This is a genomic window from Candidatus Nomurabacteria bacterium (genome assembly GCA_020632075.1).
Taxonomy (GTDB): domain Bacteria; phylum Patescibacteriota; class Minisyncoccia; order Phycocordibacterales; family UBA918; genus OLB19.
Genome location: JACKGH010000001.1, coordinates 230686 through 287222, shown reverse-complemented (window position 1 = coordinate 287222; position 56537 = coordinate 230686). Strand labels below are relative to the sequence as shown.

62 protein-coding genes and 2 tRNA genes (2 of these 64 only partly in view) are annotated in these 56537 nt (G+C 48.6%); 17 read left to right on the top strand and 47 right to left on the bottom strand.

Going from position 1 to position 56537, the window contains the following annotated elements; all coding sequences use genetic code 11:
- The 8 genes from rpsK to H6786_01355 form a co-directional block, all read right to left on the bottom strand.
- Window positions 1–409, bottom strand: partial view of a 30S ribosomal protein S11 gene (gene rpsK, locus H6786_01390; protein MCB9816024.1) — the 5' portion only. Its footprint begins 5 nt before the window's first position; the window shows 409 of its 414 coding nt (coding positions 1–409); the start codon lies at window positions 407–409; its stop codon lies beyond the left edge, outside the window.
- A gap of 49 nt (window positions 410–458) precedes the next feature.
- Window positions 459–836: a 30S ribosomal protein S13 gene (rpsM, locus tag H6786_01385; protein MCB9816023.1), complete on the bottom strand. Its 378-nt coding sequence runs from the start codon at window positions 834–836 to the stop codon at window positions 459–461.
- A gap of 3 nt (window positions 837–839) precedes the next feature.
- Entirely contained in the window at window positions 840–956 is a 117-nt protein-coding gene (rpmJ, locus tag H6786_01380; GenBank protein ID MCB9816022.1) for a 50S ribosomal protein L36, read from the bottom strand.
- 21 nt (window positions 957–977) lie between these two features.
- The gene (gene infA / locus H6786_01375) at window positions 978–1205 is read right to left on the bottom strand and encodes a translation initiation factor IF-1 (GenBank protein MCB9816021.1); all 228 of its coding nucleotides are present in this window, start codon (window positions 1203–1205) and stop codon (window positions 978–980) included.
- A 66-nt stretch (window positions 1206–1271) separates the two neighbouring features.
- On the bottom strand, window positions 1272–2609 hold the full coding sequence (locus H6786_01370) for a hypothetical protein (GenBank protein MCB9816020.1): 1338 nt from the start codon (window positions 2607–2609) through the stop codon (window positions 1272–1274).
- 23 nt (window positions 2610–2632) lie between these two features.
- Window positions 2633–3865 (bottom strand): hypothetical protein, encoded by a 1233-nt coding sequence (locus H6786_01365; protein ID MCB9816019.1) that lies wholly within the window; start codon window positions 3863–3865, stop codon window positions 2633–2635.
- 460 nt (window positions 3866–4325) lie between these two features.
- On the bottom strand, window positions 4326–6281 hold the full coding sequence (locus H6786_01360) for an alanine--tRNA ligase (GenBank protein ID MCB9816018.1): 1956 nt from the start codon (window positions 6279–6281) through the stop codon (window positions 4326–4328).
- Between the two features lie 84 nt (window positions 6282–6365).
- Window positions 6366–6533 carry a GlsB/YeaQ/YmgE family stress response membrane protein gene (locus H6786_01355; protein MCB9816017.1) on the bottom strand — a complete coding sequence of 56 codons (168 nt, stop codon included), beginning with the start codon at window positions 6531–6533 and terminating at the stop codon, window positions 6366–6368.
- A 50-nt stretch (window positions 6534–6583) separates the two neighbouring features.
- On the opposite strand from H6786_01355, the gene H6786_01350 reads away from it, so the two are divergent.
- The 8 genes from H6786_01350 to H6786_01315 are packed head-to-tail and all read left to right on the top strand — an operon-like array spanning window position 6584 to window position 12184.
- Window positions 6584–6832: an AtpZ/AtpI family protein gene (locus tag H6786_01350; protein MCB9816016.1), complete on the top strand. Its 249-nt coding sequence runs from the start codon at window positions 6584–6586 to the stop codon at window positions 6830–6832.
- Entirely contained in the window at window positions 6829–7581 is a 753-nt protein-coding gene (locus tag H6786_01345; protein ID MCB9816015.1) for a F0F1 ATP synthase subunit A, read from the top strand. Before H6786_01350 ends, H6786_01345 begins: the two co-directional genes overlap by 4 nt.
- 47 nt (window positions 7582–7628) lie before the next feature.
- Window positions 7629–7856, top strand: a complete 228-nt coding sequence (locus H6786_01340; GenBank protein MCB9816014.1) for an ATP synthase F0 subunit C — start codon at window positions 7629–7631, stop codon at window positions 7854–7856.
- A 34-nt stretch (window positions 7857–7890) separates the two neighbouring features.
- The gene (locus H6786_01335) at window positions 7891–8268 is read left to right on the top strand and encodes a hypothetical protein (protein ID MCB9816013.1); all 378 of its coding nucleotides are present in this window, start codon (window positions 7891–7893) and stop codon (window positions 8266–8268) included.
- Window positions 8255–9718, top strand: a complete 1464-nt coding sequence (locus H6786_01330) for a F0F1 ATP synthase subunit alpha (protein ID MCB9816012.1) — start codon at window positions 8255–8257, stop codon at window positions 9716–9718. The genes H6786_01335 and H6786_01330 overlap by 14 nt, the downstream gene beginning before the upstream one ends.
- Before the next feature lie 2 nt (window positions 9719–9720).
- Window positions 9721–10587 carry a F0F1 ATP synthase subunit gamma gene (locus tag H6786_01325; protein MCB9816011.1) on the top strand — a complete coding sequence of 289 codons (867 nt, stop codon included), beginning with the start codon at window positions 9721–9723 and terminating at the stop codon, window positions 10585–10587.
- On the top strand, window positions 10584–11945 hold the full coding sequence (locus H6786_01320; protein ID MCB9816010.1) for a F0F1 ATP synthase subunit beta: 1362 nt from the start codon (window positions 10584–10586) through the stop codon (window positions 11943–11945). The genes H6786_01325 and H6786_01320 overlap by 4 nt, the downstream gene beginning before the upstream one ends.
- A 14-nt stretch (window positions 11946–11959) precedes the next feature.
- Complete coding sequence (locus H6786_01315) at window positions 11960–12184, top strand: hypothetical protein (protein MCB9816009.1); 225 nt, start codon at window positions 11960–11962, stop codon at window positions 12182–12184.
- Here H6786_01315 and H6786_01310 read toward each other — a convergent pair.
- From H6786_01310 to mnmA, 10 genes are all read right to left on the bottom strand, one after another.
- Window positions 12174–13460: an insulinase family protein gene (locus H6786_01310; protein ID MCB9816008.1), complete on the bottom strand. Its 1287-nt coding sequence runs from the start codon at window positions 13458–13460 to the stop codon at window positions 12174–12176. The two genes, H6786_01315 and H6786_01310, sit on opposite strands and share 11 nt — an antisense overlap.
- Before the next feature lie 4 nt (window positions 13461–13464).
- Window positions 13465–14778: an insulinase family protein gene (locus H6786_01305; protein ID MCB9816007.1), complete on the bottom strand. Its 1314-nt coding sequence runs from the start codon at window positions 14776–14778 to the stop codon at window positions 13465–13467.
- A complete protein-coding gene (locus tag H6786_01300; protein ID MCB9816006.1) occupies window positions 14756–15343 on the bottom strand; it encodes a bifunctional (p)ppGpp synthetase/guanosine-3',5'-bis(diphosphate) 3'-pyrophosphohydrolase in 588 nt (195 codons plus the stop codon). The genes H6786_01305 and H6786_01300 overlap by 23 nt, the downstream gene beginning before the upstream one ends.
- Window positions 15344–15353: 10 nt before the next feature.
- On the bottom strand, window positions 15354–15659 hold the full coding sequence (locus H6786_01295) for a hypothetical protein (GenBank protein ID MCB9816005.1): 306 nt from the start codon (window positions 15657–15659) through the stop codon (window positions 15354–15356).
- Window positions 15660–15774: 115 nt separating this feature from the next.
- On the bottom strand, window positions 15775–16059 hold the full coding sequence (locus H6786_01290; protein MCB9816004.1) for an MGMT family protein: 285 nt from the start codon (window positions 16057–16059) through the stop codon (window positions 15775–15777).
- A 2-nt stretch (window positions 16060–16061) separates the two neighbouring features.
- Window positions 16062–16844 (bottom strand): PD-(D/E)XK nuclease family protein, encoded by a 783-nt coding sequence (locus H6786_01285; GenBank protein MCB9816003.1) that lies wholly within the window; start codon window positions 16842–16844, stop codon window positions 16062–16064.
- A gap of 84 nt (window positions 16845–16928) precedes the next feature.
- Window positions 16929–17483: a hypothetical protein gene (locus tag H6786_01280; GenBank protein ID MCB9816002.1), complete on the bottom strand. Its 555-nt coding sequence runs from the start codon at window positions 17481–17483 to the stop codon at window positions 16929–16931.
- 93 nt (window positions 17484–17576) lie between these two features.
- Window positions 17577–18413, bottom strand: a complete 837-nt coding sequence (locus H6786_01275; GenBank protein ID MCB9816001.1) for an ATPase — start codon at window positions 18411–18413, stop codon at window positions 17577–17579.
- Between the two features lie 67 nt (window positions 18414–18480).
- On the bottom strand, window positions 18481–18693 hold the full coding sequence (locus H6786_01270; protein ID MCB9816000.1) for a hypothetical protein: 213 nt from the start codon (window positions 18691–18693) through the stop codon (window positions 18481–18483).
- Between the two features lie 66 nt (window positions 18694–18759).
- The gene (mnmA, locus tag H6786_01265) at window positions 18760–19821 is read right to left on the bottom strand and encodes a tRNA 2-thiouridine(34) synthase MnmA (protein ID MCB9815999.1); all 1062 of its coding nucleotides are present in this window, start codon (window positions 19819–19821) and stop codon (window positions 18760–18762) included.
- 90 nt (window positions 19822–19911) lie between these two features.
- Here mnmA and H6786_01260 point away from each other — a divergent pair, with 90 nt between their 5' ends.
- Window positions 19912–20289, top strand: a complete 378-nt coding sequence (locus H6786_01260; protein ID MCB9815998.1) for a hypothetical protein — start codon at window positions 19912–19914, stop codon at window positions 20287–20289.
- Window positions 20290–20324: 35 nt separating this feature from the next.
- On the opposite strand, the gene mltG is transcribed toward H6786_01260, so the two are convergent.
- The 9 genes from mltG to H6786_01215 form a co-directional block, all read right to left on the bottom strand.
- On the bottom strand, window positions 20325–21353 hold the full coding sequence (gene mltG / locus H6786_01255) for an endolytic transglycosylase MltG (protein MCB9815997.1): 1029 nt from the start codon (window positions 21351–21353) through the stop codon (window positions 20325–20327).
- Between the two features lie 2 nt (window positions 21354–21355).
- Window positions 21356–22702 carry a hypothetical protein gene (locus tag H6786_01250; GenBank protein MCB9815996.1) on the bottom strand — a complete coding sequence of 449 codons (1347 nt, stop codon included), beginning with the start codon at window positions 22700–22702 and terminating at the stop codon, window positions 21356–21358.
- Between the two features lie 71 nt (window positions 22703–22773).
- Window positions 22774–23799, bottom strand: coding sequence for a hypothetical protein (locus H6786_01245; GenBank protein ID MCB9815995.1), 1026 nt, complete (start codon window positions 23797–23799; stop codon window positions 22774–22776).
- Between the two features lie 102 nt (window positions 23800–23901).
- Window positions 23902–26676: a class I tRNA ligase family protein gene (locus H6786_01240; GenBank protein MCB9815994.1), complete on the bottom strand. Its 2775-nt coding sequence runs from the start codon at window positions 26674–26676 to the stop codon at window positions 23902–23904.
- Window positions 26677–26746: 70 nt separating this feature from the next.
- Window positions 26747–27364, bottom strand: a complete 618-nt coding sequence (locus H6786_01235; GenBank protein ID MCB9815993.1) for an HAD hydrolase-like protein — start codon at window positions 27362–27364, stop codon at window positions 26747–26749.
- A gap of 128 nt (window positions 27365–27492) precedes the next feature.
- Window positions 27493–28203, bottom strand: a complete 711-nt coding sequence (locus H6786_01230; protein ID MCB9815992.1) for a hypothetical protein — start codon at window positions 28201–28203, stop codon at window positions 27493–27495.
- Window positions 28204–28422: 219 nt separating this feature from the next.
- A complete protein-coding gene (locus tag H6786_01225) occupies window positions 28423–28713 on the bottom strand; it encodes a hypothetical protein (GenBank protein MCB9815991.1) in 291 nt (96 codons plus the stop codon).
- 92 nt (window positions 28714–28805) lie between these two features.
- Entirely contained in the window at window positions 28806–29726 is a 921-nt protein-coding gene (locus H6786_01220) for a hypothetical protein (GenBank protein ID MCB9815990.1), read from the bottom strand.
- A gap of 75 nt (window positions 29727–29801) precedes the next feature.
- Window positions 29802–30767 (bottom strand): hypothetical protein, encoded by a 966-nt coding sequence (locus tag H6786_01215; GenBank protein MCB9815989.1) that lies wholly within the window; start codon window positions 30765–30767, stop codon window positions 29802–29804.
- Between the two features lie 105 nt (window positions 30768–30872).
- Here H6786_01215 and H6786_01210 point away from each other — a divergent pair, with 105 nt between their 5' ends.
- Together H6786_01210 and H6786_01205 are read left to right on the top strand one after the other, a co-directional pair.
- On the top strand, window positions 30873–31142 hold the full coding sequence (locus H6786_01210; GenBank protein ID MCB9815988.1) for a hypothetical protein: 270 nt from the start codon (window positions 30873–30875) through the stop codon (window positions 31140–31142).
- Window positions 31143–31264: 122 nt separating this feature from the next.
- Window positions 31265–31957: a hypothetical protein gene (locus tag H6786_01205; GenBank protein MCB9815987.1), complete on the top strand. Its 693-nt coding sequence runs from the start codon at window positions 31265–31267 to the stop codon at window positions 31955–31957.
- Window positions 31958–31997: 40 nt separating this feature from the next.
- On the opposite strand, the gene H6786_01200 is transcribed toward H6786_01205, so the two are convergent.
- The 3 genes from H6786_01200 to sppA all read right to left on the bottom strand — a co-directional run bounded on the left by H6786_01200 (window position 31998) and on the right by sppA (window position 34854).
- A complete protein-coding gene (locus H6786_01200) occupies window positions 31998–32219 on the bottom strand; it encodes a DUF167 domain-containing protein (GenBank protein ID MCB9815986.1) in 222 nt (73 codons plus the stop codon).
- A complete protein-coding gene (gene ychF, locus H6786_01195; GenBank protein ID MCB9815985.1) occupies window positions 32219–33319 on the bottom strand; it encodes a redox-regulated ATPase YchF in 1101 nt (366 codons plus the stop codon). The genes H6786_01200 and ychF overlap by 1 nt, the downstream gene beginning before the upstream one ends.
- 695 nt (window positions 33320–34014) lie before the next feature.
- Window positions 34015–34854, bottom strand: coding sequence for a signal peptide peptidase SppA (sppA, locus tag H6786_01190; GenBank protein MCB9815984.1), 840 nt, complete (start codon window positions 34852–34854; stop codon window positions 34015–34017).
- Window positions 34855–34952: 98 nt separating this feature from the next.
- Here sppA and H6786_01185 point away from each other — a divergent pair, with 98 nt between their 5' ends.
- A complete protein-coding gene (locus tag H6786_01185) occupies window positions 34953–35567 on the top strand; it encodes a hypothetical protein (GenBank protein ID MCB9815983.1) in 615 nt (204 codons plus the stop codon).
- Between the two features lie 110 nt (window positions 35568–35677).
- Here H6786_01185 and H6786_01180 read toward each other — a convergent pair whose 3' ends face one another.
- The 5 genes from H6786_01180 to H6786_01160 all read right to left on the bottom strand — a co-directional run bounded on the left by H6786_01180 (window position 35678) and on the right by H6786_01160 (window position 37714).
- Window positions 35678–35908, bottom strand: coding sequence for a hypothetical protein (locus tag H6786_01180; GenBank protein ID MCB9815982.1), 231 nt, complete (start codon window positions 35906–35908; stop codon window positions 35678–35680).
- Window positions 35909–35997: 89 nt separating this feature from the next.
- On the bottom strand, window positions 35998–36378 hold the full coding sequence (locus tag H6786_01175; protein MCB9815981.1) for a hypothetical protein: 381 nt from the start codon (window positions 36376–36378) through the stop codon (window positions 35998–36000).
- Window positions 36379–36471: 93 nt separating this feature from the next.
- Window positions 36472–37053: an NAD(P)H-dependent oxidoreductase gene (locus H6786_01170; GenBank protein MCB9815980.1), complete on the bottom strand. Its 582-nt coding sequence runs from the start codon at window positions 37051–37053 to the stop codon at window positions 36472–36474.
- Window positions 37054–37100: 47 nt separating this feature from the next.
- A complete protein-coding gene (locus H6786_01165; protein MCB9815979.1) occupies window positions 37101–37346 on the bottom strand; it encodes a hypothetical protein in 246 nt (81 codons plus the stop codon).
- A gap of 53 nt (window positions 37347–37399) precedes the next feature.
- A complete protein-coding gene (locus H6786_01160; GenBank protein ID MCB9815978.1) occupies window positions 37400–37714 on the bottom strand; it encodes a hypothetical protein in 315 nt (104 codons plus the stop codon).
- 116 nt (window positions 37715–37830) lie between these two features.
- Here H6786_01160 and H6786_01155 point away from each other — a divergent pair, with 116 nt between their 5' ends.
- Window positions 37831–39366 (top strand): HlyD family efflux transporter periplasmic adaptor subunit, encoded by a 1536-nt coding sequence (locus H6786_01155; GenBank protein MCB9815977.1) that lies wholly within the window; start codon window positions 37831–37833, stop codon window positions 39364–39366.
- Window positions 39367–39369: 3 nt separating this feature from the next.
- A complete protein-coding gene (locus H6786_01150; protein ID MCB9815976.1) occupies window positions 39370–42636 on the top strand; it encodes an efflux RND transporter permease subunit in 3267 nt (1088 codons plus the stop codon).
- Between the two features lie 38 nt (window positions 42637–42674).
- Here the strand turns inward: H6786_01150 and H6786_01145 are convergent, their stop codons facing one another.
- A complete protein-coding gene (locus tag H6786_01145) occupies window positions 42675–43214 on the bottom strand; it encodes a hypothetical protein (GenBank protein ID MCB9815975.1) in 540 nt (179 codons plus the stop codon).
- An 85-nt stretch (window positions 43215–43299) separates the two neighbouring features.
- On the opposite strand from H6786_01145, the gene H6786_01140 reads away from it, so the two are divergent.
- On the top strand, window positions 43300–43995 hold the full coding sequence (locus tag H6786_01140) for an HAD-IIB family hydrolase (protein ID MCB9815974.1): 696 nt from the start codon (window positions 43300–43302) through the stop codon (window positions 43993–43995).
- A 183-nt stretch (window positions 43996–44178) separates the two neighbouring features.
- Here the strand turns inward: H6786_01140 and H6786_01135 are convergent, their stop codons facing one another.
- Window positions 44179–44337: a hypothetical protein gene (locus H6786_01135; GenBank protein MCB9815973.1), complete on the bottom strand. Its 159-nt coding sequence runs from the start codon at window positions 44335–44337 to the stop codon at window positions 44179–44181.
- Window positions 44338–44408: 71 nt separating this feature from the next.
- Window positions 44409–44481 (bottom strand) — tRNA-Ala (locus H6786_01130).
- A 107-nt stretch (window positions 44482–44588) separates the two neighbouring features.
- Between H6786_01130 and H6786_01125 the strand changes: the two genes are divergently transcribed.
- On the top strand, window positions 44589–44771 hold the full coding sequence (locus tag H6786_01125) for a hypothetical protein (protein ID MCB9815972.1): 183 nt from the start codon (window positions 44589–44591) through the stop codon (window positions 44769–44771).
- Window positions 44772–44808: 37 nt separating this feature from the next.
- Here H6786_01125 and H6786_01120 read toward each other — a convergent pair whose 3' ends face one another.
- The 5 genes from H6786_01120 to H6786_01100 form a co-directional block, all read right to left on the bottom strand.
- Window positions 44809–45084, bottom strand: coding sequence for a rhodanese-like domain-containing protein (locus H6786_01120; protein ID MCB9815971.1), 276 nt, complete (start codon window positions 45082–45084; stop codon window positions 44809–44811).
- 301 nt (window positions 45085–45385) lie between these two features.
- Window positions 45386–45459: transfer RNA gene (locus H6786_01115), tRNA-Ala, on the bottom strand.
- Between the two features lie 221 nt (window positions 45460–45680).
- Entirely contained in the window at window positions 45681–46643 is a 963-nt protein-coding gene (locus H6786_01110; GenBank protein ID MCB9815970.1) for a D-alanine--D-alanine ligase, read from the bottom strand.
- Window positions 46644–46664: 21 nt separating this feature from the next.
- Window positions 46665–47549: a hypothetical protein gene (locus H6786_01105; protein MCB9815969.1), complete on the bottom strand. Its 885-nt coding sequence runs from the start codon at window positions 47547–47549 to the stop codon at window positions 46665–46667.
- A gap of 51 nt (window positions 47550–47600) precedes the next feature.
- Window positions 47601–48836, bottom strand: a complete 1236-nt coding sequence (locus H6786_01100; GenBank protein MCB9815968.1) for a GIY-YIG nuclease family protein — start codon at window positions 48834–48836, stop codon at window positions 47601–47603.
- A 162-nt stretch (window positions 48837–48998) separates the two neighbouring features.
- On the opposite strand from H6786_01100, the gene H6786_01095 reads away from it, so the two are divergent.
- A complete protein-coding gene (locus H6786_01095; GenBank protein MCB9815967.1) occupies window positions 48999–49331 on the top strand; it encodes a hypothetical protein in 333 nt (110 codons plus the stop codon).
- A gap of 47 nt (window positions 49332–49378) precedes the next feature.
- On the opposite strand, the gene uvrA is transcribed toward H6786_01095, so the two are convergent.
- From uvrA to H6786_01075, 4 genes are all read right to left on the bottom strand, one after another.
- Window positions 49379–52030, bottom strand: a complete 2652-nt coding sequence (gene uvrA, locus H6786_01090) for an excinuclease ABC subunit UvrA (protein ID MCB9815966.1) — start codon at window positions 52028–52030, stop codon at window positions 49379–49381.
- Window positions 52031–52099: 69 nt separating this feature from the next.
- Window positions 52100–53440 carry a HAMP domain-containing histidine kinase gene (locus H6786_01085; protein MCB9815965.1) on the bottom strand — a complete coding sequence of 447 codons (1341 nt, stop codon included), beginning with the start codon at window positions 53438–53440 and terminating at the stop codon, window positions 52100–52102.
- On the bottom strand, window positions 53437–55980 hold the full coding sequence (locus tag H6786_01080; GenBank protein ID MCB9815964.1) for a hypothetical protein: 2544 nt from the start codon (window positions 55978–55980) through the stop codon (window positions 53437–53439). Before H6786_01080 ends, H6786_01085 begins: the two co-directional genes overlap by 4 nt.
- A 14-nt stretch (window positions 55981–55994) precedes the next feature.
- Window positions 55995–56537, bottom strand: the 3' portion of a protein-coding gene (locus tag H6786_01075; protein ID MCB9815963.1) for a response regulator. The gene runs 267 nt beyond the window's last position; 543 of the gene's 810 nt are visible here — the last part of the coding sequence; its start codon lies beyond the right edge, outside the window — the gene reads right to left on this strand; it ends in the stop codon at window positions 55995–55997.

Genomic DNA, 56537 nt, shown 5'->3' with positions numbered 1-56537 from the left:
CGCGACGCGCCTTAGGAGCACGTGGGCCGTTAAATGGAACTGGAGTCTGGTCAGTGATCTTGGTCACGCTGATGCCTTTGCCGGCGAATGCACGGAGTGCAGATTCGCGACCAGCGCCAACGCCACGGATGACCACATCAGCCTCCTTCATACCCATCTGTTGAGCCTTTTCACCAATAATTTCACCCACTTTCGCAGCTGCGAAAGGAGTACTTTTGCGTGAGCCCTTGAAGCCAAGAGCACCACTTGATGCTGACATCACTGCGTTTCCCTTTGCATCGCAAAGTGTCACGAGTGTGTTGTTGAAGGTGGCGAGAATATTGAGCTTTCCAACAGCGAGTTTTCGCTTTGGAATGCGATTGAGTGCTCGTGAAGTACCAGCTACATCTGAGCCGCCGCTCTTCTTCATGATTCGTTTCTTTCCCATATATCAAATACAATGAAACTAGCTGATAATTTTAGGTCTTTTCGAGCTTACGGCGACCGCTACCCATAGTCTTCTTCACACCCTTAAGTGTGCGAGCGTTGGTCTTGGTGCGCTGTCCACGCGCTGGAAGGCGCTTGGCATGACGTGAACCTCGGTATGAACCGATGTCCTTCAGACGCTTGATGTTGGCTGAAACTTGACGCTTCAGTTCCCCCTCGATTTGGAAGCCTTCAACTTTTTCACGAATGGCGTTTTCTTCGTCAGTCGTAAGTTCAGTTGGCTTCTTGGTGTGCTCGATCGAAAGTTCGTCGAGAATATCCTTAGCACGAGAAAGGCCGATACCATACACCGCTGTAAGGGCGTATGACAGATGCTTCTCGTCAGGGATAGTGATACCTGAAATTCTCATAGATTAGCCTTGTCGTTGCTTATGTCGTGGTTTCCGTTTGTTGATGACATACACGACGCCTCGTCGCTTCACGATCTTGTCATCCGGGCTCATTTTTTTAACTGATGAACGTACTTTCATACTTAATAATATTTTTTTGTTTTAGAGGCGCTTCGTAATGCGTGCTTTACCTCCGTATGGATCGGTTACCATCCCGACTTTGTCGCCAACGAGTACGCGAATCCGGAATCGTCGCATTTTCCCAGAGAGATATGCGAGAACGGGCTCTTCTTCCCCTTCTACGGTGACACGAAAAAGGGCATTCGGCAGTGCCTCATCGACAATACCGTATACCAAATCGTCCTTAACCGTTGATGTCTCTTGATCCATTAAACGAGGGTGAGTCTACCAAAATTACTACGTGTCGTCAACAGTTTCTTTCCTATATTTCAAGCATTATTCAGTTGTGAGCTCAGCTGGATCCTTCAATTCTTCGATCACGATTATTTCAGTCGGGTCTTCTGGGAAAGCGCGCTTCCAGAATGGGGTCATGTGTACGCGTGCTCCAATAATTCCAGGATAATCACGGGTTGCATTGTGAATTGCTGTCTTTGGCAATCCAGCCAGGTTTTCGGCCATCATTTCAGGGTCGTATTCCCAGATGAGGAGCGGCTTACCAGTGAGTTTAAAAGTGAGCGAAGGCTCATTCGCGATGACGCTCGAGCTTGTGGTTGCTGAGGTATACATGAATGTTAGTACAGATGGGTCTTCAACACGGACCGGATCTCCTTCGTAGGTTGGGATTGTTTCTTTAGCAAGAAATGAACCGAACTCCGTCGCTTGGAACAGCGGGATCTGAAGGATGGCTTGCTCTCGAATAGTGACGAGTTCATTGCCGTACTCAACAGCCGGAAGTTGATTGTACGTAACAGCAACTGCCCCTGGAAACGCGATGAAATCTGCTGGGCGTTCATTTTCGATTCGTGCTAAGAGTGTGTTGCGAAGGTCTACTTGGAGTTTTTGTCGTGCAGTTTGTAGCTCGCCTTCATCTATCTGAAACTGCGGTCCGCTGAAGCCGCCGGAGAGATCTGTAGCTGCAGTGGCTGAAATGGTGTTGTAGAGATCCATAAGACCATTTTCTTCAAAGCCTGGAATATCAAAGGTTGTGCCAGCTGGAACGTTGTATTCTTCGCCAACGTCGTCAGCAAATACTTCCGCTTGGATGGTGCCTGGCATATTTGCACCGGTTTCGCTAGTGACTGAACCTGGAACCACTACTGATTCTTGGATACGGTAGACCAAGCCGTCGGGGGTGCGGAAACGAGTATTTTTGATGAGTCGCTCGGCGCCAGGAGTTGTCTTTTTGATCTCGATCATGCCGGTGGCTTGCTCTTCAACCTGTACTTGACCGGTTGCTTTCACTTGGCTTTCGCTGGTTGATTCTAGGGTCAAGATCTCATAACTCAGTGCGTTGTCTCGCTTGTCAGGATAGGCAGTGAATTCTGCACTGACGTTTGGTTCGCGGTGTTCTGGGTAGACGGTTATCTCGGTCTTGGCCATCATGGCACTGAGGGCGACAGCACCTCCAACGATCACTGCAAAGATAAGAATAGATATCCAAAGTCGCTTTGACGAATTCTTTCGTCCGTCTTCAATAACAATTTCAGGAATATTCTCGCGCTTTTCCATCGGTGGCGCTTTTGGTCGTTCTTCTTGGTTCATCGGCCGTGGTGCGGGTCGACGCTTCCGTGGTTCTGCTGGACGAATGTCCTGTAGGTTCCATTTTTGTGTCATACGTATATTGTACAGTATAGCGCTTAGAAGTACTCGAAAGTCTCACGCGGCTTGCGTTTGTGGAAAAACTGGGCCGAGAGAAGGAGTGCGGTGTCTCCGGTAACTACCTGAGTGGTCTTCTTGGTTGATTCAGCGTAGGTCATTTCAATGATTTTGCCCGAGATCGGGGTAATTATTGGTTCAGATTTAAGGTTTCTTTTCGCTGCCTTCATGATCAAGCCAGTAAAAAGCGGCTCGCTTTTCAGATCGGCATGTAGTGAGATCTTCTTCGGAATGGAGAGTGCGTCACCCGTTTCTCTAAAGAGTGCGCTGAGTTTTTCAATGTAAGCTTCAATCGCTGCGTCCACACCTTTCCTCTGCTCCGCAGATAATGCTTCCATAAACGCCAGAGGCTTGTCAGTGTGGAGGTAGCCAAATGCTTCGTGTAGTGGCACATTTGTGATCGCTGAGATCTCGCGGGCTAGTGAAAATGAGCCAAATGGTGTGTGGGTGCAGTACGACAGTGTGCCATCACGAACTACTCCGATCTCGGTCGCCTCGTAGGTTACGTCGACAAGGCAGATATCGTATGTTTTCGGTAGTAGCTCGCGAGTAACACTGAACAGCATGAGAATGAAAGAGAGCTTTTTCCCAGTTGTTGTTGGGAAAAGTTTATCGCGCATTTCATCAAGCGCATCGATAAGGTAGTTTTGCGCAACCACACTACCCTGAGAGATCGAGAACTCCTTGGCTTCTTCCCCGATCGGATCCTCTACTCGGTAGCCGTTTGAAAGGCTGTCCATGGTGGCCCTGGTGATCACTTGCAGACCTAGGTTTTGCATTGCCTCATTTTCTCGGATCTCATTATCGATCTTTTGTTGGAGTGAATGAGTGAGTTCTTCGATAAGCTCCTCAGTGATCGTAAACGGTTTTTCTTGCTTGTAGTTGATGGTTTTTGTGACGGTGTATGACCACGGTGCAGAGATGCTGCATTGGAGCTCGGTGAGTTTTGCGTCGGGATTGTACTCTCGCAGCGCAGTACGACCTTCAGTATCAAGGAGCATGCTTGAGTTTACGAGTGCGGTCATGACCGCCTTGGCACTCTGTTCGAGAGAGTCGACATTGCGCAGTGGTGCGTGTTCACGTTGCGACCAAACGATCTGTGGGTGTTTTTGTTTTGGACTAGAGTGCACGATTGCTGTCAGCACACTACCAGAACCAACGTCTATGATAACGCCGTAACGATCACTTGGTTTCCCAAGCCCAAAAAATGACATAACCTAAGTATAGCAATAAAACTGGCGGGCGGGCGAAGCCCGCCCGCCAGATAAGTGGATTAACAAAAAATGAACCCTGATATGACAGGGTTCAAGTCTGTGGCTCATGAATCGCAAATCCGGCCTCCTCGTCGATAGACGTGCCTGACAATTTCAATTGGATCCGTGATGACTTCTACTGGTGATTCTTGATTCAAAGTACAACGTCCAGGCTCATTCAGGTGACACCACTCGTTACCAATTTGTACGACCGGATATAGTGCAATGCCACCTAGGTACTTACCTCCTCGCTTATAGAAGCTTGTTCCAGTACACACGATACTTCCCTCAGGTACATCCTTCAAAATAACTTTTTCGATACCTTCTTTGTTGCTCGCATCCACTGAATTTCTCCTGGTAAATGTTCTGTTCCATTGACTGTCATAGCACGAATGTTTTTTCGCATCAATAATCTGAACTACTACTCATCTACCAACACCGCCTTGATGCGGCGGACCCCAGCAGAGGAGGATTCTTCCTTCTGGATCTTGAAAGTGCCTTTGATGTCAGCGAGCTCCTGTACGTGGGGTCCGCCGCAAAGTTCTTTCGAGAATACGGTACCGTCATTTCCGGTCACGACATACACCTTTACTTCATCAGGATAGCGGTCCCAGAAACTACCTTCAATTGAAGGATCTTTTTCAGCGTCGTCACGTTTCATTGTTTCAATTGTGACCTTACCACCAGTTTGGATCGCATGATTCACCCACCCTTCTACTTTCTCAAGTGTTTCCTTCTCTACTTTCTCAGGGTGTGTGAAGTCGTAGCGGAGACGTTCGCCGGTGATGTTGCTGCCGGCTTGATGCACATGATCGCCAAGGATGTTGCGCAGTGCCGCCAGCATGAGGTGGGTCGTGGTGTGGTACTGCACGGTTTTTTCACCTTGATCTGCCAGTCCACCCTTAAACTTCTGCTCCGAACCAGCCCGTGACTTTTCACGATGTTCTTCCATCAGCTTCTCAAAGCCAGCGCGATCTACGACAAGTCCTTTTTCTGCAGCAATTTCTTCGGTCAGCTCGATCGGGAAACCAAACGTCGTAAAGAGATCAAAGGCATTTTTAGCTGAGATCGCCTTTTTGGTGTTCTCCTTTGTACCGACAATCTTCTCGCCCGTCTCCTTTGCTTTGTCGAGTTCTTCCTTTGTGATATGGATCTGCAGCTCGATCTTATTGAACTGCTTGAGTCCATTCTCAAGTGTCTTGCGGAACTGTGCTTCTTCTGTGGCGATAGCGTCTTTGATCGCTTCGCGCTTTTCGGCGAGATTGGTGTAGTGCTCTTCGTATTTTCCGATCACACTTTCAGCGAGGTTTGGGAACTTCCCAGCCGGAATCTCAAGGATGTCTGCGTAGCGTACTGCACGACGAAGCAAGCGGCGCACAAAGTAGCCCTGCTCACTGTTGCCAGGCAAAATGCCGTCGCCGATCATAAAGACCGCGCCGCGAATATGGTCGGTAATAACCCTGAAGGCTTCTTTGTTGTCTTGGTATTTCTTTCCGGTGAGCTCTTCAATGTGCTCAACCACGGTCCAAAGGAGATCGACCTTAAACACATCAGGCTCGTCATTTACCGCTGCGGCGACACGCTCAAGACCGCCGCCGAAGTCGATGTTGCGGTTCTTGAGTTCTTCAAACTTCCCTTCTCCCTTCTTCACGTACTGCATGAAGACGTTGTTGCCGATCTCCATGAAGCGGCCACAATCACAGTTTGGGTGGCAGTGTTTGCCCCACTTTGGATCGTGTGGAGTACCGAAGTCGTAGAACATCTCAGAGTCTGGACCACCAGGCTCACCGACGGGCATGTTTTGAGGTACGCCAGCGCGACTCCACCAGTTCTTTTTGGCGTTGTAGTAGAAGATACGCTCACCCTCCTTCATACCGCGTTCATAGCCGTCTTCCTCGCTACCGACGTGTGCAATACCAGCATCGATGCCCTTCTCAGTAAAACGCTTCTGCCAGTAGGCTGGTGCGTCTTCGTCCATCGGGACACCGCTCGCTTCATCCCCGCCAAAGACCGTGATATAGAGCTTGTTTGGGTCGAGTCCGAGTTCATCCACCAGGAAGTCAAACATCCAGTTTACCTGCTCTTCCTTAAAGTAGTCACCAAAAGACCAGTTACCGAGCATCTCGAAGAATGTGGTGTGACGATTGTCTCCCACTTCTTCAATGTCTTCAGCACGAAAACACTTCTGCGAGTCAGCGATCCGGACTCCCTTTGGGTGTGTTTCACCAAGCAAATACGGCACCATTGGCTGCATACCGCTCCCGGTAAAGAGCGTGGTTGGGTCATTGTCTGGCACCAAGGCCGCCGACGGAACAACAGCGTGGCCCTTTTCGGCCATAAAAGCTAAGTATTTTTTACGAATATCGTTCCCGGTCATAGTAACAATGGTTAAATCGATTTTTAAATTTCGTAAACTATACCAAAAAAACGCTGTCTGGCGAGTCTTTTTTTGGTGCTTTGACTAGAATCTGGTCATTTTGAAACCGATCCAGATCCCGAGGATGGCGCCAAGTCCACTGGTGATGATCGACGCAAATGAAAAATATCCGTCTCCCCACAAGCTTGGTACGTAGCCACCGATCGTTGCTCCTACGATCGTAAGGAGTGAGATGATACGTTTTGATTGCATGTGATTAGTCTATCACGTCTTCGGTGTTGCAACATGATAGAATTTTAGTAGTGAAGTTCGGTACCGAAAAAACTGACGGCATGCGTTTTTCGTATGCACTATCGTTGGCTGCTCAGCTAGGCTTTTTGGTTGTGTCTTCGATCGGTGGTTTTCTACTACTTGGTTACTGGCTTGACGCTAAGCTGAGTACAGCACCGTGGTTGTTAGTGCTTGGTATTATTGTGGGTATTATTGTGACGGTGCGTGAGGCATACCACCTCATTAAACCGCTGGTTACACCCGACAAAACTGGATCATGACAAACATCACGCTACAGTCAGAGTATGTCATGTCAGTGTTTGGGTTCTTGGTGACCAATACATTTCTCACGACATTGGTGGCGACTTTTTTACTGATAGCGTTGGCGAGTTTCTACTACGTGCAGCCCCACCAGAATGAGAATGCTCACGTGTTGCTGAAAGGGTGGCATATTCTGGTGTACGAACTTCTGCGACTGGCTGATACGATCACACAAGATCGAACACTTTCAAAGCGCTTGTTGCCGCTTGTGGCAACCCTCTTTCTTTTTATTTTTACTACCAACCTTATTGCACTGTTGCCTGGCTTCTTGGGGTCATTTCATATCACGACCTCAAGCGGCCAGATGTCAGTATTTCGCTCGCCAAATAGTGATCTGACCACCACCTTAGCACTTGCTCTCGTTACAGTCTTTTCGATCCAGTATTTTTCTATCAAGTCTAAGGGTTGGGGTGGATACTTGAAGCGTTTTTTCAATTTCTCGGGCATTATTCCGTTCGTGCTTGGATTCTTCGAGGCGTTGTCTGAGTCGATGCGCGTACTGTCCTTCTCTTTCCGTCTCTTCGGTAATGTGTTTGCCGGTGAGGTGCTGCTGATTGTTATCGCTTTCTTGGTACCGGTGGTGTTGCCGGTGCCATTTATGATACTAGAGGTTTTCATCAGTCTCATCCAAGCATATATTTTCTGCATCTTAACACTCACTTTTATCAGGCTCAGTATGGCTTCGGAAGTTGCGGTAAAAGGAGGATAAGCACGCCGCTACAGGTAACGTGTTTGATATACTTTTATGTGAAGTGAATGGGTAATTTTATGATACAAGATCCTTCAGCGTTTACGATCGCCATTGGTTCGATCGGCCCTGCACTCGCGATCGGTATGATCGGTGCAGCTGCCCTTTTGGCCATGGCTCGTAATCCAGACAATTCAGAAAAGATCCAGCTTGCAATGATCATTGCGATCGCTTTTGCTGAGGCAATTGCCATCTATGTGCTTGTTGTGGCCTTGATCTTGAAGTTCGTGGCATGATGCCAATTCGTGGCATTGGTATGCCGTAGTTCGTATGCACTTTCTGGGTAATTTAGGTATTGATATTGGGCTCCTTATCGCGCAAGTGGTTAACTTCGTGATCCTTTTGTGGGTGCTCTCAAAGTTTGTATACAAACCACTTATCAAGCGTATTGAGGCTGATGAAGCTGCGCTGGCGGAGTCAGCTCGCGCTGAGGAAGCGCTGGTAGAAAAGGAGCGAGAACTTAAGCTTACCGAACAACACTATCTGACCGAAACCAAAGAACGAGCTAAGGCGATTATTGAGGAAGCAGAAGGCATTGCTGAAAGTATCCGCGAACAGGCACAGGAAGAGACTGCTCGTGAAAAAGAAGCTGTCATTGCTCAAATTAACCAGCGTCTTGCTGAAGTGAATCGTCATGGGTCATCGTGATACTACAGTTACAGAGGCTGGGTATGTGGTGAGTTTTTACGCTGGTGTGGCAACCTTGCGTGGCCTTCCAAAAGTCTTTTTACATGAAGTTCTCTCTGATGAGTCGGGTCGGTCTGCGGCTGTTGTGATCGGCTTCACTCACGACGTGGTCGAGGCGTTGTTTGTTGATGAGCAGTTCGATGTTACTCGTCCAGTCTTTCGAAGCGGAAAGCAATTCTCAATATCTGTTTCAGACGCATTCATTGGTCGAGTGGTTGATGGTCTCGGACGATCGCTTGATGAATATGCGTCGATCCCTGAAGGATTTGAGAGCTCGGTGTTTCTAGAACCACCGCCGATCATTCATCGTAAGCCGATCACCAGACCGCTGGTAACTGGCATTAAGGTTATCGATACAACCTTGCCCCTTGGACGTGGCCAGCGAGAGCTTATTATTGGCGACCGAAAGCTTGGTAAGAGTACGATCGCAATGGATGTGGTACTCAACCAGAAGTACGCCAAGTCACCAGTGCAGTGTGTGTATGTTTCGTGTGGTCAACGTGTACAGAAAGTAGATGAGCTTGTTGCGAAGTTCAATGAACACAACGCGTTTTTGTACAGCACGGTCGTGGCAGCAACGACAAGCGAATCGTATTTGTCGCAGTACTTAGCGCCATTTATTGGTTGTACGATCGCAGAGCATTTCCGTAACACTGGCCGTGACGCCTTGGTGGTCTACGATGATCTGTCTCGTCACGCAAAGGTCTATCGTGACATCTCACTCATCCTTGGTCGTGTTCCTGGTCGAGAAGCGTATCCGGGTGACATTTTTTCGCTGCATGCGGTACTGCTCGAGCGAGCTGCGCAACTCTCAGACGATCAAAGTGGTGGCTCACTTACTGCCCTACCGATCATCGAAACCCAAGAAGGTGATGTGACCGCATACATACCGACAAATATCATTTCTATTACTGATGGACAGATCTATCTTGAGCGAGGACTCTTCCAGAAGAATTTTCTACCAGCGGTCAATGTTGGTCTTTCGGTATCGCGTGTCGGTTCGCAGGTGCAGCCGAAGGTACTCAAGGAAGTACTTGGTGGCATTCGTTTGGCACTTGCGCAACACAAGGAACTGCAAAAGCTCTCCCAGCTTGAGACGACAGTCAGTGAAGGGGTCATGCAGGACATTCATCGTGGTAACTTGCTTCTTGAGCTACTAAAGCAAGACAAACACACCCACGTTACGTCGCCAGAGCAAACAGTGCTGTTCTATGCAGTCGAAAATGGATACTTCGATGACTTCACTGAAGATGAGTGGAGTGATTTCATGAGCTATCTGCTTGATCTATTCCGTAGCCGACACAAGCCACTCTTGAGTCAGATCGATGCGGGCGTCTTCGATGATGTGATCAAACGACGGATCGAGAAGATAGTGACTGAATTCAAGGAGGAATTCCTAACGACGGCATAGGTATGAAGAGTTTTACGCAACACAAGCAAGAGGTCGCAGGTTATCGAGATGTGCGCGAGACAGTACAGGTCTTAGAGAAGATCGCTGCTGGTCAGTTACATAAATTACAACTAACCGCAGAAGCATTGCAGGAGTACACCGACACCTTGCTCGATCTCATGTTGCGTATAGAAACACTGGCTGGTCGCCCTCTTTTTTCTCCTAATGCTCCAAGTGTGACTGATCATGATCGTGAACTTCTGGTGGTCTTAACCGGTGATCGTGGGCTGGTTGGAGATCTGTGGCGGCGTCAGTACGAATTGTATGAGTCAGTGTACAAGGATACTGCGGTGGAACTACTCGTTATTGGTCTGCGTGGTCAGGTTCTGTGGCCGCAGGGTGGTCCTCATAAAGTGGAACACTATTCTTTTGCGGAGCGCTTCCCCACTCATACGGAACTACTCGAACTGGCGTCGGTACTCCAACATGCGGTTCGAAACGACATGTTCACTCGTGTGTCGGTGTTGTATGTTGAGGCAAAGTCATTGCTGGTTCGTGAGTCTGCGATCGTATCAATCTTTCCCCTTGCTCCTGGTGCTGATCTGGCTTCGCGACACGAACAAGTCAAGCAGATCGGTTTTCCGATCGTCGACGTTGGATATGAGGAAATGGCTGCAGGCTTGCTTGAAAAGTATCTCGTGAATCGTTTGCAGCAGTTACTGATGGAAGTTGCGTTGTCGGAATTTTCTGCTCGGACGATCGGTCTTGAGCATGCGGGTGCAAAAACAGAACAGATCATTGCTGAGACTATGCGACAATACAGACGATGGCGTCGACATGCTGATACAGAGAAACAGCTCGAACGCTTTTCATCGATCAAAGCGATATGAGTAAGGTCATTGGAACAGTTACAGCCGTACGAGGAGGTGTCATTGAGATCACTTGTATTGATGGTGTGCCGCCGGCTCGTTCGCTGCTTGTTACTGTCGAACAACAGTCGCTTCTTGAGGTGGTAGAGCAGGTCACAAATGACACTATACGCGCAGTCGCACTGTCTCGCTTTTCATATGTTGAGCGAGGCGAATCAGTAATGGTTCAGGAGTCGTCTGTTCAGATCGCTGTTGGTCCTGATATTCTTGGTCACGCGTACAACATTTTTGGTGAACCGATCGACGGCTCGCGGGTAGACCTACGGGAAAGTCGATCACTGCATGCACAGCCTGCTGCCTGGAGTCGGGTTGAGTCAGCCAATGAATACGGCATATTGGAGACAGGTATTAAAGTCATTGATGTACTGACCCCGTTTCGCTTCAATGATCGGGTGGGACTCTTTGGTGGTGCGGGCGTGGGTAAGACGGTGCTGATTACTGAGCTTATTCATAACAGCGCGCTTTCGGATGAAGGAGCGGCGGTCTTTGCGGGTATTGGTGAGCGCATTCGTGAAGGTAACGATCTCATTACTATTTTGCGTGATCTTAAGATCATGGAGAAGACCGCTCTCTATTTTGGCGAGATGGACAAGAGTCCAGGTGTCCGAGCGCGCGCTGGCCTCGCGGCGGTGACTGTGGCAGAGTACATTCGTGATGAGCTTGATAAAGACGTCTTTCTTTTTATTGACAATATCTTCCGTCACGCCATGGCTGGAATGGAAGTGGGCGCTATGCTCGGGCATGTGCCATCAGAGCTTGGGTATCAAGCGACACTTGAGTACGAGATCTCACGCTTGCAGGAACGAATTCGCGGCAACGGCCGTAGACATATCACTTCCCTGCAGACGGTGTACGTCCCAGCTGACGACATCACTGACCCGGCCGTTGCCGCGATCTTTTCCCACCTTGATACTTCGATCGTACTTTCGCGAGACATTGCGGCGAAAGGCGTCTATCCGGCAGTTGATGTGCTTCGTTCGAGTGCACATGCGCTTGATGAAGAGATCGTTGGTGCGCGACACTATGAGATCGCGACTGATATCCGTGCTTTGTACCAAAAGTACGAAGAGCTCTCACACATCATTGCAATTTTAGGTATTGAAGAACTGCCAAAGGCCGATCAGTTGGCGGCAAAAAGAGCCGAGCGCATGCAACGTTTCCTCACTCAGCCACTCTTCGTGACTGAGCACTTCAGTGGTCACAAAGGAGTCTCGGTTTCTCTAGAGGATACGCTCACTGGCTGTGAGCAGATCCTTTCTGGCGCCTGCGATGATGTGTCGCTTGATGAGCTATACATGATCGGTGCGTTACCTAAATAGTGTTTATGCGTTGTGTGATCACTAGTCCAACCGAAACTAAGACCTATGAAGAACTGCGAAGTGTGGTTTTGCCTACGGTTCGTGGTATGGAGCAGATCATGCGCGGCCATGCTGAATACATCACTCGTATCAAAAGTGGCGATGTCAGGATCGAGTTTCAGGCAGGCTCGGTTGAGTCTATTTTAGTGGAAAATGCGTTGTGCTGGGTGGCTGCCGACGAGGTTTGGGTTATCCTTTAGTGAGGGTACTTACGAATTTTCGCAAGTCTTTCTCCGAGGCTTTAGTTGGTCCGGCACCACTGATAATGAACCTGGTTGGGTCTAGATACTTTTTGATCGCATCGTTTACCTCTTTTCGGGTTATGTTGGCGAGTTTGGCTTTGTGAGCAGCGATCTCGTCTACCGTAAAGCCATGCACATTGTAGCTATGTAAGTCAGCGAGCTGGCGCAAGAGTGAGTCTTGGAGCAGGCTTTGCTTCGTAGTGAAGATGGTCTGAAAGCGGTCAAATTCTGCCGCCGTGATGCCAGACTCGTAGATCTTCTTGATCTCACGAAAGGTTGAGGTGATACCTTGGATGGTTTGTGGCGGATTGAAGAAGGTTACGATTCTCGCGTAGCCTTGTTCTGTACCAGAAAAACTCTCCAGATACCCATAGATACCGTACGTGAGTCCTTCCTTGTCTCGCACAGTATTCATGAGGCGGCCAGCAAAGCCAGGGATGGACAGTACACCAAGTCCAAACATAAGCGGCAGATAGTCTGGGTGGTGAATGGTGATCGGAATTGGCACGCCAATGCTAAAGTCGATGTTGCTGCGACTCGGAATGTTGGTCAGTAAGACCTTATTGGTCGTGGCTTTCTGCTTGTGTGCGCTGGTGATGAGTGTCGCTTCGCCCTTCTTGAGCTTGCGCACGAGTTTGCTGAGATCACTGATATTTTCTTTAGTTCCAGCGATGCTGCAGGTCCAGCTTGCCGCCAAGACTGACTCATGGAATCGCTGCAGATCCTTCTGAGTGACTTTTTGAAGGGTGCTCGTAAGAACTTGTGGTGACGCACTGAAGCGGCGGTCCGTTGTGCTATACATTGCATTACGCATTGCTTCATGGGCAAGAGCGCTACTATTTTCTTGTTTTATATGCAGCTCATTGGCGGTAGTGGTGCGGATACGGGCTAGCTCGCTAGTGGCAAAAGTCGGCTTAGTGAGCATGACTTCGACTAGCTTCAGAAGCTTTGGGAATACGACGCTAGTGCTGCGGAGGGTGATCTGTAGTATGCCGTTTGAGATACTTGTATTGATGCTTGCTCCGAGCATGTTTACTTCGTGTAGGAATTTTTCCCGAGAGTACGAACCAGCACCAGAAAGAAGTGCATCAGGATACATGTAGTGTAATGCTTGCTCAAGTACACTGTTGTCAGTGTGAGTGTCTACGCTCAGATGCGCGAGCACAACACCTTCATCGGTAGCTTCGATAGAGCCGAGCGAAAATGCTTCTTGTCGGTCAATGTGATAGTGCATACGATTACTGCTTGCCAATAAAGTAGCCAATGGTTAGATTGGTGTTGATAAAGGATGCTTTTAAGCGCGCAAAGACGTCTTTTGGGGTGATCGACGCAAGGATCTCGGCAGTTTTGGTGTAGGCCTCGAGATCACGAGCAGCAACGTATTCGGTGAGCTCATTTACGATCTTTAGTGAGTCAGTGCGCCCAAAGAGCTCGTCGGTGATCATGTTGGCCTTGGCTTTGGTGACGAGCGCTGTGATATCTTTCTGACTGATCTTCTCTATCGCAGCTAGTACATCTGCTTCAATGGTTGCGTGTGACTCCGTAGGTGAAAGCGTAATACTGAGAGTGCCTAGGTTTTCTTCTGAGGTAGGTTCACACATGGTGTCTGCGCTTGCTGCTCGGCCGGTGTCGACAAGCAGCTTGTGAAGGATGCTTTCAGGACCACCTGCTAGCACATCGAGCATCACCTGAGTAGTGAACCACTCCTTGCTTGGAAAGCCGGGGTGCTTGAAGCCGATCGAGACGATGTTGGTGGTCGAGGGTCGCTCAATTGTGATCCGTCGAGTTCCTTCTTGTTTTGGTTCGCGGATTGTGTGACGTGGTATCGGGGTGTTTGGATTTTTGATGCCAGCAAAGTGTTTTTTGATAGCTTCGAGTACGGTGACTCGGTCAACATCACCCACCACCATCAACGTTGCGTTGTCTGGACGATAGTAGTTGCGATAAAAGCGCTCAAGTTTTTCAGCGGTGAAATCCTCGATATCTTCACGGTAGCCAAGTGTTTCGTGGCCATACGGATGTGAAAGATATGCAGTGCTACACATCTGCTCGGCAAGCGCGAAGTGTGGGTCCCCGTTGTACATGTCGTACTCACTTAGCACATTGCCCTGCTCTGGCTTAAATACGTCATCGGTCAGCACAACATTTTCAATTCGGTCAGCCTCGATGCGCAACATCTCGTCAAAGAGTGCGGTCGGGGCGCTGAAGTAGTACGTGGTGCGGTCTTTCCAGGTGTTAGCATTCAAAATAGCACCTGTGACCCGCTCAAAATGCATCGCGGATCCTTCCTTGATGCGATGCTGGTTGTCGTATTTGGTCGGCTTAAACAACATATGCTCGAGCATGTGTGCGAGCCCGGTTTCACCTCGTACTTCGTCACGCGCACCGACCAGGTAGGTTAGGTTGTTTGTGACCGTGCCGGTGTCTGGTCGGTGCAAATACAGCACGCGCAGGTCATTGCTCTTCAATTTATATACTTCAATATCACCAACCGTTTTTTCATAGAGATAACCAGAAATGGTTCGTGGCTTAGTTGAGACTTTCTTGGACATCGAGAAGGAATTCTTTATAGGCTGAAAATGTGTTGTTGAACTCATGCACTATACCATCAGAGATGCGACTATTGATAGCATTGGCGATACTTTGATAAGCCTCGAGGCGGGAGTCAAGATTTGTGCCAAATTCACGCAGGAAACCGTCGTGATTATCGTAGTAGTCTTCGACCATGGAACGGAGGTTGTGGATCTTGTCTGCCGCGGCGATCATGACTGCTTGCTCAGGACCTTTCTTGAGCTGTTTGGCGTATGCTTTTTTGATCTCTGCCCACTCGAGTTTACCGCTGCTTTCATTGCGCTGCTCTGTCACGGTTTCTACATATTGCGCCACTGTCTTTCCGAAATCTTCCTGCAGCTCTTCAATCGTGTAGTCAGTATCTTCAAGCGTGTCGTGCAGTAGGGCTGCGACCAGTGTGTCTTCGTCGGTGGTGTAGTCGCGAAGGATCATCATGACCGCCATGAGGTGTGTAATATACGGCAGACCAATGTCACCTTTCCGCAGCTGATCCTGATGCAGGAGTGCAGCGGCTTTGATGGCTTGTTCGATCTTGTACGTATACATAAGCAAAGGGTTATAGATGTGGATGTAAACGGCGCTCCTTGGCTGCTTGTCCTGGTGAGACTGCGGTGGTCGCGGTTTCTCGCTCGCGCAATTCGATATGCTTCAGTTCCTGTTCTTTCTGGCGGAGTTCGTTTTGGATCATGTCTTGGCGTTGTTCCATAGCTTTGATCTTTTGTGCAAACTCACGACGAATACGCTCGATCTCGAACTGTTCGTCGCGCTGTGCGCGCATTTTTGAGTGGTTGAGTCGATCGTACTCACTTTTGAGATTCGTGATCATCATCTCGACTCGGTCTTTCTTGTATGAAGACTGCATATAGGACTATTCTATAGCACGACCCCTTCTTTCTCCAAGAGTTTTCGCTTGGCTTCTTCACCACCTCGGTTTAAATGAGTAAACGAGGCGAAGCCGACTATTACGAATTTACGTCTCAATTTCCGGCCTTTTCCTGCCGGAAATTGCTAGACGCTCTCTCTTCTTCGAGTAATGCTTGCTTTACTTTCTCACCGCCTCGATTATAACCGCCCGGGCGTCCGTCAGAGCGTATCACGCGGTGACACGGTATCTCTGGATCAAAATTCCTCGCCATGATATTGGCGACCGCCCGGGCGGCTTTGGGATTTCCCGCTACCGCTGCGACTTCGGCGTAGGTCATTACCTTGCCTACAGGAATGGCTTTAACTACTGCTCGTACCCGTTCAGTGAAGTCGATCATGTTTACTTGTTTGCGAAATGCACTGCCTGCAACTTCTTCCCAGCCGCCTCTCTATATGGGCAGAATTCACAGGAGTCGCCTTTTGGTGGGAGGTTCTTTTGTTCAAGGCAGGCTTTGATCTTCTCGAGAGCTGGTTCGATCCATTTGACGCTGGTTTCTACCGGGACCAGGGTGGTTTCGAAGACAAGTTTGTCGTCAAAGCCTGCCTCGTCCTTGCTGGCATTGGCATACACCAGATAGCCGGTGTCTTCCACCTTGAAGCCGTTCTTTTCAAGAAGCCAACGATACACGCCTAGCTGCCTCGTGTACTGCTGTTCCCATGGGCTGTCGCCGAGCTTGTCGATTGTGCCTTCCTTTGAAGTTGACTTGTAGTCAACGATGATCAACTTGCCTTCAGGAGTGATCCAAATATCGTCGACTCCCCCGCTTACTACTAGTCCGGTAGATTCGTGGGTATGCATAATACCGACAAACGGATCCCGCCACTCATCCATTTTGGCATGCTGAAATGGCACTGCGTTTACTTTGTATTTTTCGCAGATCGGGTGTTTGGTGCCGGCGGCGCGGTGGACGTCGAACTCTTTTTTAAAGAGTTCATCCACTGCGATGTTGAGATTAAAGCTCGGGAAGCCGGGTCGTTTGGTACCGAGGACATTATCGAGATAAAAACAGCGTGGACATTCGTAGAAAAAGTCGATCTTACTGCGTGAGAGTTTCCAGTTTTCGCCACCATAGTTCCATTTGGCGTTGCGGTTCGGGTTGTATTTGTATGTATATTCGGCCATGGTGGAAGTATACCATTGTGAGAAGCTGGCGCGAAAAAACCGGACGGATGTCCGGTTTTTTCGTGCCTGAGGGCATTTCAGCAATTACTGTGCGATGAAGGTGTCGAAGATCTGGTCGATCTGTACATCGCCCGCGAGGCTGAAGTCGAAGTCTCCGTCTTCAGTGAAGATCACGACCGCGTAGCGGTTACCAGCGGTGGTTGATCGCTGAAGCGTAATTTCTTCTGGTACAAGGCCTTGTGATTCGCTGAAGCGAACAACACCAAGGATGTATCCGAGCTGGTCATTGTTGTACTCACGTACACCGATCCATCCTTCACTTACTGGGTAGGTAGCGCTCTCAAGCGTAACAGAAGCACTAGCTGGCTGGTCAGGTACGCTGACTGCACCGTTACCAACTTCAAGTACTGGTGTTTCCACTACCGGAGCCGCTGTGTTCCCGGTATTGTTTGTGGTCTCTGGTGTCTTTTCAGTGTCTTCTGTGCGAGTTGTCTCTTCGGTGTCGCTGCCTGTATTGTCAGTTGCAGGTGCGCTTGCGTCTGGGCCAGAAAACGCCCAAACCAACATTCCACCAATAAGGAGACCGACGACAAATGCCACGAGGGTCTTCTGTCCGTCTTGCTGTGTTTCTTCTGCCATACAAAAAGTAAATGATTTGCTGAATTAAGTAATGCAGTGAGTATATCATAGGCAAAACAGCCCGAAACATTGACAGAATATGAGAAATGAAGCTTATGCACGACCGTCCATCACATCTTTTGCTTCTTGTATTAGCGCCTCATGTTTACGTTTTGAGAGGTGCAAATGTCTTAAAATGTGCTCATTTTGGATCAGTTCCCGACAAAGAATGATGTCGCGTGAGATAAGCATTTCAGCTTGAGCAGCATTGAGGTTTTGTAGGACAGTGATCGGGTAGATCCCGGTGTCCTGGATACGATCGTGTAGGTTGCCGTGCTTTGGATAATCCCAACTCAACATTTTGAGACCAACGCAGTTACCGTAGTTCTGAGCCGTAGTCGTAAATTTAGTGTTGGTAATGAGCCAGAATTCTTTGATGCCACAGGTGTCATCTTGGCAGACCTGCGCATTTTTGAGGTCGAGCAGGCGTGCGTAGGAATACATGGCAACCTGCAGATCGGATTTGATTCCTGGCCTCGCGTGGAATTTAGCTTCTCCCACAAAACTGTGGTCGTCTCGATAGGCTGCGACATCGATCTCGTGTGGTGCGCACTTGCCTTGAATAGTAATGCCAGTCTTGGTGGTGTAACCGTCTTGTTGAAAGAGTCTAGCTAAGAATGACTCAAATGGAAAGCCGGTAGGTCCGAGACTAAAGAGTGCGCGCCGGAGTGAGTAGCGAGCAGCGGCTGGTGGCCTGCTGCGACGGAGAAGATCAAAGGCGTGACGATAGATCTCTTGAGTGCGGATGCCATCGACAAGTGTCTTGTCGACATCAGCTATGATCTCGTTTATCTCATCAGGACTGGCACCAGCACGGCGAAGTGAACGGCGCAGTTTTTCTACCTTAAAATACTCGGTAGTACCATCGGCTTTAGTGATGAGAACTGACATGCCACTATCATAGCATCTCAGTGTAATTAAAAACGGCGGCCCTTGTGGGTCGCCGTTGGATACTGCGTTACGCGCCGATCAGTTTGCGGATCATGTGCCTTGCTTCTTCCTGCATGGCACGAGCGAAGCTTTCGCCATGCTGGAGGAGCATCTGAGCCTCCTCCTCGGTCAACTCGATCTCGTCGTTGATGACCTTCAGGACAGCTCCCTCGCTGAGCTTGAGAATCTGCTGGATCTGTTCGCTGGTGGCGACGCTATACTTGATTGCAGCTTGTGACATTAGTTGTCTCCTAGTGTGGTGTACTGTACACGATTACTATAACATAAAATTACAGAAAATCAATAGTTACAGTACTGTACCACCGCCAAGGCAGTGTTGACCTTCGTATAAGACACAAGATTGACCCGCTGCTGGTTGCTCGGTTGATTCAAGAGTTTTAAGTGCTAGTTCGTTCTCGCCTACACTGATTATCTCAATTTTAAATGGGGTTTGGCGGTAACGGAACTGCGCTTCGATCTGATTGCCTGGTGAAAGGGGTGAGCGAAGGGTGGTGTTGGTGAGGGTGATGGTGCCATGAGGCGCGGCCGAAGGCCGCGCCTCCCCTACGGTAATGGTGTTATTTTCAATATCTCGACTGGTCACAAACATCGCGTGGCGGCTTGTGTCATGTGTGTTTAAAGTAAAGCCGTGTCGCTGGCCAAGAGTGTACACCAGCGCGCCTTTGTGTGTTCCGATCGCCTCACCTTGTTCACTCAAAACATTGCCAGGTTCAAGATCGATGTAGTGCGAGAGGAACTCTGGAATATCGACGTGGCCAAGAAAACAGATGCCCTGGCTGTCTTTCTTGTCTGCAACTGGTATGCCGAGCTGCTCAGCTTCTTTGCGAATTTGCTCTTTTGGTGTGTCACCGACTGGGAAAAGCGCGGCCCCGAGCTGCTCATCTCCGAGGCTCCAGAGGAAGTATGTTTGATCTTTACCGCTATCTACTCCACGATGTAGCTCGGGGCCGCGCTCACCATCTACGCGTTGTGCGTAGTGCCCAGTGGCAATGTAGGTGGCACCTTTTTCTTTTGCAAAGCGTAAGAATGCGCCAAACTTAACGTGCTGGTTGCACATTACATCGGGGTTTGGCGTGCGTCCGGCTCGGTATTCTTCAATAAAATATTGAGCTACTTCGTCACGATACGCCGCTTCGGCATCACAGGTGAGAAAAGGAATACCAAGATGTGCAGCAACGCGCATAGCGTCGAGTCGTTCTTGTTCCCAATTGCAGACCATGAAATCAGGATGCCAGACTTTGATGAAGACGCCGACTACCTCGTAGCCGCGCGCCAAAAGGCGCGCGGCCGCTACCGACGAATCAACTCCTCCCGAAAGTCCGACAAACACGGTTTCCTTCTGTTGCATCCGCCCAGACTAGCACATGTTGACTCACAAGTAAAAATATTGTATTCATACTTACAGCTAGTTTTCCCACTGCACTCTAGGAGGTGCGTATTGAAACCGATCAGTAAACTTTTGTTCGTACAAGCACAGAGCTCGCCGATCATTCGCGCCGCGCTGATGCAAGGCATGTTGACAGCTCTCGATGTGCTCGAGAGGTCAAACAGTCTGACTGACGGACAATTTCTCCAGTTCTGGAATCGTCTGTGGCGACTTCAGTCAATGGACTTCATGGAGCTTGAGAGAATTCTCAAAGGAGTCAAGCTCGTCGAGCTCATGGACTGGGACGAGAAGATCTGTAGTGGTGTTACGCCGATCACGAATCTTGGGAAAGGCGATAGTGCACTCAGGAAGGAAAATGTGTTTCGAACTGTCTGCGAGTACTATATCGAAAAGTACCTCAAGGAAGCAGAAGAAGCACCGGCAGAGTAAAAGTAGCCAAAGGCGCCCGAAGGGCGCCTTTTTGATCATTTGAGATAGAGGTCGATATTTCGCAAATGTTGGTTGTATGTCTCAGAAAAATGGAACACTCCTTCGTTATCTGTGATGTAGTAGAAATATTCACTCTCTGCTGGTTCGAGAACGGCCATGATCGCATCAAGGCCAGGATTGCCAATTGGTGTTGGAGGTAACCCAGGATAGAGGTAAGTGTTGTATAAGGAGTTAATTTCTAGATCTTCAGGAGTAAGTTCAGAAAGTGGTTTGTCGAGGATGTATTCTATGGAAGCGTCTGTTTGTAGGGCCATGTCTATTTCCAGGCGGTTCTGCAGTACACTCGACACCAGGCGCATAGATTCTGGGGTGTTTGCTTCACGTTCAATAATGGAGGCAAGGACTAGAATTTCGTCAAAAGAAAGTGAGGATGACGCGACTTGCGCTTCAAGAGGCGCAGTTTTTTCGTCGAAGGTCTCCAACAAAAGTGTTAGAAGTTGCTTATCGGTGTAATCTGCTGGAATAAAATAAGTGTCAGGATACAACCTACCTTCCAGAGGCTCAGCTTCGGCAATGAAATTAGAGGGATTAAAATTCGGTAGTACATCAGCAGCACGGGCTGCGATCATTGTTGCTCGTTCACCTTCTATGTGTGTGAAGCGTACAAGATCTGTATCGAAGTCACCCTGCGTGAGTTGTAGTGCAATTTCGCCCGTTGTAAGTGGGTGTTCAAACACATACGTGCTTGCCTTAATGTCTGTAGGATCATGGAAGAGCAGTATGATGTAGTACAGTAAGGCCTTAGATTGAACAATATGCTTTTCTGCAAGCATCTCAGTGATCGCATTAACATTCATGCCTTGTTCAATGGTCACCGCTTGATCAATAGGAAATAGTACTGGTGGCTGGTTTAGCCTATTGAGATACCAGTATAGAACGCCAAGTGTACATGCACCGAGGATGACAATCATGGCCAGGAGCTTAAATATCCAGTGCACCCGACGAATCTTGGCTGAACTTGGTTCCATAGTGTTCGGGTGAAAGTTGACTCGTTCTTCTGACATAGCTAAGTTGGCAACTCGCCGATCGGTAGATTGGCTGGTGCTTCGCGGCGAGTATTTTCGACTCGCCCAACACCTGGGGTGATAACTGAGGTTCCAGGGATATGGTAAATGGTTGCCAGCTCCTCTACCGACATAATGCGCTCACGGTCAACCAGGTTCTTTTTGTCACCTTCGGTATAGTAGCGCGCCTTGTAGTACTCGAGTTCATTGCGCTTCATGCGGATCTTGCGCTGCCCAGTGAAATCTTGGAAGAAATTGTAGTCGAAGTCTGTGCGCCACATTGGACCAAGGTTGGCTCGTCCGATCATGTCGAATTGTCCGAAACCACGAAGCATCGGACTTATCATGTCAGGATTGAATTTGCCTGTTTGAGTGATGTACATGGCACGAATGCCCACCGAATACGCGTACTTGCTGGTATTTCGCTCGATCGATGCGATCACATCTCGCTCACCCATAGTGAGCATTGGGCGCGTGTCAGTTTCTTCACCAGCGACACTCATGCGCTTGTCATCGCGCCCCATCATTTCATTGATCTTCTTAGCCGCGCTTTTTTCCCAGGTATCTTGCTTGCTTAAACTACCTGTTTTAAGAGTTTTCTTTGCGTGTGGTGTACAGAGTATCTGGATCCAGACACGCTCATGTGGCTTGGCGCTCCCCAGGTGTTCGAGGATCGGTGCCATTGGTTCAAACTTGAGCTCCTCCTTTGGTTGCTTATCGAGACCGTAATCGATATATGTTTTGATCGGAAAGACATCATCATCTCTGGTCTTGCTCTTCTTGAGGATGTGGAAAGAGATCAGTTCCCACTTGTCTTTATCCCATACCACCTCAGCTGCGTAGTCGACCAATTCTTCGGTGACTTCAATTCCTGGATACTGTGCATAGAGCTGTGCTTCAAGCGCATTCTTGATCTTCTTGGTCGGGCAGTTGATGTAAAAGCGTACATCACCACCGATCGATACAAGTTCAAGACTGAGTGTGAGTGGTCGCTTGCCGTCCAGGTATGTTTGCATGTAGTTATCCGGACTGTTGACGTTGTGTACCTGGGTAAGAACACTTTCCATCGCTTCTGGAGATTTGAGTACTTCCTGTGGGAGTTTGATGCGGAGGGTGCTCCGTCCATTTTGGTATTTGAATTTCTCACCGACAGACCACATCCACATTTCGAAGGTAATGTAGAAAAGTGTGTACGGGAGCCAGATTGGGCTGGTGGCAACGATGATACTGAGAATCGGTTCAAGGTCTGTGCCGGTCATGGACACGACAAAGAACATGAAGCTGAGCGCTAAAAACAAAAAGAGCGGTATCATGATGGCACCGAATATCGTTTTGATGATTCCTCCCATGTATCAGTATTGTACACCATAACAAACGGCCGGCTGGGCTAATGCCCAGCCGGCCGTTTGTGACGTGGTGCTTACTCAGCAAGTGCGTAGGTACCGTTTGCCAATTTCTTGAAGAGGTTGGTGTCCTGGAGGTTTACGAGAATAGTATTGTCTTTCACGTAACGTTCCTTGCGGACCTTATCGATGATCTCCTCTCGAGAGAGTGGACCTTCGGTAGCGAGGATCTCGCGGAGTACGTCCTTAACGACTCCGGCGGTGTATCCCCACTCAGTGAGTGCGTAGAGACCGCGACCAACGAGGACAAAACGAGAATCCTTGATGAGCTCGTTATGGGTGGTAGCAACGTGTGCCTTGTGCCCAAAGAGTTCATTAATAGCTGAGGCTACCTCACGGAAGTGCATTGGTGAACCATGGCGCTTCACGGCGAGATAGGCGTAGTCGCGAATACCCTTAACGCGAACATTTGGACTGTCAGCTGGACCCCAGTCGCCGAGTGGGTTGCTGCTGATCTGCTTTGAGATCTGGAGCCAACGCTTGAGCACGTCTTCGTTGTGAGCATCTGCTACATCAGCAAGCTCAGCACGGAAACGATTGATGATTTCATGTTCAGAGACAAGTTCGTCTCGATTGAGGCTCTTGTAGACATTCTGAAGAGCCTTTTCAACCACATCAGCTACTTTACGCTCGGTGTACCACCGGTGTGTGTAGTTTGGGTTTTCCTTGCTCTTGTAGAACGGATCTCCGACGACAAGGAGGAAGTACAAGTGGTTGCGAGTGGCAGCGTCGCTAGACAGTTCGTCGAGCAAGACCTGCTCTGCAATGAGACCACCACCAAGCTGATCGATCAGCTTCTGGAGCTCAATGAAGAGCTCGTAGTGCTTCTTATAGACCTCAGACTTTTGAATAGACTGAATGCCGTAGTTTTCGATCTGGCGAACGCGTTCACGGGTGATTCCGTACGACTGTCCGATCGCTTCGAGGGTGAATGTATCACCGTCCTTTCCAAGGCCGTAGCGCTTCTCAAGCACGTCACGTGCTCGTTCAGGCAATACCTCCAAAAGGGCTTTTGTAATCTGTTTTGGTTTAAATGAAATCATAATATTAATTCGGAAAATTGGGTTTTGTTTGCTCAGTCTTCAATGCGTGGTCGAATTTATAACATGTCCGTTCAAATTGGTCAACACCCTGAGTGTACCACACTACTCAGAAACCACAAGGTTCAATATGCGGCCAGGAACGTAGATGATCTTGCGGATCTGTGCGTCTTTGATACGTGCCTGGAGTGAATGGTTTTCAGCGACTGTTGCCATCACTTCTACCTCGGTCGCCTCTGGTGAAACGGTGATATCGCCGCGGACCTTACCATTGATCTGCACCCCGATGGTAACCTCCTTGTCTTTGGCGAGGTCGGGGTCGAAGGCTGGAAATTCAGTCGAGTGAATACTCGACGAATTTCCAGCCGCCTGCCAGAGCTCTTCGGTTACATGCGGTGCAAACGGCGCCAGCATACGAAGGAACAGCTCGTACGATTCTTTTCCAATCCCCTGCTTCTCGATGTCGTTGACCAAGATCATCATAGCGCTGATGGCAGTGTTGAACTTGAAGTTCTTGATGTCGTCATCGACTTTTTTGATTGTCTTGTGAAGCAATGAGGTGATCGCGGCCGGTTCATTTTCAGTAATGTGTTCGCTTAGTCCGTATACACGCTCGAGGAAGCGGCGGAGACCAGCAATGCCGCCCATGTCCCACGGGTAGTTCGCGGTCTCCCCATATGGCCCCATAAAAGCGAGATACATCTTTACCGTGTCTGCACCGACTCGCTCTACTTGTTCGTCAGGGTCGATGACATTTCCCTTGCTCTTACTCATCTTGTTGCCGTCTGGACCAAGGATAAGTCCACGATTGATACGGCGAGCGTACGGCTCGGCGTGCTCCGCAAGGCCGAGCCGCTTCAGCGCCTTCTGCCAGAAACGCGAGTACAACAAGTGCATGGTGGTATGCTCTGCACCACCGAAGTACAGATCGATCGGGAGCCAGGTCTGCTGCGCTTCTTTGCTTGAGAATGCGGCATCGTTCTTATTATCGATATAACGGAGGTAGTACCACGAAGAATCCACGAATGTATCCATGGTTTCTACTTCTGGTGTCCAACCTTCGCCAAAGATCTCGGTGACGCGCCGCTTGAGAGCTTCGCTCTTCGCAAGCGGCGCCACCCCTGTCGGCTTAAAGTCAACATCCTCTGGTAGTGTCCACGGCAAGTGCTCCTCTGCAATTGGATGTGCCCTTCCTTCCGGATCGTACACGATCGGTATCGGTACGCCCCAGTAGCGCTGACGACCGATCGACCAGTCACGGAGACGGTAGGTGTTGGTGAGTTTGCCGCTAACTTTTTCTGTAATGGCTACTTTTGCTTCTTCTGAGGTAAGACCGGTAAACTCTCCAGAATCTACCAAGACGCCGTACTCAGTGCGGATCTTCTGCTCCTTCAAAATACGCATCACTTGTACTAATCCGGCTGAGGATCGTGGGTCTTCGATCGCTTCATCTATGGTAAGTGTGACGATCTCATCGCCTTCATGAAGCACGAGTGATGACTCATCGACGTCAGTAATATGCGCGACCCAGCCTTGCATGCCAGGGATCTCAGATTCAAAGCAGTACGTTGCCTTTACTGCGTCGTCTGTAAAACTGAACTCGAGTTCTTCTTCGAGTTCGCGTTTGGTGGCTGCAAGTGGTGTTTCCTCACTTTCTATCTTGCCACCAAAGAAACTCAACTTTCCTGGCAGCTTTGCTGCGTCCTTTTTCCGGAGCTGGAAGAGAAATGTACCGGGCTTCCCTTTTGCTTCAAGTAGTGCTCCAGCGTGTGTGAGCGGCTTTTCAGTGACCACTGACTTGATCTGGATCCTATACTTCTTCGCGAACGCATGATCGCGCTCATCGTGCGCTGGTACGGCCATGATAGCGCCAGTACCGTACCCAGCTAACACGTAGTCAGCGATGTAGACTGGGATTTCTTCGCCGTTGGCTGGATTGGTTGCGGTAATACCATCGAGCTTTACCCCAGTCTTTTCTTTGGTGTTATCGAGGCGATCTTGCTCTGCTTTTTGTTTTGCCTCTTTTGCGTACACGACAACTTCATCCCAGTTTATGATCGAATCTTTGTATTTTTCTATAAGCTCATGCTCTGGCGCGAGTACCAGGTAGGTCGCACCAAAGAGTGTATCAGGACGCGTCGTAAACACAGTCACCTTCTCTCCGACAGATAGTTCAAAATCGATCTCAGCACCCTCTGAGCGACCGATCCAGTTGCGCTGAGCGTCTTTTATATGTTCAGGCCAGTTGAGTGGCGCGAGGTCGTCGATCAACTCATCAGCAAAATCAGTGATGCGAAGCATCCACTGTGGCATCTTTTTCTTTTCGATCACGCTATCACAGCGCTCGCAAGTGCCGTCAGCTTGTACTTGCTCATTGGCGATCACGGTGTTACAGCCTGGACACCAGTTCACCACACCTTCGCCGCGGTACGCGATGTTATTCTCAAAGAATTTAGTGAACATCCACTGTGTCCACTTGTAGTATTCGGGGTCGGTTGAGTTGCAGGTCTTGTCCCAGGAGAACGCATTACCCATGCTGGCGAGCTGGCCTCGCATGTATTCGATATTGCTCTCGGTCCACTCGCGTGGGTTGAGGTTGCGCTTGATCGCGGCATTTTCGGCTGGGAGACCAAAGGCATCAAAGCCCATTGGGTACAGTACTTGCGTGCCGACCATGCGCTTGTAGCGCACGTAGATATCTGGTACTGCAAAGGCGTACCAGTGCCCAATGTGGAGATTGCCTGACGGGTATGGCCACTCCACGAGTACGTATTCTTTCTCTTTACTGTTGTCACGCTCGCCAGTGTCATACAGTCCGTCAGTCTGCCATTTCTCCTGCCATTTCTTCTCAATCTCCTTATGATCAAACTTTTTATGCATACGCAAAATAACTCCCGTTTACCCAAGTAATATAAGGGTTATTCTGCCACTTAATGTCTGTTCTGTAAATCTACGTGAAAAGGCTCGGTAGGTCTTGCGGAGTATTGAGAATGTTGTTCTCTGGCAGCTCAGTCAAAAGCTGTTCTTTAGCGCAGTAGCCCCAGCTCACCCCGATGAGTTTATCTGGTGCAATCAGATCCTTTAGTTCATAGACATCAGCTAGGGTGTCAGTGAAATAGTAAACGTCTTCAATTGGAATTCCCCAGTCACGGCAGACCAATGCGACCTTCTCTTCCTTGGAGTGGTGGTCTTCAAAGGCGAGGATGTGGGTTGGTTGTAATTTTGTAGTCTGGAGTGCTGGCAGTACGTAGTTTTGTGATCCGCTTGAGACGACTGCGATCTTTGCATCTTCAAGTTTTAGTATTTCCTGAACAAGATCATCAAAGAGTGTGAAGCCGTGATCGTGCACGATTTTGCCAAACGACCTGATCCATTCGTATTCTGCTGCTAACTTCTCGTCGGAAAGAGTGAGTTCTTTAGAATGAAAGGGCCTTTTGCTGGCGTAGCGCCTTGCATTTTCAATTGCAGATTCAGTGTCTGGTTCTCTACCACTTGCAACAATACCGTGTATGACTGCGTTCCAGGTGTTGCCGAGTACCCCATCAAAGTCGAATATCAAATACTCCATGCAGCAAATACTAGCGTACTTAGTATCTATATTCCACATTAATTAAGCAAAAAAGCCGCCATGTGGCGACTCTTTTACTATTGTGAAGAATTTAGTACAAGACCATATGTAATGATTGTATCATGGATTTAAGTTGTGCCAACTGGCGGTGTTGTAGGTCTGGATAACTCAAGCATTTCGCCATACAGAGTCCTTACTTTGGTTTGGTGCTTATTGATCTCTTCTTCTTTTCTCAGACGTCCGATTCGACAGTGCCACAAATCGTACACCTTGGTAATATTTTGGTATGTTTTTACTCCGTAAAAATCGCTGCTTCGTGAAAGTCGGATGTCCATGTTAAACATGCTGATGAGGTGCGTCGTGACACCTCCGACACAATTGAAGACCATCTCTTCATCAGCCAAGTTTGTATTCACCATGAAACAAAGCATCTCTATTGAGTTGAGCAGAGATTGATTTTTGATCATGTAATCACGATGTGGTGCAGTGTCTCCAGTCCGCTCACTTCTGAAGGCTTCCATCTCTTTTTCACTAACACTTGCCCGCTCAAGCTTTTTAGGATCAATGAGAGTGTTTCCTTTTCGCAAGCTAATACTTGCCTTGTTTGCTGCTTCTACGGTTTCCTTGAACTTTGGTGAGATGGTGTTGAGATGGTAGCTGATGATCCTGTCGGCATACTCCATAGAATCTCTCTTGGCTTGATTTGTCCGCGTTCGACGTGCCTCAGATATCTGCCTCAAGGCCAAGACTGCTACTGCTAGAAGTCCGTATGTTGCAACAACCATTAGTGTGTCAGAATTCGTTTCTAGCCAGCTCAGTGCATCAGTAATATAGCTCATAATTTTGTGAATTTTTATAAAGTTACTATAGTCGGAGGCGTGTTGTCAAAAAACCGGCTCAATGAGCCGGTCTCACACATTTTAAGTGTGTTCCATCACGATTGAAAGCAAAAGCAGTAGAAGTGAAGCGATTACGCTCCAACTGAAGATGCGTGATTCAGCCAGCACTTCACCAACCCTTCGCTTTGCTGTTGGTTTACTGTCTTTCATTCAATGCTCCTACTGTTGAAGCAGTCCAACCGCAACCACTGTGAGAAACAGTAGTGTCGCAGTATTTGCTGCTTGGGTGAGAGGGTTTTGGTCTGACTTGTTGGCTTGTAGTCGGCCACTGATGATGCCGTACGAAATGGCAAGCAGGGACACAAACGTGAGGCTGCATGCCGTGAAGCGACTGAGGCCGAGTGTCTCAAAATCGATCTGTGGTGCAAAGATCAGAAAGTAGATGGCGCAGGTTGAAGTAAGGGCGGTTATGATCGCGGCACCAAGAATGCCAAAGTCTGTCTTACTCATGGCTGTACACCTCGTGTAGTCCGATTCGTACTATAGCGTGTGGTGGTGAATAGTAAAGGCCGGCGCCTTTGGCGCCGGCCTTTACTATTCCTCTACTCCCCTTCTTTTGTCTCAAGTTGTACTACCCGCTCGAAGCAGTATTCTCCTTCCGGGTGTTCCCAGTTGTCTGGGTTTATGATGTACCCCGTCTGACCTACCGGCATAACTGTGCGAGCATACATCATGTCTTCTGGTCTTGATTCTCCAGCAAATTCAGCGCATAGCTCGAATCCATTTTCGGTCAGATGGTACTCGTACGGCTGTCTGTCTTCAGGTGCGGTTGGTAGTTTGATGGTCGCTATAGTTTCTAGGTCAGTCGGGAGTTCATTATTGATCGCAAGATAATCTTGGATCTGCCATTGGATATTTTGTAGGTCACTGATCTGTGTCTGATCGAGTCGGTATTCGCGGAACTTGGTTGGTGAGTCAATCGAGAGAATTCCAGTTACGAGTAGGATTACTACCGCGATGCTTGTTACTATTCCGTACTCGATCGATTTCTTTTCTTTTTTCAGCCAATGACCGCGCGCGTCAAGCATGTAGTAGTTGAAAGCAGCACCGACCACTACTAAGACCGAAAAGGCTTTCATCAGGAAGCGTTCCGTAACCTCACCCTCTAGATACTTGATGATGACCGAAACTAGGTCTCCAAGTAGGACTGCTCCGCCTACGAGCAGTGAGAGATAGATCAGCCACTTGGTTAGTCCGAGGTACTTACCGTCTGGTTCCTTGCGACGGGTTTTGTTTACAATGCGGGTCAGGATCAGATAGGTCGGAAAGAATACAATGGTCATCGCAAAACCGACACGTACCATGCCGTTTGCGTTTTCGATCTCCCAGATGGTATCTGCAGCATCTGGATACAGGATGTTGATCAGTCCAAATAAGAGTACGAGTAAGAAGCTGAGCGATAAGTATAGGCTTGCCAGCGAGCCAAGCTGGAGCACGAAGTGTTTTGCTGTGTGATTTTCCATATTGTGTATTCTAACTTAGTAATGCGTTGGTGTTTGTGGAATATCTGGCCGGCGCCGAAGGCGCCGGCCACTGTATTAATCAGTCGTGAACATCTCAATATCACCACAGGCAAGTACGGCATCATCGTCTGCATCATCGTACTCAACACAGATGCTGTAGTAGATGTCGGTGTTGTCGTCGAGTCCCGTCACGTCTTTCTGGTAGGTTGCGCTGGTGTCTAAGTCGCTATCGACCAAGACTTTCTGCAGGTTGTCACCATCCTCATCAATAGCACTGTATGAGTTGAAATCGTCAACAACGTCTTCGATCGCATTCTCGTCTTCACCATAGACAAAGAACACACGACCATTGTTAAAGTCATTCATATCAACGACACCATGTAATTCTGCACTGTCGTCAGTTACATCTTCAGCGTTGTGAGTATTGAGGGTTGGTTCGTCGAGATTGCTATTTGAGTCATCAGTGCGGAATGAATAGATGACCCCATAGTCCTCGTCCCCATCTTCGTCTTCAGCTACGGCGCGGAAGTAGTAGAGTGTATTGTCATCGAGATCATCGATATCCTCCTCGAAGTAGGTGCTGTCGTTTTCGTCGATGGTCTGATGATCTGTTTCTTCATCTAGATCAGTTCGTGAGGTGCCGTACTTGAAGTACACTTCCGCCTCGTCAGCGTTGCCAAGGTAGACATGACCGCGTAGGGTTGCAGTGTCTTCATCTACATCGACTGCGCTTCGGGTAGTTACTTGTACATTACTATTTTCGCCTACCTGAGACTCAAGCTGACGGATAAGTTCCTGCAAGTACGAGATCAAACTGAGCAAATTCTGGTCCTGGAGACCATAGAATCGGTTTGTGTACTGATACGCATACTCGCGATCATCATCTCGGCCTCGGTCCTTATATGAATTGTTGCACTTGCCTTGTGAGTGATAATAGCCGTTTTCACTACAGTCTGCGTATGCAGGTGTGGTTGCGGCAAAAGTCATTGTAAACGCGAGCATCAAGACGAATGCTGGCGCTACAAACGTACGAAATTTCATAAATAAATAGATTTAGGCCTAGTAAGTTGTTATATGCATTGTGCTCCTCTACTAGTAGTAATGCAAGCTTTTGTGTATTTCGTTTCAAGCGCTATACTGGTCGGTATGAAACAAGAAGATCTAAAGAAAGCGCCGAAGTTATTTTGTGAAAGCGTGAGTGTTGCATACACTCCTGAATATTTTGTGGTTGGTCTTACCTCCGGTAGCCAGGGTACGATTTACACACTTACGCCACAGCATGCAAAGCGATTACAGCAATATCTGGAGCATCAGGTGAAGGAATTTGAAGATAAGAATGGTGAGATCGATGCGAAATGGGATCCGAATATCGTGAGTCCTGTGCAGCGCGCGAATCCCCCAACTGAGTTGAGTTAGAGGTTGCGACAGAAAGAAAAACGGCGGGCCCACGAAGTGGGCCCGCCGTTTTTCTTCACCCCACTCTTGACTCCTCAGCACAAGTCCATATAGTTACACATAGTCAATTTGCGAGGTGTAGGATGAAAGTAAACCAACGCACTGCAGAACAGTACCTTCCGGCAAGAATGCGTCGTATTATGGGTCTTTCCCGCAAAGTCAGACGTATGAACGATCAGCTCGATGAGCTTGGTCAAGATACTGTACTCGACCTTATCGATGGTTGGTCAACTGGCGATCCGGTCAAAGACTTTTGTCTGGTGGCTTGTGATGGCATTTTCGATGAACAAGTGCTGGAGTTCAACTATCGGGTTATTCACTCTCTTGGAATGAGGTTTCCGGGCCGTGAGATATTGGTTGTCAAAAAGGCTGGTTACTACGATGAAGAAGGTTTTGGCATGCTGCGTATGGTGCAGCTTGCCACCTTGCGCAAGGACTTAGCGGAGTTCGACATCGACAGCATCTCAATGCGGCTGCCAGTCGAGCCTGGTCATTTCCAGTGGTCAGAGTATCGCAGTGGTGAAGTCTTCATGCCGGCGACTCGGACACACGATGAGTCGTGGCTTACAGCCGGACCTCTGTACTCGGTGCACACGTTGTTTGGTCGCGTACAAAAGACCACTGAGGGCTTCGAGCACGTCCCCGACGACGCTGTGTGTGAAGTGTTCTTACTTCCGGCCGAAGACCCAGACTGGCTCCTTAACGAGTACGGTGTCTCGTCTTCAATGATCCAAGAATTGCGTCGTACTTGGTTCCGTAAGAAAAATGGTCGCTAAGGATGACCAATTCAACTCCCCGCTAAAACCGGGGAGTTTTCTATTCTGGCACATCAAATATCTTTGTTGGTGAGTGGTGGCCGGTGATGATCTTCACGTCTTCCGGGCGGGCGCCTACGGCGCCCGCCAAAAGCTCCCGCACTCGCTTATTCGCCATATTCCGTTCAGCGGGTTCGCGGACACTCATATGAAATTCAGTCTCACTGACGCGCGAGACTGACTCCTTTCTTGCTCCTGCTTTTACTCGTACGCGAATGTACATTACGAGTGCATGAATTCGATCACGTCTCCATCTTGGACAATGTAGTCCTTTCCCTCAGTGCGAAGTTTGCCTTGGTCGCGAGCGGCTGCTTTACTGCCAGCTGCAACTAAGTCTTCAAAAGCAACCACCTGCGCACGAATATATTTATCTTGGAAGTCTGTGTGGATGGCTGCACCCGCCTCTGGCCCAGTTGAGCCGATTGGTACAGTCCACGCACGTGTCTCCTTTTCGCCAGTAGTGAAATAACTCATCAGTCCAAGGCGGTGGTATGCAGCGCGGATAAGCGATTCTACTCCACTGTCTTGTGCACCATACTCACGACGAAACTCGTTCTTCTCATCGTCTGAGAGATCTTTGAGTTCGTGTTCCATGCCAGCATCTACTACTACGTACTCAGAGCCAGTGTCCGCAAAGAATTGCAACAGTTCTTGCCAGCGATCGTCATTATGTTCGTCTAGGTTGAAAGCGTCTTGCTTCTTGTTACAGACGTACAAGAATGGCTTCATGGTGAGTAAGTGCAAGCCCTTCACCAGCTTCAGTTCGTCGTCAGTCATGCCGAGTGCGTTGGCGAGATGGCCAGCTTCAAGGTGTGGGAGTAGTTTGTCGAGTACTGCTTTCTCTGCCACAGCTGCTTTGTCGCCGCGCTTCACATCTCGCTCCAGGTTATTCAGTCGCTTGCTCACTGTTTCAGCGTCAGCCATGATGAGTTCGAGGTTGATAGTTTCGATGTCGCCAAGTGGATCGACTCCCCCAGATACATGGTGAATGTCACTGTCTTCAAAGATGCGCACCACTTCGGCAATCATGTTGGTCTCACGAATGTTTGCGAGGAACTTGTTGCCAAGCCCTTCACCAGCTGAAGCTCCCTTTACAAGACCAGCAATATCCACAAACTCCACCACTGCCGGCAAGATATCTGCAGAGCCAGAGATCTTTGAGAGTGTCTCGAGGCGGTTGTCAGGTACGGCAACAACACCCACTGATGGGTCGATCGTACAAAACGGATAGTTAGCCATCTCGACTGAGTTTTTGGTAAGGGCATTAAAAAGGGTTGATTTCCCAACGTTTGGGAGCCCGACAATTCCTACAGATAGTGACATAGTGCGGATAAAATAGCAGAAAAGTTTAAAAATAGCGAATGAGTTTTTGTACAAAAAGAAAAGGCGTCTTTCGTTTGGTTCATCGGATTAAACCGAAACGAAAGCCGCCGTTTCCAAAAAAAGGAAAAATAGTCTTAAGTACAATGCTGTCAATAGTCTAGCAGAGGCGTTAAATTTGTCAAGTAACTACACTATTGCCATAACATTATTTTCGTGTTTTATTATAGGTGCCCGCGATATTGCGGGCCTTAGCCCTCATATCATCGGAGGTATAAAAATGGGCAAGTTAAGTACGATGCTAGCGCTAGTTACAGTGGCAACAATAGCCACGGGCTGCGCGTCCTTAGAACCACAACGGCCGGCTGAGCCGACATACTACCAGGACGGTTCCCTGCAACAGGGGGCACCAGAACGGTGCGTGGAACTCCCATGGAGTTTCGAATGTCGGAAGTATGCTATGCCTGTAAGGGTATAAGCAGAAGCTAGCCGTTTGTGGCACACCCCGTCGCGCAATCCTTTGCGACGGGGTTTTTCATTAGAAAAGGCCCGTAGAGTTGGCGGGCCTTGGGCGTGCGAGAGGGGTCCCGTGTTTGGACGAGCACCAGTGCTGCAGAGCAAGCAGTGAGGAGGTGATCGTGCCTCCCCTCTCGCACGCTATGTCATACTAGCGCTTGCTATAAAAATGTCAATTTCACTTAGAATGGCAGTACCCACTGATCGTATTCGCAGAACTGTACATAAGCAGGATCGATCTCAAGAATGTTTGCAAACGCTTCCTGTGCTTCGGTTCTTCCGCCAAGTGCGTCAATCAGTCCAGCACTGATCGCTCTTGCACCAGGCATAGAAGAACCGTCAGCGATGGCCTCTACGTCCATACGGTCTAAGTCGCGGTAGGTTGCTACCATGCCGACAAATTCATCGTGAATGATCTGTAGGTCAGCGAGCAGCAGTTCACGTTCTTCGTCAGTGATCGGTCGATTTGGTGAACCAGTATCTTTGAATTTTCCTGTAGTGAGCTGTACATAGGTCAACCCTTCCTCTTCGTTCTTTGCTGACTCTTCAACATACGACATGTTTACGCCGATACTTCCTACATCAGACATTGGTGATGCGATGAGGTAGTCTGTCGCTGCTGCGATCATGTATCCACCTGACGCTGCCATGTCTCCCACTAGTCCAACTACTGGTAAGTTGGTTGAGCGGAAGCGTTCCGCGATCCGTGCTGACGCTACCGGTGTGCCACCAGGTGAGTTGATCTCGACGAGTATTCCTAGAATATCTGGGTCGTCTTCAACGGCGCGTAGATATGATTCGACTGATTCTGGTGTGGTGATGAGTTCGAAATCTCCGATTCCATGATATGGGAGAATTGCTCCCTCTATGGGCAGTACGGCAATGTTACAGTTGCCATCACTGATGCCGAGTTCTGATTCAAATAGCGAAGAAATAGCAAATACGACAATGACGATCGTGAGCACTACGACAACCGCGCGCATCACTACGCCAGCGGTCTCACGAAGAAATGATCTTTGCATACGCTACATAGTACCACGTACCGCTTGCAAATATTTTATAGATAACGGTATAGTGCAATAAGTTTGCACATAGAAAACTTGATCTGGGGAGGTCATACATGAGTATCAGAGTAGTTCGTACGACGCTCGTCTGGAAGACATTTGTTGATGATGTATCCATTGGTCGCTATGCTTTGCAAGGATGCTTCGCTTGCTCGGTTCAAGAGTTGCTCGGCTTTTCAAGGGCTCCTTCACTCTGGGGTGAGTTGACGCTCACTGAAGTTGGTGAGTTGGCACGTGCGGTTCGTCATAACAAAATGGCGCTTACCACCAAAGACACAGAGACGGCTGAGGATACGTATGACCAGCCACGAGATCGGTATACCGCAATCTACCTGCTTGATGAAAATTGTGGCAATGCGCCGCTTGCTGCAAGTATGATATCGATGGACGACGAGAGGGTTTGCAAGGTGCATTTTTACTGCGTTGATAACCGCACCAAGTACGATCGTGAAAAATTGCTGGGTAAACTATTCTCAGTGATCGTCTGGCTTGCGCGCAAGTCTAGCCGTGGACAGGTGCGTTACCCAGCCATTCCTGGTCGTCCATCTGGAATTGTTGGTAGCTTGTCCGACGCTTCTTCACGACGCTTCCGCGACGATAGTCGTCACATCTTCTGGTACGAAGTACAAGTAGAAAATGCTGACAGGATCCTGGTACCTGTTTTGCGCTGAAAGCTCATACCCGACACAATCTTGTGTCGGGTATTTTGGTGGTGTGAGGGCATAAGAAAGGGCGTCGCAGCTTGCGCAGGCGACGCCCATGGGGAGACAACTAAAGGAGGTTATCGTGGCACGAGGTATCTCGTGCCGACTTCGTAGTTTCGATCGATGATGATGTGGTTGTCACCACCACCGTAGTCGATGTGGCCATGACCTTGAGTCTCGAACCTGTCTCCGGGTCCCATGAAGGGCTCGATAAGCATTCGGTTCTTTGCATCCAGGCCTTCGGCCAAAGGTTCGGCGAATGCGTCGTAGAGAAAGCCGTGGCCATAGACTCCGGTTCTAGTCTGCATCGCGCAGCCGCCACATAGCGTGCACACTCCTACCAAGAGGAGTGTCACAAAACGTATGGTCATGTGAAACTCCTGCTTGGGTAGATCGTTTAAGGATGGTCGTTGGGGATGTAGCCCTGGGTATTCCAGCGGACGTCAACACCGCCCCGTTCGCCACCGTTCACGTCATATCCGATGTTGCCATCGGTGCTAAACGTGCGTTTTTCCCATGCGCCATATTTCGGTTTTTCGTGCATGGATTTGTCACGAACGCGCCCCATCTTGTCGATCGATGCCTCGAGATCGCGCGCGTGACTGCCCGAGATTGGATACTTCCTATCGTACTCGTACTGGCGATAGCGGTCGTACGAGTCCCAGTAGTCAGAACCCCCACCGCTATAGTAACCGTCGTCCCGGGTGTAGATAGTACACCCGGTCAGAAGTGCAATTGCGCCGATAACTGCGGCGCGCAGGATTGAGTAGGTGTTCATGATGAACCCTCCTTTGATTGTCAGTTTGCTGTGGATACTTAATATATCCGCCTTTTTATATTATTGCACAAAATAAGGTAAAAGTCAATGTTCCTACTTCCCTTTTTGACCGAGTGTAGCAACCTCTTTCATCCACTTTTCTCGCACTGTATCGGTTACTTTTTCGGCTGGTCCATAGGCAGAAACATCGGTCTTTATACCGGCAAATTCGAGGATGCCGTACTGGATCTCGTTGGTGTAGTCACCAAACTGCCACCAGGTCTTAAATGGACTGTGGGTACCAGAAATGATGAACACACGACCTGTCTTCCCTGCTAAATGCTTATCAAGCTTCTTGGTCTCTTTATTGAAATTGAACGCAAAGCCTGGGAGCCAGATGCGGTCAAAAAGGCCCTTGAGCAAGGCTGGCATGGTGCACCACCAGTTCGGGTAGCCGATTACCACATGGTCTGCTTCGCGGATGGCATTCTGGACCATTTCAAGATCGGGCTCCAAAGCCTGTATCTCCTTGTAGCCACGGTGCAGGATCGGATCGAAGTGAAGCTCGCCTAGATTGATGCGATGGACTGCATGGCCAGCTTCAGTGGCGGCAGTTTGGTACTGATCGAGAATGGCACCAGTGAAACTGTCTGCGTCTGGATTACCGCAAATGATCACAATGTTCTTTGGTTGCATATGTAAGTATTGTAACGCTATGGGCGCGAGCGGAGCGAGCGCCCTGTTTACAACTCTGTGTCAGTGAGCGAATCTACTTTCTTGCTGGTGCTCACAGAGACGGTTATGATGATTGCTATAATGATGCCGAGGATGATTAGTCCAATAATCAGTGGTACAAACACACCAAAATGAGAGAAAACATTCATTGCTTCGGCATTTCCTTGAATTGTACTAACGATGTATCCAAAAAAGAGAATGGCAATGAGCAAGACACTCCAAATGACACCTAAAAGTATGTTTTTCCAGTTCATTTGATTATGGTAGCACAAAAGCCGGGCGCGAAGCGCCCGGCTTTTGTTTCTTTCTACTGTCGAATGCTCCCGTTCGGGTTGAATTGTCCCTGGGTGCCCATCTGCATTTGCATAAGCTTTTGCTTCATTTCAGGGCTCATGACCGCCATGATCTCAGCTTGGTACTTTGGTAGCACCTTAGCTGCTGCCGCCATCTGGTTGTTGCCATTTACCTTCATTTCCGCCTGCAGTTCCTTGGCGATCTTTTCAAAGAGTGCCGGGTCCTTCTCCAGCATTTCCATGATCATCTGCTGCTGGTCTGCCGGCACATTTTTCATTTGCGACTGAAGCACCTTCTTCATCGCATACTGTTTAAATTTTCCAAACATATGGGCAAGATTGTACCACAAAACACGTACTAGGTAGACAGGCGTCAGAAGTATAGACAAGGTACCAATTTAATGGTACTTTTCGCACATTAATACAGAATCATTTGTAAATGTTTATGAATATCACACAGAAGCTTCGGCCGTGGCTTGGTCGCAAATCAGTTCGGGGCGCTTTAGTAGTGCTGGTTATTGTTGTTTTTGGTCTTGTTTTGCAAAGCCGAAACGCAGAAGTAGCCAGTGATCAAGAACCTCAGTTACCAGTGGTAAGTCTCACTACTGCTACAGAGTATGCTGGTGGTCAGACTTTATCGGTCATTGGTACTGTTCGTGCGTTTACTGAAGCGAAGGTAACTGCAGAACGTGCAGGTCGGGTTACGAGTGTACCAGTTGCACTTGGACAGCAGGTAGCAGCTGGAACGATTTTGGTGACACTTGAGAATGCGTCTGAGCGCGCTTCTGTGTTACAGGCAGAAGGTGTATACGATGCAGCAGTTGCTGCAGCAGCTCAGACAAATGTTGGTGTCGACGAAGCAGCGACAGCACTCAAGAATGCAAAAAGCAACGCTGTCTCAACGTTCAAGTCGGCATACAACACCACCAATGGCATCGTCCGAAATTCTATCGATACTTTCTTCGCTGACCCAGATGCTCGTGTGCCCGGCCTTCGTATTGATGGTCGAGGTTTCACCAGTCAGCTCAACAATGAGCGTGTCGCATACCAGACCTTGCTTGCGACTTGGCAAACGAAAGCCAATACCATTTCAACTGATTCTGATCTCAATACAGAACTTGCGTATGCTAAAGAATCTGTACAACGAACAATTAATTTGATCGATACGTTTCTAACTGTCTTCGCTACTCAGGACAACAGCTCGCGGTACTCTGACAGCGAATTACAGTCTTTCACTGCTAGTTTTACTAATCTGCGCTCAAATCTGATCGCTGTACAGTCGAGTATTGATGGCGTAGAAGCTGGTCTTGCGAGTGCTGCTGATGCAGTACGACGCGCCGAACTGGCTGCAAGTGGGGGCGAGACCTCAGCTGCTGATGCACAGGTCAAGCAAGCGCTTGGTGCGCTTCGGGCAGCGCAAGCAAATCTAGCGAAGACCATTCTTCGTACACCAGTCAGCGGAACCGTCAATTCCCTCTCGGTCCGCCCGGGTGATTTCATCGGCGGGTTTGATGAGGTGGCGGTGGTTGCTAATAACGGTGCGCTTGAGATCGTTACCTATGTGAGCGATATCGAACGTGACCTTTTGCAAGTTGGCGATGTAGTGACAGTGGAAGGTCTCTACGAAGGCCGTATTTCTGAGATCGCGCCAGCAGTAAATAGTGCTACGCGGAAGACAGAAGTGCGCATTGCGACAGAAGGTGCTGATATTTCAAACGGTGACACGGTTCGGGTGACAAAGGAATTCAATGGCGAATCAAAACAAACCACTGTTCGAGTGCCACTTACTGCAGTGAAGTTTGAGCGAGAGAACGGCTTTGTCTTCAGTGTGACTGATGGAAAGCTAGAACAGCACGCAGTCGTGCTCGGAGATATTCTCGGCGGCTCGGTTGAGATCGTTGAAGGCCTCAGTGCTACTGACTCGTTTGTGATTGATGCTCGTGGACTGATTGCTGGTGAATCTGTTTCGGTAACCGAATAGCCTATGTGGGAATTCTTTATTAAAAACAACCGATTTGCGTACCTATTTTTGGTGGCGCTCATTGGTGTTGGTGTGTTCAGCATTACGACCATTTCACGCGAATCCGCACCTGAGGTGGTGATTCCGGTTGGTATCGTAAGTACGGTACTGCCGGGTGCTCCAGCGGCTGACGTTGAATCGCTCGTGACCAACGAGATCGAGCGTGGACTGCGTGGTCTTGAAAATGTGAAGAAGATCACCTCGACGTCGCGAGAATCAGTCTCGACGATCGTAGTGGAGTTTGATGAGGACGCTGATCTTGATGCGTCGATTCTCGACCTGAAAGATGAAGTGGACACGATCAAGCCAGATCTTCCAGACGATGCCGAAGATCCATATGTATCTGAAGTGAACTTTGTGGATCAGCCGATCTTGACACTATCAGTCTCGGCTGACTTGCCTGATTTTGAACTGACCTCGCTCGCAGATGATGTTGAGCGTGAGATCGAAGCAGTGACGGGTGTGCAGAAAGTGGATGTGAGTGGTGTCCGAAAGCGCGAAGTGACCGTGATCGTAAATCAAGAAGCATTGGTGCGCTATGACCTCGGTTTGACTGATGTTACCAATGCGCTTCGCTCAGCGAATCTTACCTTCCCGATCGGTCAGATCGTAAACAATGGCGTGTCATACAACGTTGCGTTTGAAGGCGATATTGTCGATACGAGTGATATTCAGAATGTGCCGGTGACGAGTCGTGGTGGTCAGCCGGTGTATGTGCGCGACATTGCGGTGGTAGAAGATGGTTTGGCTCCAGCGTCTTCCTTGTCTCGTCTTAGTGTAGCTGGAGCACCTTCTGAAAGTTCGATCACTTTCAATGTGTACAAGCAAGTTGGTGGTGACATCACTACTATTACGAAGGCCGTAAATGAGCGTATGGAGGAACTCAAAGCGCCAGGTGAACTCTTAGCCGATGTCACAACTGTAGTCGTGCTCGACTCAGGTGACATGATCAATAAAGACTTGCTCCGTCTCACAATGTCTGGCTTGCAGACAGTGATCCTGGTGGTTCTGCTTCTCATGGCGGCGATCGGTTGGCGGGAAGGACTTTTGGCTGGGACAGCCATTCCGCTGTCATTCCTCTTTGGATTCATTGGTCTCTACTTCTCAGGCAATACGATCAACTTCTTGAGTCTCTTCTCGCTCATTCTTGGTATCGGTATCTTGGTGGACTCCGCTATCGTGATGGTAGAAGGTATCAACCGCCGCATGAAGGATAATCCAACTATCGATAAGAATGAGGCAGCGATCAGTGCTATCCGTGACTTCCGTGCGCCGCTTATCTCAGGAACTCTAACGACCGTATCGATGTTCGTAGGGCTCTTCATTGTGTCTGGTGTGACCGGGCAATTCATTGCAAGTATTCCGTTTACGCTTGTCTTCTTGCTGTTCGCGTCACTCTTTGTCGCTCTTGCGATCGTGCCACTGCTTGCTTCAACCTTTTTGCATCGACGAAGCACGAGTGAATTTGAGGTGAAGCAGCTTGCGTACGCCAAGAAGCTTGAAGCGTGGTATCACGAGAAGCTCAAGTACTATCTTGATAGCAAGGCGCGTCAGAATCATTTTCTCTCACTTATCTTTGCCTTGTTGGTCTTCTCGATCTTTTTGCCGATCAATGTGTTTGCTGGCTTCATCGCTGGACCGCTTGTGTATGTGGTTACTAAACGTTCGAAGGACAAGCAACTTGCACGCCCGATCAGTAACTGGAAGCGAAAGCTTATGTGGCTGCCGCAGGTAGCGCTCTCGATCGTTCTTGCTGTGGTGGTGTCAAACGCTATCTTGCCGCAGGCGAGTCTGGTGCGAGTGATCTTCTTTGATCAAAGTGACGTTGACTACATTATTGTGGAAGTAGAAGAGCCAGAAGGAACGACCAAGGAGGTGACCGATATCTCAATTCGTCGAGTTGAGGAGATCCTCTATGCTGAGGATGAGATCGATTCGTTCACGGTGACCGTCGGAAGTGGAAGTCAGTTCGGAAATGGAGGTACGGGTGAAAAGTTTGCTAACATCTTTGCTAATCTTGATCTCGATCGTGAGCGAACCAGTAGCGAGATCGTTTCGGATCTTCGCGAAAAGATGGCTGTCTTGAACGATATTAAGGTGAATGTGAGTCAGCCAAGTGATGGTCCGCCAACTGGTGCGGCGATTGTGGTGAAATTCCTCGGTGATGACCTCAGTGAGATCATGCAGCTTGCGAATGAATCAGCTGAGATCATGCGTACACAGCCTGGTGTGGTGAATGTTGAGACAAGCACCAATAACAACAGTACTGAGTTTGTGCTTGAGCTCGATCGTGATAAGGCGGCTGCGTCTGGCGTGAGTCCATTCTTGGTCTCACAGGTAGCGCGAACTGCACTCTATGGTACTGAAGCGACATCACTCACGACACTTGATGAAGATATTAATGTGGTCGTGAAGCTCAATGTAAACAATGATCCAAGTGCTCGAACAGACTCAGTGAACGTAACCACGATCGATGCGCTTCGAGACATCACGATCCCAAGTCAAAGTGGACCAATTCCGCTTTCGAGCTTGGTGTCGGTTTCACTTCGTGAATCAAGCTCAGTCATTTCTCATGAAGATGGTAAGCGAGTGGTGAGTGTCACTGCCGACATTGCTGAAGGTGGTAACGCACGCGAAGCGCAAGCGACCGCGCTTGAAGAGATCAGGTCACAGCTTGATATTCCAGATGCGGTAACTCTTAGTAGCGGCGGTGGCGAGACAGAAGAATCAAACAAGGCATTCATGGAAATGTTCCTGGCGCTTATTGTGGGTGTAATGCTTATGGTTGGAGTCTTGGTGCTCCAGTTCAACTCGTACCTCCATATGCGTTACGTGCTTTCGATCTTGCCGTACTCGCTCATTGGGATCATGTTTGGTCTTGCGATCACCGGCAATACTCTCTCCTTCCCTTCTCTCATGGGCTTCATTGCGCTCTCTGGTATCGTGGTAAACAACTCGATCTTGCTGATCGACATGATGAACAATATTCGCCGAGAAGATCCAAGCAAGGACTTGGAAGAGGTGGTGCTTGATGCTGCGACCAGTCGTTTGCGCCCGATCTTACTCACGACTGTTACGACGGTCATTGGTATGGTTCCGCTTACATACGCTGGCGACATTTGGTCACCGCTTGCCTACGCTGTAATGTTCGGACTTGTGTTCTCAGTGATCATTACTCTCGTGCTGATTCCGATCACGTATCTCAATCGACCGGGTGAGGTTCGAGGTTAACAGCGCCGCACTAAAAAACACCTCATCCGAGGTGTTTTTTAGTGCGGCGCCTCCGCTTCGCTTTTTCGCTTTGCCCAAATGCCTTTCATGAGTGCCATCATGCCATTGACGATGCCGATCGCCAGAATCAGCCAGGTGACGTATCCCATTAAGAAGTGGGTTAACGTGAAGTCCGTCAAACCGATTGACTGAAGTGCAGAGAGTATACCTAGGGTGTACCAGTTGCCTGCCTGAATAGCCGGACCGAAAGTGCTTGGTATGAGGTGTGCGGTCATGAGCATGGCGTTGGTGAACAGTACAAAGATGGTGAGTAGTGCTGCGTATGAGAATGCGCTCATGTTGAGTAGGCCGGTCACGCTGTATTCACTCGCAAGTAAAAAGATCGTGGTCACGAGAATAGTCACCATGGCAACGCGAAGCACAATGTACACGATACCCATCATGCGGCGTTCTGTGTCGTCGATCTCGCCATCAGCGATCGCTGCAAAGAAGTTGGCGATCGCTAAGGTCGATGCGCCAACTCCGAGCGAGATTCCGATCGACTGCAGGATCGAGACGAATACCAGGAAAAAGGTCATAAGCCTATTCTAGCAGAGCACTTGGTCACAGTTATGCCCGTGTGTGAATTTACAGTCTTCAAAAAAGCTTTATGCTGTTCACATCATGAAATACAAACACCTTTTCTTTGATATGGATAAGACCATTGCACCGGCTCGTCAACCGATCTTGCCTGAGATGTTCGAGCTTCTTTCTTCCCTTCCACAGGATATTGTGATTGTCTCTGGTCAAGATGTAGAAAAGATCAAGTGGCAAAGTAATAACCTGCATGCGGTAGTGCTTGGTCAGAACGGAAATCATGCAGTTGATGTAGACGGTGCGGAATTGTGGAATGTACCACTTGATGAATCACATCGAGCTGAGATCATGGCGCATATTGATGCTATTGTGAATATTCTCGACCACGATCTTAATCTCGAATGGGATCCGATCGAGGATCGTGGGGCCCAGATCACCTTCAGTCCGATTGGTAACACAGCGCCAGTTGAGGTCAAGATGACATATGATCCTGACCGAAAGAAGCGCGATGCACTCATTGAAAAAGTACCATTTGAATCAAACGATCTTGTGGTAAAGATCGGCGGTTCAACCAGTTTTGACTACATTCACAAAGATCGGCATAAGGGGACGAATGTACAGAAGTTGATAGATCTAAAGGGCTGGGATAAAAATGACTGTGTCTACTATGGCGATGGCTTGTATCCTGGTGGGAATGATGAAGCTGTGATCGGAGTGATCGAGACAGTGTCAGTTGAAGATCATCTCGATACGTACACCAAACTCAAAGAGCTTATCGGCTAGTCTAGAACACTTATGCACAGGTCTGTCACTTGTCAGGTGGCAGGCTTTTCATATAATCAGGATATGCAACAAGCAGTTCGCAAAAACATTGTCGTGCTGTTCGTCCTAGGAATCACCTAGGCCGGTTTGTTGCACTTACGTCAAAAGTAGATGAAAACAAGAACCGGCCACAAGCCGGAATTTTTATTTACTCAGTTCCTTACCAGTCTTCGGCAAGTGATTCTCATGAGGAATACACTGCAATGTAGAAACGAGCATGCTCACCGCCTCTGCTTTGAATGGACCACAGGCCACCATAAGCCCTGCCCAATCGCTACATATCGGATACTGATGCATTTCCATGCAGAAAATAAATAGTCTGGGTGATCCTCAGCAAACACAAAAGCCGGCCACAAGCCGGCTTTTTCTATCGGTGGACCATAGCGGACTCGAACCGCTCGCCTCATCCATGCCATGGATGCGCTCTACCGGATGAGCTAATGGCCCGTTGTTGCCACGAGATTCTATCAGATGAAAACTGTGATTCCAAGCGTTTCTTTGGCTTTGAGCTGTGGTACAGTATGCGTGCATCATATTGCATTGGGGAGAGGTTGATGAAACGACTGGAGGACGATTTTGATGGTGAGACACAACGTGTACGGGTAGTGAGAGCGCAGCCTGGTAGCGGGGTGATCCTGTTCTTTGAAGATAAGACATCCAAGATGGTCGATGATCATCGTGAGTTTGATTCGCTGGATGCAGCCAGACCTCGTGATTACGATCGCGATTATCAATAGGTTGTGTCACCCATCTCTGCCCGGCTTGCCGGGCTTTTTATATACTCATCATGCCACCTTCAAGCAGGTCTGTCTTATAGCCAAGCTTGCTGAGTGCTTCATTGGTGACTTGGCAACGTCCTCCGCTGCGACAGATGGTCACAATAGTTTTATCTTTCGGCAGATTTCCATCTTCTGCTTCTCGGATAATATTACCCATCGGAATATGTACTGCGCCAGATAACGGCGGCTGCATGAGAAGTTCCTCGCTTTCTCTAATGTCTACGAGTAGTACCTCTTCGGGGTTAGCTGCGTCTAGCTGTTCTTTTGTCATAATTTTAAAATTGAAACGGGGCCACATTAAATGGTGGCCCCGCGGACAGCCAGAATTCGTAAATTCTGGCACCTCTTCACGTCTGACGTTCAAAGACCGACGCTCCTGATATCTTATAAAAACTTTTTCGAGGTGTAAAGCTTTACTTAACTGTGGACCAGAGAGGACTCGATTCTTACAGAATCTGTGCAGGTTGTCGATATTTTGTTCGCAAGCTCCAAAATATCTGACTAACCTTTTCGAGTCCTCTAGCACATATCCAAAAACTGCCACAGACAAGCTGTGACAGTTTTCGAATATGTGGACCAGAGAGGACTCGAACCCCCGGCCTCCTCAGTGCAAATGAGGCGCTCTAGCCAACTGAGCTACTGGCCCAAGTGAATTGGGAATGCTTAGATGAAAAACAAATTATGGTGCAAAAATTCAATGCTCGCATTTAATTTTTGCACCAGAATTTGTTTTAGCAAGCTTTGCTTGCGTACACATCTGAGCATGATACCTGTGAACGCAGGGGCAGAAAGCTTTGCTTACTGGCCACTACCTCCTCAAGTGCGCACTATATTACTGTCCCCTCCTCTGTAAGTCAAGGCGTTTTACTACACTTGTGCAGTTTCGACCAGATGCTGGATCAGCTGAGGGTACTCAAGACCAATGGCAGCAGCTGCCTTTGGGAATAGTGATTCAGATGTGAGTCCTGGAAGCGTATTTACCTCAAGGAAGTAGACTTCGCCGTTGCGTACGATGAAGTCACTTCGTGAGTAGTTTTGACACTCGATCACATCGTGCACCAGTGCAGCTATCTCGCCGAGCTTTGATTTCTCGTGGTAGGTGAATCTGCCTGGGACTATCTCTTCAGTTTGTCCATTGTATTTATCATCGTAAGAAAAGAGCGGTTTACCGTTTGGCGGAACGATCTCCACAACTGGAAGTATGTAGAGAGACTCATTACGAAAATCGTTAAGCACACCGACTGTCGCCTCTCGACCACGAATAAATTCTTCAATAAGAACCTGCTCGTGTTGTTGTAAGAGTTCTTCAAGGACTGTATGAAGGCGTTCCTGATTAGGTACATAGTAAGCGCCAACAGAGGATCCGCTTGCGATAGGCTTTACAAAAAGCTCTTTTCCAATGTCGCTGACGATCTGTGGAACCGCTTCTGCAATATTGTCTACCTCTTCACGCCCAAAGCGACGATGTCTTGGCATGGCGATACCGTGCGACTGTAGGGTTCGCTTGGTGAGTTCTTTGTTGAATGCGATCGCTGAAGGTAGAGAGCGGCTGCCGGTGAATGGAATATTGTTTCGCTCTAAAATACGCTGCACTTGCCCATCTTCTCCGTAGTGTCCATGTAGCGCAATAAAAACGACATCAATACCCTCAAGGAGCTGTTGTGGGGTGCGTACAATACCGTCGTACAGCCATTCACCTTGCCTTGTGATAACTATATCTCTCGTTGGATATTGGAGGCCGCGAAGCGCATTTAAAACCCCCTTTCCTGTTTCCATTGAGACAGCATATTCTTCACTCGGGCCGCCTCGAAGTACTGCAACTCTTTTCATAACTATATGTAAAGTATAGCACTAGAGCTTGTGCTCGTGATCAAGCACTCCACTCCCATAGACACCCTCGAGAAGATCGAGGTCCTTTTGTGACTTTCGCAGAAGTGCATTGTTGTACTCAGCCATTTTGGTAAGCATTGCGTGTCCAGCTTCATCACCAGCAATTGTTTCGTAGAAACGGCGAAAGGCCTCAAAATCCTTGATGAAACAATGGCCGCCTGCGCCACGTTGTACTTCGTCTGCTTGGTTAATGTGACCGCTCGTGTGGATCGGCTTAGTATGACTTTCTCCTACGCGCGGATCGTGAATAAGGGCACGCCGAACCACTTCAAAGTCTCCACCAGCTTTGGTGACTGCATCATATAGCGTGTTCATGAAGATCACCTTTGTATACAAGAAACAGTTACCAGCGTACTTTACGAGTTCGGACTCGCGAGAGGTCATGATGGTCTCGTATGGTGCATTTGGAAGTACTTCCAGTACAGTCTGAGCAGCTCGCTTGTGTTCAGGAGTGTCCTTTGGAATGCCGACGATGTTACGATTTGGGTTTGAGGCATCGTAGGCCGCAGTCTTCTCGGCAAGGAATTCTGGGCTGTGGAGCACAATGATGTCTGGGAAGGCGTCTTGGAGCTCTTCAACTACACCCGGTAAAGTGGTTGATTTGATGACTGCCGTCTTGCCTTTGCCAATGTTGCTTAGTGAATCACGGAGGATCGAATCGTCAAAACCGTCTGGAGTGGTTGGGGTTGGTACTGCAATGAGTGTCACTTCACAGCTTGCGATCTTATCTTTATTTTCGCGGTATGGTTCTTCTAGGGCATAGCGTACGGTCTTGTAGCCGCGTCGCTCAAAGTCGTCCGCATAATGCTTACCGATCCAGCCTTGCCCGATAAATCCGATTGTCATGTCTTTTGTACTCATAGTTACTGCATTAGAACCGACAGTATAGCAGATTGGTTACGAGCGAAGTTTTTTACTGCGCCTAGCACGATGGAAGTTCACTGCAAAACGGTGTGATTCTGCATTGGCTAGGAGGATGGATTGCTGGTGAAGCTCTAGGAGGCTCTTCTGGCCGATTAGGCGGATCGGTTTGTGGCGGTCGTCTTTGACGACCGCCACTACTGGAATATGAAAGCCAGTGGCTTTCAAGGTGCGTTCTGCTGCATTTTTCTGCGCCGTTGAGCCGTCGACCACGATCAGTTGTGGAAATGGCCATTCGGGGTGCTTGAGGCGGCGAGCCAGCACTTCACTGAGTGCTGCTGGATCGTTCGCGTCGTCGAGCGTCCTGATCTTAAATTGCCGATACTCACTCTTGGCTGGCTCGCCGCCTTCCACCACGGTCATCACCCCCACCATATCTGTCCCCTGTAAATGTGCAATGTCATAGGCTTCGATCCTGATGCGTTTTTCGTCGCGGTAGACACGAGAGTCATCTTTGATGAGGGCAATATCTTGAATGTGCTGCAGCGCAAAAATACGACCCTTGATCACTTGAGCTTTCTCGAACCTCTCAGCTTTTGCAAGCTGCATCATCTCTTTCTCGAGTTCTTTGATGACTAGCTGCTTCTTTCCTTGAAAAAAGAGTTTGATGTGGCGGATCGTCTTGCGGTACTCAGTTTTAGATTGTTGGTCAGGATAGAGTCCGATCTGTCGGTTGAAGTCGATCCGTCCTTTCGCTAGCTTTGTCTTCTCTTTTCCGACGGGTGCTTTAGTATCGTAAAATTTAAACAGTCGACGTACGATCTTGAGTGCTTCGCGAAATAACATCCCGCTCGGAAATGGCCCGAACTCATACTTTATCTCTTTCTCAGTAAAGGATTCTGTCAGGTCTTTACCTCGCACCACCAGCACACGCGGCCACTCCTCGTTGGTGATCACAAGATGGTTGTAGCTTTTATCATCCTTGCTTCGGGTATTGTAGTGCGGTTTGTGGGTACGGATGAGGTTGGTCTCGAGAATAAGTGCTTCGAGCACGCTGTCCGTTTCTGTCCATTCAACCGTCTTGGCTTCGGCTACCATTTTCTCAATCAGTTCAGAGCGTTTTTCCTTGATATCGTCAGTAAAGTAGCTGCGTACTCGATTGCGTAGTGAGGTTGCCTTGCCTATGTAGAGAATCTTTTTTCGGGCGCCTAGAAAGAAGTACACACCTGGCGTATCTGGCAGTTTTTTCTTTTGCAGGCTTTCCTTATTCATAGAAATGACTATAGCAGATGTCATCACAGGTGCATAACTGCCATAATTTTTTGCAGAAGCTGCTACAATTAAAGTCTAGAACAGTTACTCAAAATTGAATCTGCAGCGTAGTTACGGAGGTGCACGATGACTACGAGGATAGCAAAGGAGAAAAAGAGAAAATTGCAGGACGAAACCAAGAAACAGCTGCGAGAGTTCTTGCTTCAAAACCGTCAACTTATGAACAAGAAAAACGTTCATGAGCATGGTTTCTGGATGCATGTCTTCCACTTCTTCTACGGTGAATACCCTAAAGACAGTGGTGTGTCGCTACCGACCCCGGGCAATCCTTATGGGTTGACAGTGACTCAGCCTCCAATCGGATCGAATGATCCGCGCTGGGACGAGTTGCTGGTTGCAAAGGAGGCTTTGCGGTTGATCCAGCAAGTGATCGTCGAACTCGAGCAAGAAAATGCTGCTCCCGGTTCTCTCGGTGAACGAGCAAGCTTGGCGTGATGTCCCGCATATTCAAAGCGGCCACAACTGTGGCCGCTTTTTTCTTTTTACAATATCTTCTTTAAGTATCGTCCTGTGTGTGACTTCTCGTTTTCAGCCACTTCTTCTGGTGTGCCTTTTGCGACGATTTGACCGCCGCCAGCACCGCCTTCAGGACCGATATCAATGATGTAGTCAGCGCTCTTAATAAAGTCGAGGTTGTGTTCGATCACTACCACGGTATTGCCGTGGTTTACCAGCTGTTGGAGAATCTCGATAAGCTTTTTGACGTCCTCGTAGTGCAGACCCACAGTTGGTTCGTCGAGTAAGTAGATACTTTTTTGCGTATGTGGCCGATAAAGCTCAGAGGCGATTTTTACGCGTTGCGCTTCCCCGCCCGAGAGTGTTGTAGCACTTTGACCAAGCTCTAAGTACCCAAGGCCAACATCGAGTAGTGATTTCAAACGCTCCTGAATCGCAGGCACGTCAATATAGAACTCATGCGCATCCTCAATGGTCATGTGGAGCACGTCGTGAATATTTTTACCCTTGTAGTACACCTCGAGGGTTTCCTTGGTGAAGCGCGTACCATCACAGACATCACAAGTTACATACACGGTTGGCAAGAAGTGCATTTCAACTGCAATTACTCCATTGCCCTGACAGGCTTCACAACGTCCTCCTTTTACGTTGAAGCTAAAACGTCCCGGTTTCCAACCGCGCGCTCGAGCTTCACTGGTGGCAGCAAAGAGATCACGGATATGTGTAAAAGCCCCAGTGTACGTAGCTGGGTTTGAGCGTGGCGTGCGACCGATTGGAGATTGGTCGATCAAGATCGAACGACCAAGGTACTCAGTGCCAGTGATCGATGAGCAGTTGAAGGTCTTGGCGGTGCGGTAGCGCTTCTCGAGCCGAGCCTTGAGATTGCGGTCAAGAATTTCGTACATGAAAGTCGACTTTCCAGAACCCGACACCCCAGTGATACACACAAAACGACCGAGTGGCACGTCGACATTCATGTTCTTAATGTTGAAGGCTTTTCCGCCTTTGATCTGAATCTTTCCCTTTTCACTCGTACGCCGTTCAGGAACTTCGATCTTTTTATCACCGCGAAGGTAGTCGAGCGTGATCGACTTTGATTGATTCGTTTTTGCACTCAGCAGCTTATCGAGATGATCAGCGACGATCACACTACCGCCGTGCACACCAGCACCCGGGCCGATATCCACCAGATAATCTGAAGCATAGATCGTGTCCTCATCGTGTTCTACTACCACGATGGTATTGCCGAGATCGCGTAGTTCCTGAAGCGTTTTGATCAGCTTGTCGTTATCACGCTGGTGAAGTCCAATCGATGGTTCGTCGAGTACGTAGAGTGCGCCTACAAGCCCAGAACCAAGCTGCGAGGCGAGTCGGATACGCTGTGCTTCGCCACCTGAAAGTGTATTCGCGCGGCGATCAAGCGTGAGGTACTCGATACCTACATCCTTCATGAAGTCCAGTCGCTCGATCACCTCACGTAGTGCTGGCCAGGCAATTTCCTCTTGCTTCTTGCTGAGCTTGAGATTTGCAACGAAGTTCGCTGCTTCACTTACTGTAAGTTTGGTGAAGTCTACGATGTTCACTCCGAGATCTTTCTTGTCATCGCCACCAAGGTACACGCGAAGTGCTTCCTTACGGAGACGGGCACCGTTACACACCGGACATTCGTCTGACTGGAAAATGCCAACCACCCCGAGACCGTTACATTCGGGACATGCTCCGTATGGTGAGTTGAATGAAAAGAGACGTGGCTCTACTTCTGGGAAGGATGATCCGTCTACCGGACAGGTGAACTTGGCTGAAAGTGTGCGTTCTGAGCCGTCTGGACTTTCGATCTTGACCATGCCATTTGCTTCCATCAGAGCCAATTCTACGGCCTCTGAGAGGCGCTCTCGTGAGCCTTTTGGATCGTCGGTGAATTCACTGACATAGATCTCGTCGATCAGGACATCGATGTCGTGTCGTTTGGTTTTGGTGAGTACGATCTTCTCGCGGAGCTGCTTCACTTCCCCATCGATTTTCACTGTTTCATATCCCTTGCCGAGCAGATCGTAGAGCATCTGGTAGTATTCACCCTTTCGACCAACCACCACCGGCGCAAAGATCGAGACACGGCCTTTTGAAACCTCGATACCGAGGACTTTTTCTGACTGCTTCTTGGTTGCTGCCTTCACTTCCCTGTCTTCGATAGACTTAAGTACAATGCCGAGGATCTCGTCTTGTGAGAGCTTTTGGATCGGTACATCGACGTCGATACAGTATGGTTGTCCAATGCGCGCATAGACGATACGAAGATAGTCGTAGATCTCAGTGATAGTTGCGACAGTTGATCGTGGGTTGCGTGAGGCAGATTTTTGGTCGATTGAAATAGCTGGTGAGAGACCAGAGATCTCATCAACATCAGGCTTCTGCATTTTGTTAAGAAACTGTCGTGCATACGGCGAAAGTGACTCGACATACCGGCGCTGTCCTTCGGCAAAAATAGTATCAAATGCAAGCGATGACTTACCGGAACCAGAGGGGCCGGTGATAGCGATCATTTTGCCACGTGGCATCTCGACATCAATGTTCTTGAGGTTGTGGGTGCGCGCGCCACGTACAATGATCTTCCCGCCATCGACGCTGTTTCCTTCCTCCCATTTGGTCTTAGTCTGTGGTTTTTTCTTTGGTGTAGGCATATACATAGGCCTCCGCGTGTGGGCGAAGGTTGGTATTGGTCATTATACAGATACTGGACTTAGGTGCAATTACTCTAGCGGCAAGGACAGTACGATATGTGAACCGACTCCCTTGATAGACTCGACACCGATAGTGCCACCCAAAAGCTCAATAAGCTTTTTTGTAATGTACATACCAAGACCAGTTCCCGTTGTGGCAGTTTGTTCGACATTTCCGACTCGTTCGAATGGAGCAAACAGCTTTTTCTGGTCTTCTGCACTGATGCCCATACCGGTGTCCATGACACGTATGATCACTCGCTCTCTTTCTTCTTGGACGCTTAATTCAACTGATCCTTCATTTGTGTACTTGATAGCGTTATTTACGATGTTGATCAGAACTTGAGTGAGTCGATTCTTGTCCGTAGAGACTGGGAGTGGCTTAGTTCCTGGCTTGTACGTTAGAGATAATCCCTTTTCTGTAGCTGTTGGCTTCAAGTCTTCTGCCACTGCGATCACTACCTTTCTGACGTCGATCGTCTCCATTTGTAGATCCATTTTTCCAGATTGCAGACGAGCCACTTCAAGGAAGTCATTAACGAGTGCTACTAATCGTTCAGCTGAAGTTCGAATGTTACTCACATAGCGTTTGTCTGTTGCCTCAATTGACTCAGATTCTTGCAAGAAACTCGCATAGCCCTTAATGGCAGTGAGCGGTGCGCGGAACTCATGTGCGATCATGTTGGAGAAGAGGTCTCGGTCTCGTAGTTGAGTCTGTAGTTTGCTGTGTTCAACGCTCCAGTGCGTTTGGCGGTTGATCCAATATGCGAGCGCGATCAAAAATAAGAATATTGCGGTAAGTCCATAGTAGGATTCTTGTCGTCGAGCAGCCATTACCGCATCGATCATGCTGAAGCTATGTTCTGAAAAGACATAGTAATCGACTGTATCGGTCTGCACTTGCCTGAAGACTTGCCAGACACGAACACCGTCAATTTGCAGTGGCACAATAACGGGGCCACTTTTAACTGCACCCGGAAGCGTTTCAAATGTAGCGGTGGACTCATCGTAACTATTGATCAGGTCTTCACGTAGTGCGTGTGTGATAAGTAAACCACTCTCAGTGACTTTAAGGATTCTAACCTTAGTAATATCTGGATTTTCTGCACCGTAGTAATTGATGAGATTGCTTAAAAGCTCATCCTGGTATCCTGGTGTCTGCAAGACTGCAGCAATAGTGTCGTGCAGCATCGCAACTCGCTTCTTTTCAGCGGTGTCGATGTTGTCGTATGCTGTTGCGAAGAAATTTTGTGTCACCCATACGAAGATCAGTGGAAACACGAATACTAAAATGGCAACGAGCACCATTCGTGAGTTTGACTTCATGATCTTCAGTCCTCGTTCAAGGACAGTGAGTGTTTCTGAGATCATGCTGGCTGATCAGCTTTGCGTGCAATCAGTACGGGAGCTTCGGTGACGACAGGCTCACTATCGTTAGTGTCTGATGAGTCGGGGGTATCTGTCTCGTCTTTGGTTCGAAGGCTGATGCCGAGCATGAGTAGGATAATACCAAAGGCTAGAATGCCCATACCAACTACGGCATTGTACGGCTTTGTGCTTGGGGTCGTAACAGAATCAACGGTTACGACACCAGCTTCAGCTGCGTCTACTGGTGTGAACGCTTGAGCTTCCTTCACAAACCTAAATGGCTTACTTTGCGCCACGATGGCACCGGCGTTGTCTGTAACCGCTACGTACACATCATGCTCACCGTCCTCAAGCTCCTTGTCAAAGGTGTAGACAAACGCTCCGTCTGCATCAGTACGCACCGTGACCACAGTCGGAGCGCTAAAGATGTATAGAGTGACGATGCTGTTTGGTAAAGCTTGTCCTCGAATCTCAGTTTGTACCCGTCGGTCAGTGTTGTTGTTTTCCACTGCTACAACAGGCGCAACTTCCTTCACGATGAGCTCTTCTTCACGTTCGACGCCAATCGTTTCTTTTGGTGACTCAAATTCGATGATCGCTTCGGCAGATGCATCCTTTGGGTTGTATCCACGCATGATCTCAATACCGTCAGCAATACCATCACCATCGCTGTCGTTAGTATTTGGGTCAGTGCCGTATAGCGTACGTTCGTCGATATCTGATATACCATCACCATCGCTGTCAGTGGCAGTTTCTCCCGCTGAACGATCCTTTCTAAGTTGTTCGAAGGTATCGATACGGTTTTGGAGGTCTTCGATGCGCTCTGTTACTTTTACACTCAGTTCCGACACAAGAGAAGCTCCCTCCTCAGACGCTACGGTGTTTTGGATTAGTGATTCACGCTTTTCTGCCAATGCTTTCTTTGCCGCGTCGATCAAGATCTGGTCACCTGATTGCTTAGCTGAAGCATAGTTCTTCAGTAATGTATTGAGGTCGGTAGAGTTTGTTCGCAGGAGTGTGTCCGCGTCACGTTCGACCTGCGTTAGTGGGTTTGTTGTTGTGCGAGGTTGTAATGTTTCTGTCGAAAGTTTCTCTGCTTTTTTCGCTGAGTCCTCAGATTCTGTTTCAACAGTAATAAACTCACGAACCTTTGGTTCTTCGATTAGTTTTGGTTCAGTGACAGAAACAGGAAATGGTTCAGAAGTTGGTTCTGTGCCGTTTGTTTTGAGTGCAGCATCAAGCACTGGTTCAGTTACTGTGTTGGTTACGGTCGTTGGCGCGTTGTATATTTTTACCTTAACGGGGTTCGAGAGGATCTTTACTCCATCAGCTTGTGTGACAGCGTGTAGCTCGTACTCACCATTAGCAAAGTTCTTTGTATTAAAAACCACTTTCCAGCCACTGGTAGATTTGAATGCTAGTGAAACAAATGTTCGTTCAGTTGACTTGAGGTTGCGAGCATATATCTCAACGGAACGGAGATCGAGAGGCGCGTCAATAGTTAATGTCACAAAGCCTGAAGCTGGCTCACTGAAATTCTTTCTGAGGTCAAGCTTTGCTGGTTCTGGTTCGTCTGCTGGTTCTTCATCTTCAACTACTACCAATCCAGTTGCGTTGTCATCTGTGGTTTGCACAGTATCAACAGCATCAGTGGTCGGAGTGTCATCGAGTGTAGTGTCTGTCGCGCCAGTCACGTCTGGTACAACAGCGTCAGCGTCCGTGCCGTCGGTGGAAACATCAGTGGAGCTTGTGCCGTCTGCAGCATTGCCTGTGCCAGAATTGTCAACTTCTTCAACTGGTGTCGGCTCAGGAATCACGACTTCAAATACTGGAGTGTCGAAAGTGACTAGTTCATTATCAATGAGAGCCTTACCGGTCACGACAACACGGTAAAAGCCTCTTTCAAGCTCTACGTATGGGATGAGTACGCTATAGGTGTCTGTGGTAACTCCATTGAGTGGTAGTTCATGTCTGAAATCCAAAGGAGCAGAAACTAAATATGCTCGTACATTTTCTGTGCTACGCAACAAGAATTTTATGGTGAATGGCTCGTCGACAGCGGTTGGCACCGGCGACATGAGGTCGAAGTGCGGTGGTGGTATAAGATTTGTTGGTTCACTGAGCGTTCCGTCTGTTGTGGTGCTGATGCTGATCGTCTCTGCTTTAAGTGCTAGGTTGTGTGTTGATAAAACGCCAGAAGCAAGCATAGTTGAGCCAACAAGCATAAAACAAAATGAGCTCACATAAGCTATGAGATACATAGCATGTCGAAAGTCCCGATCGAATTCTCTAATACTGTTGCTTTTTGAAAGCACTGCTGGAGGCACAGCTGATGGTAATGTGACCGCATCGCTAGCAGTTGCTTCAGGCTTAGGCTGCGGGACACTCTTCTTTTTTGACGCAACCTTTTTGACAGCAGTTTTTTTAGCAACCGCTTTCTTTGGAGCTGCTTTTCGCACTGACTTGCGAGCAGACTTTTTAGCTGTTTTCTTTACAGCTTGAGTAGTTTTTTTTACTGTTTTTGTCTGCTTTGGTGACGGCATGGGTATATGTATTTTTATGCCTTTGCATGTGCAGCTATTTTATCAATGAGTTCTGAGAGATCGGTCATGGCTTTCACGTAGAAACCAGCAGCTCCGAGTTGTTTAGCTCGAGCACGATCTTCCTGACCATCCTTGTTTGAAAAGACGATCACAGGCACGTCTTTAAGCATTTCGTCAGCCTTGACTTCCTGCAGGACTTCGAATCCGCTTTTGCCTGGGAGCATAAGGTCAAGAATGATGATGTCAGGCTTAAATTGGTGCATTGCCTCAAGCGCGCCAGAGCCATCCACACTGAATTCATACGGGAACGATGATTTCTCCATCCGCACAGAGAGAAGATTTCGTAGTAGTGGGTCGTCTTCAACCACATACACCCTGATACCGGTTTTTGTAACAGTCGTTTCAGTTGGGGTGATATCAATATCGGAACTGCCAGCAAAGGTGTCTCCTTGGTCAAAAATAGCACGCATTTTCTGAATAACTGAAGCTGCTGGTTCGTCTGGAGTGGTGTAGTCTGCTGCGCCGCTTGAGAGAGCGGTTTGAATAGATTCTGTCGT

Bases quoted from the DNA above. Each gene is read 5' to 3' on its own strand.
- rpsM (MCB9816023.1), bottom strand. From the start codon at position 836: ATGAGAATTTCAGGTATCACTATCCCTGACGAGAAGCATCTGTCATAC.
- rpmJ (MCB9816022.1), bottom strand. From the start codon at position 956: ATGAAAGTACGTTCATCAGTTAAAAAAATGAGCCCGGATGACAAGATC.
- infA (MCB9816021.1), bottom strand. From the start codon at position 1,205: ATGGATCAAGAGACATCAACGGTTAAGGACGATTTGGTATACGGTATT.
- H6786_01370 (MCB9816020.1), bottom strand. From the start codon at position 2,609: ATGACACAAAAATGGAACCTACAGGACATTCGTCCAGCAGAACCACGG.
- H6786_01365 (MCB9816019.1), bottom strand. From the start codon at position 3,865: ATGTCATTTTTTGGGCTTGGGAAACCAAGTGATCGTTACGGCGTTATC.
- H6786_01360 (MCB9816018.1), bottom strand. From the start codon at position 6,281: ATGACCGGGAACGATATTCGTAAAAAATACTTAGCTTTTATGGCCGAA.
- H6786_01355 (MCB9816017.1), bottom strand. From the start codon at position 6,533: ATGCAATCAAAACGTATCATCTCACTCCTTACGATCGTAGGAGCAACG.
- H6786_01345 (MCB9816015.1), top strand. From the start codon at position 6,829: ATGACAAACATCACGCTACAGTCAGAGTATGTCATGTCAGTGTTTGGG.
- H6786_01340 (MCB9816014.1), top strand. From the start codon at position 7,629: ATGGGTAATTTTATGATACAAGATCCTTCAGCGTTTACGATCGCCATT.
- H6786_01335 (MCB9816013.1), top strand. From the start codon at position 7,891: ATGCACTTTCTGGGTAATTTAGGTATTGATATTGGGCTCCTTATCGCG.
- H6786_01330 (MCB9816012.1), top strand. From the start codon at position 8,255: ATGGGTCATCGTGATACTACAGTTACAGAGGCTGGGTATGTGGTGAGT.
- H6786_01325 (MCB9816011.1), top strand. From the start codon at position 9,721: ATGAAGAGTTTTACGCAACACAAGCAAGAGGTCGCAGGTTATCGAGAT.
- H6786_01320 (MCB9816010.1), top strand. From the start codon at position 10,584: ATGAGTAAGGTCATTGGAACAGTTACAGCCGTACGAGGAGGTGTCATT.
- H6786_01310 (MCB9816008.1), bottom strand. From the start codon at position 13,460: ATGCACTATCACATTGACCGACAAGAAGCATTTTCGCTCGGCTCTATC.
- H6786_01305 (MCB9816007.1), bottom strand. From the start codon at position 14,778: ATGTCCAAGAAAGTCTCAACTAAGCCACGAACCATTTCTGGTTATCTC.
- H6786_01300 (MCB9816006.1), bottom strand. From the start codon at position 15,343: ATGTATACGTACAAGATCGAACAAGCCATCAAAGCCGCTGCACTCCTG.
- H6786_01295 (MCB9816005.1), bottom strand. From the start codon at position 15,659: ATGCAGTCTTCATACAAGAAAGACCGAGTCGAGATGATGATCACGAAT.
- H6786_01290 (MCB9816004.1), bottom strand. From the start codon at position 16,059: ATGATCGACTTCACTGAACGGGTACGAGCAGTAGTTAAAGCCATTCCT.
- H6786_01285 (MCB9816003.1), bottom strand. From the start codon at position 16,844: ATGGCCGAATATACATACAAATACAACCCGAACCGCAACGCCAAATGG.
- H6786_01280 (MCB9816002.1), bottom strand. From the start codon at position 17,483: ATGGCAGAAGAAACACAGCAAGACGGACAGAAGACCCTCGTGGCATTT.
- H6786_01275 (MCB9816001.1), bottom strand. From the start codon at position 18,413: ATGTCAGTTCTCATCACTAAAGCCGATGGTACTACCGAGTATTTTAAG.
- H6786_01270 (MCB9816000.1), bottom strand. From the start codon at position 18,693: ATGTCACAAGCTGCAATCAAGTATAGCGTCGCCACCAGCGAACAGATC.
- mnmA (MCB9815999.1), bottom strand. From the start codon at position 19,821: ATGCAACAGAAGGAAACCGTGTTTGTCGGACTTTCGGGAGGAGTTGAT.
- mltG (MCB9815997.1), bottom strand. From the start codon at position 21,353: ATGTCAGAAGAACGAGTCAACTTTCACCCGAACACTATGGAACCAAGT.
- H6786_01250 (MCB9815996.1), bottom strand. From the start codon at position 22,702: ATGGGAGGAATCATCAAAACGATATTCGGTGCCATCATGATACCGCTC.
- H6786_01245 (MCB9815995.1), bottom strand. From the start codon at position 23,799: ATGATTTCATTTAAACCAAAACAGATTACAAAAGCCCTTTTGGAGGTA.
- H6786_01240 (MCB9815994.1), bottom strand. From the start codon at position 26,676: ATGCATAAAAAGTTTGATCATAAGGAGATTGAGAAGAAATGGCAGGAG.
- H6786_01235 (MCB9815993.1), bottom strand. From the start codon at position 27,364: ATGGAGTATTTGATATTCGACTTTGATGGGGTACTCGGCAACACCTGG.
- H6786_01230 (MCB9815992.1), bottom strand. From the start codon at position 28,203: ATGAGCTATATTACTGATGCACTGAGCTGGCTAGAAACGAATTCTGAC.
- H6786_01225 (MCB9815991.1), bottom strand. From the start codon at position 28,713: ATGAGTAAGACAGACTTTGGCATTCTTGGTGCCGCGATCATAACCGCC.
- H6786_01220 (MCB9815990.1), bottom strand. From the start codon at position 29,726: ATGGAAAATCACACAGCAAAACACTTCGTGCTCCAGCTTGGCTCGCTG.
- H6786_01215 (MCB9815989.1), bottom strand. From the start codon at position 30,767: ATGAAATTTCGTACGTTTGTAGCGCCAGCATTCGTCTTGATGCTCGCG.
- H6786_01210 (MCB9815988.1), top strand. From the start codon at position 30,873: ATGAAACAAGAAGATCTAAAGAAAGCGCCGAAGTTATTTTGTGAAAGC.
- H6786_01205 (MCB9815987.1), top strand. From the start codon at position 31,265: ATGAAAGTAAACCAACGCACTGCAGAACAGTACCTTCCGGCAAGAATG.
- H6786_01200 (MCB9815986.1), bottom strand. From the start codon at position 32,219: ATGTACATTCGCGTACGAGTAAAAGCAGGAGCAAGAAAGGAGTCAGTC.
- ychF (MCB9815985.1), bottom strand. From the start codon at position 33,319: ATGTCACTATCTGTAGGAATTGTCGGGCTCCCAAACGTTGGGAAATCA.
- sppA (MCB9815984.1), bottom strand. From the start codon at position 34,854: ATGCAAAGATCATTTCTTCGTGAGACCGCTGGCGTAGTGATGCGCGCG.
- H6786_01185 (MCB9815983.1), top strand. From the start codon at position 34,953: ATGAGTATCAGAGTAGTTCGTACGACGCTCGTCTGGAAGACATTTGTT.
- H6786_01180 (MCB9815982.1), bottom strand. From the start codon at position 35,908: ATGCAGACTAGAACCGGAGTCTATGGCCACGGCTTTCTCTACGACGCA.
- H6786_01175 (MCB9815981.1), bottom strand. From the start codon at position 36,378: ATGAACACCTACTCAATCCTGCGCGCCGCAGTTATCGGCGCAATTGCA.
- H6786_01170 (MCB9815980.1), bottom strand. From the start codon at position 37,053: ATGCAACCAAAGAACATTGTGATCATTTGCGGTAATCCAGACGCAGAC.
- H6786_01165 (MCB9815979.1), bottom strand. From the start codon at position 37,346: ATGAACTGGAAAAACATACTTTTAGGTGTCATTTGGAGTGTCTTGCTC.
- H6786_01160 (MCB9815978.1), bottom strand. From the start codon at position 37,714: ATGTTTGGAAAATTTAAACAGTATGCGATGAAGAAGGTGCTTCAGTCG.
- H6786_01155 (MCB9815977.1), top strand. From the start codon at position 37,831: ATGAATATCACACAGAAGCTTCGGCCGTGGCTTGGTCGCAAATCAGTT.
- H6786_01150 (MCB9815976.1), top strand. From the start codon at position 39,370: ATGTGGGAATTCTTTATTAAAAACAACCGATTTGCGTACCTATTTTTG.
- H6786_01145 (MCB9815975.1), bottom strand. From the start codon at position 43,214: ATGACCTTTTTCCTGGTATTCGTCTCGATCCTGCAGTCGATCGGAATC.
- H6786_01140 (MCB9815974.1), top strand. From the start codon at position 43,300: ATGAAATACAAACACCTTTTCTTTGATATGGATAAGACCATTGCACCG.
- H6786_01135 (MCB9815973.1), bottom strand. From the start codon at position 44,337: ATGGAAATGCATCAGTATCCGATATGTAGCGATTGGGCAGGGCTTATG.
- H6786_01125 (MCB9815972.1), top strand. From the start codon at position 44,589: ATGAAACGACTGGAGGACGATTTTGATGGTGAGACACAACGTGTACGG.
- H6786_01120 (MCB9815971.1), bottom strand. From the start codon at position 45,084: ATGACAAAAGAACAGCTAGACGCAGCTAACCCCGAAGAGGTACTACTC.
- H6786_01110 (MCB9815970.1), bottom strand. From the start codon at position 46,643: ATGAAAAGAGTTGCAGTACTTCGAGGCGGCCCGAGTGAAGAATATGCT.
- H6786_01105 (MCB9815969.1), bottom strand. From the start codon at position 47,549: ATGACAATCGGATTTATCGGGCAAGGCTGGATCGGTAAGCATTATGCG.
- H6786_01100 (MCB9815968.1), bottom strand. From the start codon at position 48,836: ATGAATAAGGAAAGCCTGCAAAAGAAAAAACTGCCAGATACGCCAGGT.
- uvrA (MCB9815966.1), bottom strand. From the start codon at position 52,030: ATGCCTACACCAAAGAAAAAACCACAGACTAAGACCAAATGGGAGGAA.
- H6786_01085 (MCB9815965.1), bottom strand. From the start codon at position 53,440: ATGATCTCAGAAACACTCACTGTCCTTGAACGAGGACTGAAGATCATG.
- H6786_01080 (MCB9815964.1), bottom strand. From the start codon at position 55,980: ATGCCGTCACCAAAGCAGACAAAAACAGTAAAAAAAACTACTCAAGCT.